A 42159-nucleotide genomic window follows, 5' to 3' on the forward strand; every position below is an offset into this window, starting at 1 on the left:
GAACAGATATTCCCTTTAATACGCACATGGCGGCCTATGCCTCGCTGGCTCAGGGGGAGCATACCACCACCGGTGAGGAGTTTTTATACACCCTCGGCGTCAGCGCCAATTTCTAGAATTGTTACTTTTTTAAACGTTACGATAACATCTCGAATACAATAACCACGGGCTTTACAGCGATAGCAGATACTAACACGCTGTCGCTTTATTCCCGTGCCAGGTCATTCATTCCCGATTCCAGGCATTTCATTCCGTTCCGCCTGCATTTCATGCCGTTTTACCCCAGGCATATTGAGGTTTTGTTTATCGTTGTCCTCAGCGAATTCCCTCAATTTATCTTGCAGGACAACTGCCATGAACACATCAACCTATAACCGCACGCGCTGGCTCACGCTCTTTGGCACCATCGTCACTCAGTTTGCGCTGGGATCGGTCTATACCTGGAGCCTGTTTAACAGTGCGCTTTCTGACAAACTCGGCGCACCGGTCAGCCAGGTCGCGTTCTCCTTTGGTTTGCTGAGTCTGGGTCTGGCGATTTCATCTTCCGTCGCGGGCAAGCTGCAGGAGCGTTTTGGCGTGAAGCGCGTGACCATGGCGTCCGGCATCCTGCTGGGACTGGGCTTTTTCCTGACCGCGCATTCCAGCAATCTGATGATGCTCTGGCTGAGTGCGGGCGTGCTGGTGGGACTGGCGGACGGCGCGGGCTATCTGCTGACGCTGTCAAACTGCGTGAAGTGGTTCCCGGAACGTAAAGGCTTAATCTCGGCGTTTGCCATTGGTTCTTATGGTTTGGGCAGCCTCGGGTTCAAATTTATCGATGCCCATCTGCTGGCGTCCGTCGGTCTCGAAAAAACCTTTATGATCTGGGGCGCAATCGTGCTGGTGATGATTCTGTTTGGCGCCACGCTGATGAAGGATGCGCCGCAGCAGGAAGTGAAATCCGTGAATGGCGTGGTGGAGAATGATTTCACCCTCGCGCAGTCCATGCGTAAACCTCAGTACTGGATGCTGGCGGTGATGTTTCTGACGGCCTGCATGAGCGGCCTGTATGTCATCGGCGTCGCGAAAGATATCGCGCAGGGGATGGTGAAACTGGATGCTGCCACGGCGGCCAACGCGGTGACCGTCATCTCCATTGCTAACCTCTCCGGTCGTCTGGTCCTCGGTATTCTGTCCGACAAAATCGCCCGCATCCGCGTGATTACGATTGGGCAGGTGGTTTCGCTGGTCGGTATGGCGGCGCTGCTGTTCGCTCCGCTGAATGAAGCCACCTTCTTCGCGGCAATTGCCTGCGTGGCCTTTAACTTCGGCGGCACCATTACCGTCTTCCCGTCACTGGTGAGCGAGTTCTTTGGCCTGAACAATCTGGCGAAAAACTACGGCGTGATCTATCTGGGCTTCGGGATCGGCAGTATCTGTGGCTCGCTGATTGCTTCCCTGTTCGGCGGGTTCTACGTAACCTTCTGCGTGATATTTGCCTTGCTGATTATCTCCCTGGCGCTGTCAACCACGATTCGCCAGCCGCAACGTGAAGTTTTTAAAGAAGTTCATGCATAATCGCGACGAGAAAGGCCGGTAATCCGGCCTTTTTAGTTTCTTAACCTGGAAATAAAGCGATTTTGTCTGTTTTTGGATTTGCTTTTTTGTAAATAACTGTACTGATCACACTCTCTGCTGCCACTTTTCCGCTTCCCTGTGGTCTACTTACCACGCCTGTAGACGTTTCATTGAACGATCCCCTGAGCGTATGTCTAATCTGCCCACTTTTTAATCGAGGTGGGCGGCGGTACTGTCCCTTTTTCCGGGTAGCTTGCATGAAATACATTAAATCGATGGCGCAACAAAAGCTCTGCTTTTTGCTGGCGTTGTACATCGGCCTGTTTATGAACGGCGCAGTTTTTTTCCGTCGGTTTGACGGTTACGCGCATGATTTTACCGTCTGGAAAGGAATTGCAGCGGTTGTCGAATTGGTCGCTGCGGTACTGGTCACCTTCTTTTTATTCCGTATTCTTACCCTGTTTGGCCGTCGCGTGTGGCGAGTGCTGGCAACGTTTATCGTGCTGTGCTCGGCGGGTGCCAGCTATTACATGACTTTTATGAACGTGGTGATTGGCTACGGCATTATTGCCTCGGTGATGACCACGGATATCGACCTCTCTAAAGAGGTTGTAGGGCTCCACTTTATCCTCTGGCTGGTGGCCGTCAGCGCCTTGCCGCTGCTGCTCATCTGGAGCAACCGCTGCCGCTATACCCTTGTTCACCAGATCCGCACGCCAGGAAAGCGATTCAGAAGCGTCGCCGTGGTGCTGCTGGCGGGCCTGATGGTCTGGGGGCCGATTCGTCTGCTGGAGGTGAAGCAGAAGAATGATGAGCGTACCTCCGGCGTGGATATGCCGAGCTACGGTGGCGTGGTTGCCAACTCTTATTTACCGTCTAACTGGATCTCCGCGCTGGGGCTGTATGCGTGGGCGCAGGTGGATGAGTCCTCGGATAATAAGTCGCTGATAAACCCGGCGAAGAAGTTTACCTATGTGGCGCCAAAGGATATCGACGATACCTACGTCGTCTTTATTATCGGAGAGACCACACGCTGGGATCATATGGGCATTCTCGGCTATAACCGTGATACCACGCCTAAACTGGCGCAGGAAAAGAACCTGATTGCCTATCGTGGCTATTCCTGTGATACCGCCACCAAGCTTTCCCTGCGCTGCATGTTTGTGCGCGAGGGCGGGGCGAGCGATAACCCGCAGCGTACGCTAAAAGAGCAAAACGTCTTCTCGGTGCTGCATCAGCTTGGGTTTACCTCCGATCTCTATGCGATGCAGAGTGAGATGTGGTTCTACAGCAACACCATGGCGCAAAACATCTCCTACCGCGAGCAGATTGGCGCAGAGGCGCGCAACCGTGGCAAACCTGTCGATGACATGTTGCTGATTGATGAGATGAAACTCTCACTCAACGGGAATCCTGATGGTAAGCATATGATCATCCTTCATACCAAAGGGTCGCACTTTAACTACACGCAGCGCTACCCGCGCAGCTTTGCCAAATGGACGCCGGAGTGCGTCGGAGTGGATAAAGACTGCACCAAAGCCCAGTTGATTAACTCTTATGACAACTCCGTGATGTATGTGGATCACTTTATTGATTCGGTGATTGACCAGGTTCGCGATAAGAAGGCTATTGTCTTCTATGCGGCGGACCACGGTGAATCTATCAATGAGTTCGAGCATCTGCACGGTACGCCACGCAAGATGGCGCCGCCCGAGCAGTTCCGCGTGCCAATGATGGTGTGGATGTCCGATAAGTATCTGGAAGACCCGGAGAAAGCGAAGATGTTTGCCCATCTGAAGAAAGAGGCGGAAATGAAGGTGCCGCGTCGTCACGTTGAGCTGTACGACACCATTATGGGTTGTCTCGGCTACACCTCACCGAACGGTGGGATTAACGAAAACAACAACTGGTGTAAACTCCCTGACAACAGCGCAAAAGCCGCGCAGTAGCTGCTCTGGCGAGAATATCGCCAGTTGAATGGCTTTTTGAAAATAAGGGATTGACGGGGGCGCACCTCAGCAGTAAGATGCGCTCCGCATTCGGCGAGTAGCGCAGCTTGGTAGCGCAACTGGTTTGGGACCAGTGGGTCGGAGGTTCGAATCCTCTCTCGCCGACCACATTCTGAAAAGGGCTAACCGTAAGGTTAGCCCTTTTTGCATTATGGCCTTAGCTCTTCAGAGTAATCAAAACGCCCCTTACGCCCGCTTCTCCCTGCCTGTTAACGATTTTGTGACATAATCCATTGTATTTTTTTATATATAGATTGATCTTTTTTCGCGTTGCTTATGGATAACCTCAGCATTTTTCGCTGTGCGTTTTAACGTTCGCGGTATTTAGTGCTCAGATAATCACCATTCTGCAAGAAAATTTACCCATTCTGAATAAAAGTTAATCACTGATTGTTGCGAAATATGAAGATAGTTGTGCTGCAACATGGCGAGTAGCATAAATTTCCCTGCTGAAAACTGACGCTCATGGTTTTTTTAATCTTTGTTTGCGGTTTCTCACACTCAGCGTAAATCCCCGTCACCTGTATTGACGTTTTCACATTCTGTTGACAGATTGTAGGGCATGAGGGGCATTTCAGGGACGATCTGCGCTGCAACTCAAACGCTCTTCTGAAAGGATTCTCCATCCCTTTAACGCCTTCGGGCACCTCCGACCGGACCGGGTAAAAAATAAATAAAGGTCTGGCGGCGTAACACAACAAAGCAAAACATCACATTGGAGCAGAATAATGAGTATTTCCTTGAAGAAGTCAGGGATGCTGAAGCTTGGTCTGAGCCTGGTGGCTATGACCGTGGCAGCAAGCGTACAGGCAAAAACCCTGGTTTACTGTTCTGAAGGCTCGCCGGAAGGCTTTAACCCACAGCTCTTTACCTCTGGTACGACTTACGACGCAAGCTCTGTACCGATCTATAACCGTCTGGTTGAATTCAAAACCGGCACCACGGAAGTGATTCCGGGTCTGGCCGAGAAGTGGGACGTCAGCGAAGACGGTAAAACCTACACCTTCCACCTGCGCAAGGGCGTGAAGTGGCAGGACAGCAAAGAATTCAAACCAACGCGCGACTTTAACGCCGACGACGTTGTGTTCTCCTTCGACCGTCAGAAAAACGCTCAGAACCCGTACCACAAAGTCTCTGGCGGCAGCTATGAATACTTCGAAGGGATGGGTCTGCCGGATCTGATCTCTGAAGTGAAAAAAGTGGACGATAATACCGTTCAGTTCGTGCTGACGCGTCCGGAAGCACCGTTCCTGGCTGACCTGGCCATGGACTTCGCCTCAATTCTCTCCAAAGAGTACGCGGACAACATGCTGAAAGCCGGTACGCCGGAAAAAGTCGACCTGAACCCAATCGGTACCGGTCCATTCCAGCTGCTGCAGTACCAGAAAGACTCCCGTATTCTGTATAAAGCATTCGAAGGCTACTGGGGCACCAAGCCGAAGATTGATCGTCTGGTCTTCTCCATCACGCCTGATGCGTCAGTACGTTATGCAAAACTGCAGAAAAACGAATGCCAGGTGATGCCATACCCGAACCCGGCTGACATCGCCCGCATGAAGCAGGATAAGAACATCAACCTGCTGGAGCAGGCTGGCCTGAACGTGGGCTATCTCTCCTTCAACACCGAGAAGAAACCGTTTGATGACGTGAAAGTGCGTCAGGCGCTGACCTACGCGGTGAACAAAGAAGCGATTATCAAGGCGGTTTACCAGGGCGCTGGCGTTGCAGCCAAAAACCTGATCCCACCAACCATGTGGGGCTATAACGACGACGTTAAAGATTACTCCTACGATCCTGAGAAAGCGAAAGCGCTGCTGAAAGAAGCGGGCCAGGATAAAGGCTTCACCGTTGAGCTGTGGGCGATGCCGGTACAGCGTCCGTACAACCCGAACGCACGCCGTATGGCAGAAATGGTTCAGGCTGACTGGGCGAAGATTGGCGTACAGGCCAAGATTGTGACCTACGAGTGGGGCGAGTACCTGAAGCGCGCCAAAGCGGGTGAGCACCAGGCAGTGATGATGGGCTGGACCGGTGACAACGGGGATCCGGACAACTTCTTCGCTACCCTGTTCAGCTGTGCTGCAGCGAAAGACGGTTCTAACTACTCTCGCTGGTGCTACAAGCCGTTTGAAGACCTGATCCAGCCGGCGCGTGCGACCGACGATCACAACAAACGTATTGAACTGTACAAGCAGGCGCAGGTTGTTATGCACGATCAGGCTCCGGCGCTGATTGTTGCTCACTCCACCGTGTACGAGCCAGTGCGTAAAGAAGTGAAAGGCTACGTGGTTGATCCGCTGGGCAAACACCACTTCGAAAACGTATCGGTTGAATAATTAAAAGCAACGCCAGGCGGCGCTGCGCTTGCACTGGCCTACGGTATGTAGGCCGGGTAAGCGTAGCGCCACCCGGCAGCAGTGCTTAATTCTCTCTCTGAAAGGAGAGGGGATAAGATTTGTGAGCAATACAGACGTCACGCCACTGGTCGTGCGTCATCAGAGAGAATCCGGGTTATGTTGCAGTTCATCCTCCGACGTCTGGGACTTGTTATCCCCACGTTTATCGGTATCACCCTTCTCACTTTTGCCTTCGTCCATATGATCCCCGGCGACCCGGTAATGATTATGGCGGGCGAGCGTGGTATTTCCCCTGAGCGCCATGCACAGCTGCTGGCTGAACTCGGCCTCGATAAGCCAATGTGGCAGCAGTATCTCCACTATATCTGGGGCGTGCTGCACGGTGATTTAGGGATTTCGCTGAAAAGCCGTCTTCCGGTGTGGGACGAGTTCGTGCCGCGTTTTAAAGCGACGCTGGAGCTTGGCGTCTGCGCCATGATTTTCGCCACCGCGGTGGGTATTCCTGTCGGGGTACTGGCTGCCGTTAAGCGTGGCTCTATTTTTGACCACACCGCTGTGGGCCTGGCGCTGACCGGCTACTCCATGCCTATCTTCTGGTGGGGCATGATGCTGATCATGCTGGTCTCGGTGCAGCTTAACCTGACACCGGTCTCCGGGCGCGTCAGCGATATGGTATTCCTGGATGACTCCAACCCGCTCACCGGCTTTATGCTGATTGATACGGCTATCTGGGGCGAAGAGGGCAACTTCATGGATGCCGTCGCGCATATGATCCTGCCTGCCATGGTGCTGGGCACCATTCCTCTGGCGGTGATCGTGCGTATGACCCGTTCATCGATGCTGGAAGTGCTGGGTGAGGATTATATCCGCACCGCGCGCGCCAAGGGCCTGACGCGTATGCGCGTTATCATCGTCCATGCGCTGCGTAACGCCATGCTGCCGGTGGTGACCGTTATCGGTCTCCAGGTGGGGACATTGCTGGCGGGGGCGATCCTGACCGAAACCATCTTCTCCTGGCCGGGCCTGGGTCGCTGGCTGATTGACGCGCTGCAACGCCGTGACTATCCGGTGGTGCAGGGCGGTGTGCTGCTGGTCGCGACGATGATTATCCTCGTCAACCTGCTGGTCGATTTGCTGTACGGCGTGGTGAACCCGCGTATTCGTCATAAGAAGTAAGGGGCCATCATGTCACAGGTTTCTGAAAACAAAGTTGTTGCTGCACCGGTTCCGATGACGCCGATGCAGGAGTTCTGGCACTACTTCAAGCGCAACAAAGGCGCGGTGGTGGGGCTGGTGTATGTCGCTATCATGATCCTGATCGCGGTGTTTGCGAACGTCCTCGCGCCGTATAACCCGGCGGATCAGTTCCGCGATGCGCTGCTCGCCCCGCCTGCCTGGCAGGATGGCGGTAGCCTGGCGCACCTGCTGGGGACCGATGATGTGGGCCGCGATGTGCTGTCGCGTCTGATGTACGGTGCGCGCCTGTCGCTGCTGGTCGGCTGCCTGGTGGTGGTGTTATCCCTGATTATGGGGATCGTACTGGGTCTGGTTGCCGGCTACTTCGGCGGTATCGTTGATAACATCATCATGCGTATCGTCGACATCATGCTGGCGCTGCCAAGCCTGCTGCTGGCCCTGGTGCTGGTGGCGATCTTCGGTCCGTCGATCGGTAACGCCGCCCTGGCGCTGACGTTCGTGGCGCTTCCTCACTACGTGCGTTTAACCCGTGCGGCGGTGCTGGTGGAAGTGAACCGCGATTACGTCACCGCCTCTCGCGTGGCGGGTGCCGGTGCGATGCGCCAGATGTTCGTCAATATCTTCCCGAACTGCCTTGCGCCGCTGATCGTTCAGGCGTCGCTCGGTTTCTCTAACGCCATTCTTGATATGGCCGCTCTTGGCTTCCTGGGCATGGGTGCGCAGCCGCCAACACCGGAGTGGGGCACCATGCTCTCCGACGTGTTGCAGTTCGCACAAAGCGCCTGGTGGGTTGTCACCTTCCCGGGTCTGGCAATCCTGCTGACGGTGCTGGCATTTAACCTGATGGGTGATGGCCTGCGTGATGCGCTTGATCCCAAACTGAAGCAGTAAGAGGCACGAGATGGCGTTATTAAATGTAGATAAATTATCGGTGCACTTCGGCGATGAAGGCACCCCGTTTCGCGCCGTGGACCGCATCAGCTACAGCGTAAATCAGGGCGAAGTGGTTGGCATTGTCGGGGAGTCCGGTTCCGGTAAGTCAGTGAGTTCACTGGCGATCATGGGGCTGATTGATTACCCGGGCCGCGTGATGGCGGAAAACCTGCAGTTCAACGGTCAGGACCTGAAGCGCATTTCTGAGAAACAGCGCCGCCAGCTGGTGGGCGCGGAAGTGGCGATGATTTTCCAGGATCCGATGACCAGCCTGAACCCGTGCTACACCGTCGGTTTCCAGATTATGGAAGCAATCAAGGTGCACCAGGGCGGGAATAAGAAAACGCGTCGTCAGCGGGCGATCGACCTGCTGAACCAGGTGGGCATTCCTGACCCGGCATCGCGTCTGGACGTTTACCCGCACCAGCTTTCAGGCGGGATGAGCCAGCGCGTGATGATCGCCATGGCGATTGCCTGTCGGCCAAAGCTGCTGATTGCCGATGAACCGACGACGGCGCTGGATGTGACCATCCAGGCGCAAATCATCGAGCTGCTGCTGGAGCTGCAGCAGAAAGAGAACATGGCGCTGGTGCTGATTACGCACGATCTGGCGCTGGTGGCTGAAGCTGCGCACAAAATCATCGTGATGTATGCCGGCCAGGTGGTCGAGACCGGAAATTCACACGATATCTTCCGCGCGCCGCGTCACCCGTATACCCAGGCGCTTTTACGCGCGCTGCCGGAGTTTGCTCAGGATAAAGCGCGTCTGGCGTCGCTGCCGGGTGTGGTGCCGGGCAAATATGACCGTCCGCAGGGCTGTCTGCTTAATCCGCGCTGTCCGTATGCGACGGACAAATGCCGGGCGGAAGAACCAGAGCTGAACCAGCTGGCTGACGGTCGTCAGTCGAAATGCCACTACCCACTCGATGATGCCGGGAGGCCAACACTATGAGTACGCAACAGGCCACCACGCAACAGCCGCTGTTGCAGGCCATCGACCTGAAAAAATATTACCCGGTGAAGAAGGGGCTGTTTGCCCCTGAACGCCTGGTGAAAGCGCTGGACGGCGTCTCCTTTAACCTCGAACGCGGTAAAACGCTGGCGGTGGTGGGGGAGTCCGGCTGCGGGAAATCCACGCTGGGCCGTCTGCTGACGATGATTGAAGTGCCGACCGGCGGCGAGCTCTATTATCAGGGGCAGGATCTGCTCAAGCACGACCCGCAGGCGCAGAAGCTGCGTCGCCAGAAAATCCAGATTGTGTTCCAGAACCCGTACGGTTCGCTGAACCCGCGTAAAAAGGTGGGGCAGATTCTGGAAGAGCCGCTGCTGATTAACAGCAATCTGAGCAAAGAGCAGCGCCGTGAAAAAGCGCTGGCGATGATGGCGAAGGTCGGCCTCAAAACCGAGCACTATGACCGCTACCCGCACATGTTCTCCGGCGGCCAGCGTCAGCGTATCGCCATCGCACGCGGGCTGATGCTTGACCCGGACGTGGTGATTGCCGATGAACCTGTTTCAGCGCTCGACGTCTCCGTACGGGCGCAGGTGCTGAACCTGATGATGGATCTCCAGCAGGAGCTGGGGCTCTCCTACGTGTTCATCTCCCACGACCTGTCGGTGGTGGAGCATATTGCCGATGAAGTGATGGTGATGTACCTGGGGCGCTGCGTGGAGAAGGGGACCAAAGACCAGATCTTTAATAACCCTCGTCACCCGTACACCCAGGCGCTGCTGTCTGCGACGCCGCGTCTGAACCCGGACGATCGTCGTGAGCGCATAAAGCTGACGGGAGAGCTGCCAAGCCCGCTGAATCCGCCGCCGGGATGTGCATTCAACGCCCGCTGCAGCCGCCGCTTTGGCCCCTGCACCCAGCTACAGCCGCACTTAAAGGAGTATGGGGGGCAGCTGGTGGCCTGCTTCGCGGTCGATCAGGATGAAAATGGCGAGAAGCCACACGCATAACGAAAAAAACCGGCGCTAAGCCGGTTTTTTTATGTCTGCTTTATTATTTCCGCAGGCGAATCTGGTCGACGGCGTGCTTCTCGCTCTTGGTGAGGATCAGGCTCGCACGCTCGCGCGTCGGCAGGATGTTCTCTTTAAGATTCACATAGTTGATCTCATTCCACAGCCCCGTCGCCACATTGATCGCTTCTTCTTCAGAAAGCTGAGCATAGTGGTGGAAATAGGAATCCGGATCGGTGAATGCCCCTTCGCGGAACTTCAGGAAGCGGTTGATGTACCAGTTCTGCAGCAGGTCTTCCGGCGCATCGACATAAATAGAGAAATCGACGAAATCCGAGACAAAGACGTGATGCGGATCGTGAGGATAGTCCATGCCGCTTTGCAGCACGTTGAGACCTTCCAGAATGAGAATATCCGGCTGGACCACCGTCTTATCCCCACCCGGGATGCGATCGTAGATCAGGTGCGAATAGACCGGCGCCGTCACGTGAGGCACGCCGGATTTCAGATCGGAGACAAACTTCACCAGACGGTGCATATCATAAGAGAGCGGGAAGCCTTTCTTCTTCATCAGCCCGCGTTCTTTTAATACTTCGTTCGGATGCAGGAAGCCGTCGGTCGTGATCAGCTCCACGCTGCGGTGTTCCGGCCAGCGGCTCAACAGTGCCTGCAGGACGCGTGCGGTGGTGCTTTTACCCACGGCCACGCTGCCTGCGATACTGATGATATAAGGAATGCGTTGACCGTTCGTCCCGAGAAACTGCTCCAGCACCGCCTGACGACGCAGGTTCGAGCTGATATAGAAGTTAAGCAAGCGCGAGAGGGGGAGATAAATTTCTGCCACTTCTTCAAGGGACAGATCTTCGTTTATCCCTTTTAACCGTGCGATTTCACCTTCCGTCAGCGTCATAGGGACGGAATCACGCAGGGCAGCCCACTGGCTGCGGTTAAAGTGAAGATAAGGCGTCATTAACGTTTGCTCTTTTTTGCTCATAAGCATGCTTCAGTGAGCCAGCATTAAACTGCCGGATCGTGGCTCATCACACAGTTAATTTTGGACAATGGGCAGGAGGTTAACACCAGATGACAGGAATAATAAGAAAAAAGATGGAAAGCGCTGCGTTACGCGGAGGCCGTCACGCTACGGTGTTTACAGTGCAAATACCCCTTACATGTTGATTATTTGACCGTGAATGACTACTTTTACAGCGCTCAACACGCTGTTAGCATAAAATGTGAGCGAAAGAACGTTTTATGCAAATTTTTAGTTGCATGACCGCGCAGGTATCCATAGAATGCGCGCTACTTGATGCCGACTTAGCTCAGTAGGTAGAGCAACTGACTTGTAATCAGTAGGTCACCAGTTCGATTCCGGTAGTCGGCACCATCAAGTCCGGTGGGGTTCCCGAGCGGCCAAAGGGAGCAGACTGTAAATCTGCCGTCACAGACTTCGAAGGTTCGAATCCTTCCCCCACCACCACTTTCTGGCAGCGTAAATGCCGCCGGAGCTGGTTGGAAAAATTAGCCAGCTCAAACTGAAAAAGAGAGAAATCTCTTTTTTTGTTACAGAAAGAACTGGGTAGCCGAGTTTCAGGATGCGGGCATCGTATAATGGCTATTACCTCAGCCTTCCAAGCTGATGATGCGGGTTCGATTCCCGCTGCCCGCTCCAATACGTGCTGATATGGCTCAGTTGGTAGAGCGCACCCTTGGTAAGGGTGAGGTCCCCAGTTCGACTCTGGGTATCAGCACCACTTCACTTCTCCTTCCCGTTTCTCTCTGTTTCAATTTTACTGTATTCAACAATTCAGGCATTTCGCCTGGTTGATGTGGTGATATCACCGATTTATCCGTGTCTTAGAGGGACAATCGATGTCTAAAGAAAAGTTTGAACGTACAAAACCGCACGTTAACGTCGGTACTATCGGCCACGTTGACCATGGTAAAACAACGCTGACCGCTGCAATCACTACCGTTCTGGCAAAAACCTACGGTGGTTCTGCTCGTGCATTCGACCAGATCGATAACGCACCAGAAGAAAAAGCTCGTGGTATCACCATCAACACCTCTCACGTTGAGTACGACACCCCGACTCGCCACTACGCACACGTAGACTGCCCAGGCCACGCCGACTATGTTAAAAACATGATCACCGGTGCTGCGCAGATGGACGGCGCGATCCTGGTTGTTGCTGCGACTGACGGCCCAATGCCTCAGACTCGTGAGCACATCCTGCTGGGTCGTCAGGTAGGCGTTCCTTACATCATCGTGTTCCTGAACAAATGCGACATGGTTGATGACGAAGAGCTGCTGGAACTGGTAGAGATGGAAGTTCGTGAACTGCTGTCTCAGTACGATTTCCCAGGCGACGATACCCCAATCGTTCGTGGTTCTGCTCTGAAAGCGCTGGAAGGCGACGCAGAGTGGGAAGCGAAAATCATCGAACTGGCTGGCTTCCTGGATTCTTACATCCCAGAACCAGAGCGTGCGATTGACAAGCCATTCCTGCTGCCAATCGAAGACGTATTCTCCATCTCCGGTCGTGGTACCGTTGTTACCGGTCGTGTAGAGCGCGGTATCATCAAAGTTGGTGAAGAAGTTGAAATCGTTGGTATCAAAGAGACTGCGAAGTCTACCTGTACTGGCGTTGAAATGTTCCGCAAACTGCTGGACGAAGGCCGTGCTGGTGAGAACGTTGGTGTTCTGCTGCGTGGTATCAAACGTGAAGAAATCGAACGTGGTCAGGTTCTGGCTAAGCCAGGCTCAATCAAGCCACACACCAAGTTCGAATCTGAAGTGTACATCCTGTCCAAAGACGAAGGCGGCCGTCATACTCCGTTCTTCAAAGGCTACCGTCCACAGTTCTACTTCCGTACTACTGACGTGACCGGTACCATCGAACTGCCAGAAGGCGTTGAGATGGTAATGCCAGGCGACAACATCAAGATGGTTGTGACGCTGATCCACCCAATCGCGATGGACGACGGTCTGCGTTTCGCAATCCGTGAAGGTGGCCGTACCGTTGGCGCGGGCGTGGTTGCTAAAGTTCTCGGCTAATTGCTGATAACATTTGACGCAATGCGCAATAAAAGGGCATCATTTGATGCCCTTTTTGCACGCTTTCACGTCAGAACCTGGCTCATCAGTGATTATTTTTGTCATAATCATTGCTGAGACAGGCTCTGCAGAGAGCGTATAATTCGAAAAGCGAATTAGCATTTCGATTTGGTTTGCCTCGCAATCGCGGGGTGAAAATGTTTGTAGAATACTTCTGACAGGTTGGTTTATGAGTGCGAATACCGAAGCTCAAGGGAGCGGGCGCGGCCTGGAAGCGATGAAATGGGTAGTAGTAGCCGTTCTGCTGATCGTAGCGATTGTCGGCAACTACCTTTATCGTGACATGATGCTGCCGCTACGCGCGCTTGCAGTGGTAATTCTGATTGCTGCAGCGGGTGGTGTCGCGCTGTTGACGACGAAAGGCAAAGCGACCGTCGCTTTTGCTCGCGAAGCGCGTACCGAAGTCCGTAAGGTAATTTGGCCGACTCGCCAGGAAACATTGCACACCACGCTGATCGTAGCGGCGGTTACCGCTGTAATGTCACTGATCCTGTGGGGACTGGATGGTATTCTGGTTCGCCTGGTATCCTTTATCACTGGCCTGAGGTTCTGAGATGTCTGAAGCCCCTAAAAAGCGCTGGTACGTCGTTCAGGCGTTTTCCGGTTTTGAAGGCCGCGTAGCAACGTCGCTGCGTGAGCATATCAAATTACACAACATGGAAGAGTTATTTGGCGAAGTTATGGTTCCGACCGAAGAAGTGGTCGAGATCCGTGGCGGCCAGCGTCGCAAAAGCGAGCGCAAATTCTTCCCGGGTTACGTGCTGGTTCAGATGGTGATGAACGACGCGAGCTGGCACCTGGTGCGCAGCGTACCGCGCGTGATGGGCTTTATCGGCGGCACGTCTGACCGTCCAGCGCCAATCAGCGACAAAGAAGTGGATGCGATTATGAACCGCCTGCAGCAGGTTGGTGATAAGCCGCGTCCGAAAACGCTGTTTGAACCGGGTGAAATGGTTCGTGTTAATGACGGTCCGTTTGCTGACTTTAACGGCGTCGTTGAAGAAGTGGACTACGAAAAGTCCCGCCTGAAAGTTTCTGTATCTATCTTCGGTCGTGCGACCCCGGTAGAACTGGACTTTGCGCAGGTCGAAAAAGCCTAAGCAGCGATCAAAAAAGCGACGATTTAATCGTTGCACAGGGCGCGAGATTGGAATACAATTTCGCGCCTTTTGTTTTTATGGGCCCGGCCCGTAAAACGAATTTTATTCACGGGGAGCCTCACTGAGGCGCTATTACCCAATCAGAGGATTTTAGAATGGCTAAGAAAGTACAAGCCTACGTCAAGCTGCAGGTTGCAGCTGGTATGGCGAACCCAAGTCCACCAGTTGGTCCAGCTCTGGGTCAGCAGGGTGTGAACATCATGGAATTCTGTAAAGCGTTCAACGCAAAAACGGAATCCCTGGAAAAAGGTCTGCCAATCCCAGTCGTAATCACTGTTTACGCTGACCGTTCTTTCACTTTCGTTACCAAAACCCCTCCTGCAGCAGTTCTGCTGAAGAAAGCGGCTGGTATCAAGTCTGGTTCCGGTAAACCGAACAAAGACAAAGTGGGTAAAATTTCCCGCGCTCAGCTGCAGGAAATCGCGCAGACCAAAGCTGCCGACATGACTGGTGCCGACATTGAAGCGATGACTCGCTCAATCGAAGGTACTGCACGTTCCATGGGCCTGGTAGTGGAGGACTAAGAAATGGCTAAACTGACCAAGCGCATGTCCGTGATCCGTGACAAAGTTGATGCGACCAAACAGTACGACATCAACGAAGCTATCGCTCTGCTGAAAGAACTGGCAACTGCTAAGTTCGTTGAAAGCGTTGACGTTGCCGTTAACCTGGGCATCGACGCGCGTAAATCCGATCAGAACGTTCGTGGCGCAACTGTACTGCCACACGGTACTGGCCGTTCCGTACGTGTAGCTGTATTTGCTCAGGGTGCAAACGCTGAAGCTGCTAAAGCTGCCGGCGCTGAACTGGTAGGTATGGAAGATCTGGCTGATCAGATCAAGAAAGGCGAAATGAACTTTGACGTTGTTATTGCTTCTCCAGATGCAATGCGCGTTGTTGGCCAGCTGGGCCAGGTTCTGGGTCCACGCGGCCTGATGCCAAACCCGAAAGTGGGTACTGTAACCCCTAACGTTGCTGAAGCGGTTAAGAACGCTAAAGCAGGTCAGGTTCGTTATCGTAACGACAAAAACGGCATCATCCACACCACCATCGGTAAAGTGGACTTTGACGCTGACAAACTGAAAGAAAACCTGGAAGCTCTGCTGGTTGCGCTGAAAAAAGCAAAACCAACTCAGGCGAAAGGCGTGTACATCAAGAAAGTTAGCATCTCCACCACCATGGGTGCAGGTGTTGCAGTTGACCAGGCTGGCCTGAGCGCTGCTGCAAACTAATGCCTTTACGTGGGCGGTGATTTTGTCTACAATCTTACCCCCACGTTTGCTAACGAAAGTTAGCGGCTAAAAGAATTGTTCGTTGGAGCCTGGCCTAATCCAGGCCTCCGTCGAAGACCGCAGGTGTTTCGCAAGAGACTTAATCCCCTGCGTAGACGGTGACAGAACGCTAAGATTATTTTTGGATACTCTGGCTTGTTTCTGCTCACCGTATTAAGACGCTCTTTCCGTTGGGGAGAGTGAAGTGAGTTCCGGAACATGAGTTCCGGCAAACATCCAGGAGCAAAGCTAATGGCTTTAAATCTTCAAGACAAACAAGCGATTGTTGCTGAAGTCAGCGAAGTAGCCAAAGGCGCGCTGTCTGCAGTAGTTGCGGATTCCCGTGGCGTTACTGTAGACAAAATGACTGAACTGCGTAAAGCAGGTCGTGAAGCTGGCGTATACATGCGTGTTGTTCGTAACACCCTGCTGCGCCGTGCTGTTGAAGGTACCTCTTTTGAGTGCCTGAAAGACACGTTTGTTGGTCCGACCCTGATTGCATACTCTATGGAACACCCGGGCGCTGCTGCTCGTCTGTTCAAAGAGTTCGCGAAAGCGAATGCAAAATTTGAGGTCAAAGCCGCTGCCTTTGAAGGTGAGCTGATCCCGGCGTCTCAGATCGACCGCCTGGCAACTCTGCCGACCTACGAAGAAGCAATTGCACGCCTGATGGCAACCATGAAAGAAGCTTCGGCTGGCAAACTGGTTCGTACTCTGGCTGCTGTACGCGATGCGAAAGAAGCTGCTTAATCGCAGTTATCTTTATAAAGCATCTGCTTACGTATAAACTTATTCTGATATTCAGGAACAATTTAAATGTCTATCACTAAAGATCAAATCATTGAAGCAGTATCCGCTATGTCCGTAATGGACGTTGTTGAGCTGATCTCTGCAATGGAAGAAAAATTCGGTGTTTCTGCTGCTGCTGCTGTAGCTGTAGCTGCGGGCCCAGCTGCTGACGCTGCTGAAGAGAAAACTGAATTCGACGTAATTCTGAAAGCTGCTGGCGCGAACAAAGTTGCAGTAATCAAAGCTGTTCGTGGCGCTACCGGTCTGGGTCTGAAAGAAGCTAAAGACCTGGTAGAATCTGCTCCAGCTGCGCTGAAAGAAGGCGTGAGCAAAGACGACGCAGAAGCACTGAAAAAATCTCTGGAAGAAGCTGGCGCTGAAGTTGAAGTTAAATAAGCCAACTTTTCTGGTTGCAGCCTAAGTCATTAGGCTGATGGCTGGTGACTTTTTAGTCACCAGCCTTTTTGCGCTGTAAGGCCTCGGTAGCATTTCACACTGTTTGACTATCGATGTGTCTTTCAATGCTTGTTTCTATCGACGACTTAATATACTGCGACAGGGTGCTCGCTCTGTGTAAATCGCAATGAAATGGTTTAAGCGTGATAGCAACAGGTATTGCGGAAAGTATTCAATTTTCCGGTCCACAAAATGGTGTTGCACAAACTGTCCCTTCGTCGGACAGATGGGTCGACTTGTCAGCGAGCTGAGGAACCCTATGGTTTACTCCTATACCGAGAAAAAACGTATTCGTAAGGATTTTGGTAAACGTCCACAAGTTCTGGACATTCCATATCTCCTTTCTATCCAGCTTGACTCGTTCCAGAAGTTTATCGAGCAAGATCCTGAAGGGCAGTACGGTCTGGAAGCAGCCTTCCGCTCCGTGTTCCCGATTCAGAGCTACAGCGGTAACTCCGAGCTGCAGTACGTCAGCTACCGCCTTGGCGAACCGGTGTTTGACGTTCAGGAATGTCAGATCCGTGGCGTGACCTATTCCGCACCGCTGCGCGTGAAACTGCGTCTGGTGATCTACGAGCGCGAAGCGCCGGAAGGCACCGTAAAAGACATTAAAGAGCAAGAAGTCTACATGGGTGAAATTCCACTCATGACGGACAACGGTACTTTCGTTATTAACGGTACTGAGCGTGTTATCGTTTCCCAGCTGCATCGTAGCCCGGGCGTCTTCTTCGACAGCGATAAAGGTAAAACGCACTCTTCCGGTAAAGTACTGTATAACGCACGCATCATTCCTTACCGTGGTTCCTGGCTGGACTTCGAGTTCGATCCAAAAGACAACCTGTTTGTCCGTATCGACCGTCGTCGTAAACTGCCTGCAACCATCATTCTGCGTGCACTGAACTATACCACTGAGCAGATCCTGGACCTGTTCTTTGAGAAAGTGATCTTTGAAATCCGCGACAACAAGCTGCAGATGGAGCTGGTGCCGGAACGTCTGCGTGGTGAGACCGCGTCGTTCGACATCGAAGCCGACGGCAAAGTGTATGTGGAAAAAGGTCGCCGTATCACCGCGCGCCACATCCGCCAGCTGGAAAAAGATGATATCAAACACATCGAAGTTCCGGTTGAATACATTGCAGGAAAAGTAGCCGCGAAAGATTACGTTGATGAATCAACTGGCGAGCTGATCTGCCCGGCTAACATGGAGCTGAGCCTGGATCTGCTGGCTAAGCTGAGTCAGGCTGGCCACAAACGTATCGAAACGCTGTTCACCAACGATCTGGACCACGGTCCGTACATCTCTGAGACTGTACGCGTCGACCCAACCAACGATCGTCTGAGCGCGCTGGTTGAAATCTACCGCATGATGCGTCCTGGTGAGCCACCAACTCGCGAAGCGGCTGAAAGCCTGTTCGAGAACCTGTTCTTCTCCGAAGACCGCTACGATCTGTCCGCGGTTGGTCGTATGAAGTTCAACCGTTCTCTGCTGCGCGACGAAATCGAAGGTTCCGGTATCCTGAGCAAAGACGACATCATCGAAGTGATGAAGAAGCTCATCGATATCCGTAACGGCAAAGGCGAAGTGGACGACATCGACCACCTCGGCAACCGTCGTATCCGTTCCGTAGGCGAAATGGCGGAAAACCAGTTCCGCGTTGGCCTGGTACGTGTAGAGCGTGCGGTGAAAGAGCGTCTGTCTCTGGGCGATCTGGATACCCTGATGCCTCAGGATATGATCAACGCCAAGCCGATTTCTGCAGCAGTGAAAGAGTTCTTCGGTTCCAGCCAGCTGTCTCAGTTCATGGACCAGAACAACCCGCTGTCTGAGATTACGCACAAGCGTCGTATCTCTGCACTCGGCCCAGGCGGTCTGACCCGTGAGCGTGCAGGCTTCGAAGTTCGAGACGTACACCCGACCCACTACGGTCGCGTATGTCCAATCGAAACGCCTGAAGGTCCAAACATCGGTCTGATCAACTCCCTGTCCGTGTACGCACAGACTAACGAATACGGTTTCCTCGAGACCCCGTACCGTAAAGTGACCGACGGTGTTGTTACCGACGAAATTCATTACCTGTCTGCTATCGAAGAAGGCAACTACGTTATCGCTCAGGCGAACTCCAACCTGGATGACGAAGGCCACTTTGTAGAAGATCTGGTGACCTGCCGTAGCAAAGGCGAATCCAGCTTGTTCAGCCGCGACCAGGTTGACTACATGGACGTATCCACCCAGCAGGTGGTATCCGTCGGTGCGTCCCTGATCCCGTTCCTGGAACACGATGACGCCAACCGTGCATTGATGGGTGCGAACATGCAACGTCAGGCCGTTCCAACTCTGCGTGCTGATAAGCCGCTGGTTGGTACCGGTATGGAACGTGCTGTTGCCGTTGACTCCGGTGTTACTGCAGTTGCTAAGCGTGGCGGTACTGTTCAGTACGTGGATGCCTCCCGTATCGTTATCAAAGTTAACGAAGACGAGATGTACCCGGGCGAAGCAGGTATCGACATTTATAACCTGACCAAATACACCCGTTCTAACCAGAACACCTGTATCAACCAGATGCCTTGCGTATCTCTGGGTGAGCCAGTTGAGCGCGGCGACGTGCTGGCAGACGGTCCGTCCACCGACCTCGGTGAACTGGCGCTCGGTCAGAACATGCGCGTAGCGTTCATGCCGTGGAACGGTTACAACTTCGAAGACTCCATCCTCGTCTCCGAGCGTGTGGTTCAGGAAGATCGTTTCACCACCATCCACATTCAGGAACTGGCGTGTGTGTCCCGTGACACCAAGCTGGGGCCAGAAGAGATCACTGCTGACATCCCTAACGTGGGTGAAGCTGCGCTCTCCAAACTGGATGAATCCGGTATTGTTTACATCGGTGCGGAAGTGACCGGCGGCGACATTCTGGTGGGTAAGGTTACGCCGAAAGGTGAAACCCAGCTGACGCCAGAAGAGAAACTGCTGCGTGCCATCTTCGGTGAGAAAGCGTCTGACGTTAAAGACTCTTCTCTGCGCGTACCAAACGGTGTTTCCGGTACGGTTATCGACGTTCAGGTCTTCACTCGTGATGGCGTTGAGAAAGATAAGCGTGCGCTGGAAATCGAAGAGATGCAGCTCAAACAGGCTAAGAAAGACCTGTCTGAAGAACTGCAGATCCTCGAAGCGGGTCTGTTCAGCCGTATCTATGCGGTGCTGGTTGCCGGTGGCGTTGAAGCTGAGAAGCTCGACAAACTGCCACGCGATCGCTGGCTGGAACTGGGCCTGACCGACGAAGAGAAACAAAATCAGCTGGAACAGCTGGCTGAGCAGTATGACGAGCTGAAACACGAGTTCGAGAAAAAACTCGAAGCGAAACGCCGCAAAATCACTCAGGGCGACGATCTGGCACCAGGCGTGCTGAAGATTGTTAAGGTCTATCTGGCTGTTAAACGTCAGATCCAGCCTGGTGATAAGATGGCAGGTCGTCACGGTAACAAGGGTGTTATCTCTAAGATCAACCCGATCGAAGATATGCCGCACGATGCTAACGGTACGCCGGTAGATATCGTACTGAACCCACTGGGCGTACCGTCTCGTATGAACATTGGTCAGATCCTGGAAACTCACCTGGGTATGGCTGCGAAAGGCATCGGCGACAAGATTAACGCCATGCTGAAACAGCAGCAGGAAGTCGCGAAACTGCGCGAATTCATCCAGCGTGCCTACGATCTGGGTACCGACGTGCGTCAGAAAGTCGACCTGAACACCTTCAGCGATGAAGAAGTGCTGCGTCTGGCAGAGAACCTGCGCAAAGGTATGCCAATTGCAACGCCGGTATTCGACGGTGCAAAAGAAGCTGAAATTAAAGAGCTGCTGCAACTGGGTGGTCTGCCAACGTCTGGTCAGATTACGCTGTTTGACGGCCGTACCGGTGAACAGTTCGAACGTCCGGTAACCGTAGGTTACATGTACATGCTGAAACTGAACCACCTGGTCGACGACAAAATGCACGCTCGTTCTACCGGTTCTTACAGCCTGGTTACTCAGCAGCCGCTGGGTGGTAAGGCACAGTTCGGTGGTCAGCGCTTCGGGGAGATGGAAGTGTGGGCGCTGGAAGCATACGGCGCGGCATACACCCTGCAGGAAATGCTCACCGTTAAGTCTGATGACGTGAACGGTCGTACTAAGATGTATAAAAACATCGTGGACGGCAACCATCAGATGGAACCAGGCATGCCAGAATCCTTCAACGTACTGTTGAAAGAGATTCGTTCGCTGGGTATCAACATCGAACTGGAAGACGAGTAATTCTCGCTCAAACAGGTCACTGGTGCCGGGTTAATCCCCGGCACCGGATTGTGCTAACTCCGACGGGAGCAAATCCGTGAAAGATTTATTAAAGTTTCTGAAAGCGCAGACTAAAACCGAAGAGTTTGATGCGATCAAAATTGCTCTGGCTTCGCCAGACATGATCCGTTCATGGTCTTTCGGTGAAGTTAAAAAGCCGGAAACCATCAACTACCGTACGTTCAAGCCTGAGCGTGACGGCCTTTTCTGTGCGCGTATTTTCGGGCCAGTAAAAGATTACGAGTGCCTGTGCGGTAAGTACAAGCGCCTGAAACACCGCGGTGTGATCTGTGAGAAGTGCGGCGTTGAAGTGACCCAGACCAAAGTGCGCCGTGAGCGCATGGGCCACATCGAGCTGGCGTCTCCGACTGCTCACATCTGGTTCCTGAAATCACTGCCGTCCCGTATCGGTCTGCTGCTGGATATGCCGCTGCGTGATATCGAACGTGTTCTGTACTTCGAATCTTATGTGGTTATCGAAGGCGGGATGACGAACCTGGAACGTCATCAGATCCTGACTGAAGAGCAGTATCTGGACGCGCTGGAAGAGTTCGGTGACGAATTCGACGCGAAGATGGGTGCGGAAGCTATTCAGGCCCTGCTGAAGAGCATGGATCTGGAGCAAGAGTGCGAGCAGCTGCGTGAAGAGCTGAACGAAACCAACTCCGAAACCAAGCGTAAAAAGCTGACCAAGCGTATCAAACTGCTGGAAGCGTTCGTTCAGTCTGGTAACAAACCAGAGTGGATGATCCTGACCGTTCTGCCGGTTCTGCCGCCAGATCTGCGTCCACTGGTTCCGCTGGATGGTGGTCGTTTCGCAACGTCCGATCTGAACGATCTGTATCGTCGCGTGATCAACCGTAACAACCGTCTGAAACGTCTGCTGGATCTGGCTGCGCCGGACATCATCGTACGCAACGAAAAACGTATGCTGCAGGAAGCGGTAGATGCCCTGCTGGATAACGGTCGTCGCGGTCGTGCGATCACCGGTTCTAACAAACGTCCTCTGAAATCTTTGGCCGACATGATCAAAGGTAAACAGGGTCGTTTCCGTCAGAACCTGCTCGGTAAGCGTGTTGACTACTCCGGTCGTTCTGTAATCACCGTAGGTCCATACCTGCGTCTGCATCAGTGCGGTCTGCCGAAGAAAATGGCACTGGAGCTGTTCAAACCGTTCATCTACGGCAAGCTGGAACTGCGTGGCCTGGCCACCACCATCAAAGCCGCGAAGAAAATGGTTGAGCGTGAAGAAGCTGTCGTTTGGGATATCCTGGACGAAGTTATCCGCGAACACCCGGTACTGCTGAACCGTGCACCAACCCTGCACCGTCTGGGTATCCAGGCATTTGAGCCAGTCCTGATCGAAGGTAAAGCGATCCAGCTGCACCCGCTGGTTTGTGCGGCATATAACGCCGACTTCGATGGTGACCAGATGGCTGTTCACGTACCGCTGACGCTGGAAGCCCAGCTCGAAGCGCGTGCGCTGATGATGTCTACCAACAACATCCTGTCTCCAGCGAACGGTGAGCCAATCATTGTTCCTTCTCAGGACGTTGTACTGGGTCTGTACTACATGACCCGTGACTGTGTTAACGCCAAAGGCGAAGGCATGGTGCTGACTGGCCCGAAAGAAGCTGAGCGTATTTATCGCGCTGGCCTGGCCTCTCTGCATGCGCGCGTTAAAGTGCGTATCACCGAATACGAAAAAGATGCAAACGGCGAATTCGTTGCGAAAACCAGCCTGAAAGACACGACCGTTGGCCGTGCCATTCTGTGGATGATCGTACCGAAAGGTCTGCCTTTCTCCATCGTCAACCAGGCGCTGGGCAAGAAAGCGATCTCCAAAATGCTGAACACCTGTTACCGCATTCTGGGCCTGAAGCCGACCGTTATCTTCGCTGACCAGACTATGTACACCGGCTTTGCTTATGCAGCGCGTTCAGGTGCATCTGTTGGTATCGATGACATGGTCATCCCAGAGAAGAAACACGAGATCATCTCTGAAGCGGAAGCTGAAGTTGCTGAGATCCAGGAGCAGTTCCAGTCTGGTCTGGTTACCGCGGGCGAACGCTATAACAAAGTTATCGATATCTGGGCAGCGGCGAACGATCGTGTATCCAAAGCGATGATGGACAACCTGCAGACCGAAACCGTGATTAACCGTGACGGCGTAGAAGAGCAGCAGGTTTCCTTCAACAGCATCTACATGATGGCCGACTCCGGTGCGCGTGGTTCTGCAGCACAGATTCGTCAGCTGGCAGGGATGCGTGGTCTGATGGCGAAGCCAGATGGCTCCATCATCGAAACGCCAATCACCGCGAACTTCCGTGAAGGTCTGAACGTACTCCAGTACTTCATCTCCACGCACGGTGCGCGTAAAGGTCTGGCGGATACCGCACTGAAAACCGCGAACTCCGGTTATCTGACGCGTCGTCTGGTAGACGTTGCGCAGGATCTGGTTGTGACCGAAGACGATTGTGGCACCCTCGAAGGTATCACCATGACCCCGGTTATCGAGGGTGGTGATGTTAAAGAGCCACTGCGCGATCGCGTACTGGGTCGTGTGACCGCGGAAGACATCCTGAAGCCGGGCACCGCAGACATTCTGGTTCCACGCAACACCCTGCTGCACGAACAGTGGTGTGACCTGCTGGAAGCGAACTCTGTTGACTCCGTGAAGGTGCGTTCCGTTGTATCCTGTGACACCGACTTTGGTGTATGTGCGCACTGCTACGGTCGTGACCTGGCGCGTGGCCACATCATCAACAAAGGTGAAGCCATCGGCGTTATCGCGGCACAGTCCATCGGTGAGCCGGGTACACAGCTGACGATGCGTACGTTCCACATCGGTGGTGCGGCATCTCGTGCGGCTGCTGAATCCAGCATCCAGGTGAAAAACAAAGGTAGCATCAAGCTCAGCAACGCGAAATCGGTTGTGAACTCCAGCGGTAAACTGGTTATCACTTCACGTAACACCGAGCTGAAGCTGATCGACGAATTCGGTCGTACCAAAGAGAGCTATAAAGTGCCTTACGGTGCGGTTATGGCGAAAGGTGATGGCGAGCAGGTTGCCGGCGGTGAAACCGTTGCAAACTGGGATCCACACACCATGCCGGTTATCACCGAAGTAAGTGGTTTCATCCGCTTCACTGACATGATCGACGGCCAGACCATTACTCGTCAGACTGACGAGCTGACCGGTCTGTCTTCTCTGGTGGTTCTGGATTCTGCTGAACGTACTACCGGCGGTAAAGATCTGCGTCCTGCACTGAAAATCGTTGATGCTCAGGGTAATGACGTTCTGATCCCAGGTACCGATATGCCTGCGCAGTACTTCCTGCCGGGTAAAGCGATTGTACAGCTGGAAGATGGCGTACAGATCAGCTCTGGTGACACCCTGGCGCGTATTCCTCAGGAATCCGGCGGTACCAAGGACATCACCGGTGGTCTGCCACGCGTTGCGGACCTGTTCGAAGCACGTCGTCCGAAAGAGCCGGCAATCCTGGCTGAAATCAGCGGTATCATCTCCTTCGGTAAAGAGACCAAAGGTAAGCGCCGTCTGGTTATCACTCCAGTAGATGGCAGCGAACCGTACGAAGAGATGATTCCTAAGTGGCGTCAGCTCAACGTGTTCGAAGGTGAACGCGTAGAACGTGGTGACGTGGTTTCCGACGGTCCAGAAGCGCCGCACGACATCCTGCGTCTGCGTGGTGTGCATGCTGTTACTCGTTACATCGTTAACGAAGTACAGGACGTATACCGCCTGCAGGGCGTTAAGATTAACGATAAACACATCGAAGTTATCGTTCGTCAGATGCTGCGTAAAGCAACCATCGAAAACGCGGGCAGCTCCGAGTTCCTCGAAGGCGAGCAGGTTGAATACTCACGCGTCAAGATCGCTAACCGCGAACTGGAAGCGAACGGCAAAATCGGTGCGACCTTCTCGCGCGATCTGCTGGGTATCACCAAAGCGTCTCTGGCAACCGAGTCCTTCATCTCTGCAGCATCGTTCCAGGAAACGACTCGTGTCCTGACCGAAGCCGCTGTTGCAGGTAAACGTGATGAACTGCGCGGTCTGAAAGAGAACGTTATCGTGGGTCGTCTGATCCCGGCTGGTACCGGTTATGCGTACCATCAGGATCGTATGCGTCGTCGTGCTGCAGGCGAACTGCCAGCTGCACCGCAGGTTACTGCTGAAGATGCATCCGCGAGCCTGGCAGAACTGCTGAACGCAGGTCTGGGTGGCTCCGACAACGAGTAATCGTTGAGTCGCTAATAAAAAACCCGCTTCGGCGGGTTTTTTTATATCTGCAAAATTTCAGTTTACTAATGGGATCCGTCGATACAGCTCAATCATATCGCCCGCCAGGTCCTGTATGACCATGGCGTTCATCAGGTGATCCTGCGAGTGGACGGTGATCAGGTTAACCGGAAGCTTCCCGGTCCCTTCATCAAGACCGATAAGCTGCGTCTGTATGGTGTGCGCATGCTTCACATATTCCCGCGACTCTTCCATCGCTTTTTCGGCTTCGTCAAACTCACCTTTACGCGCCATCTGCAATGCCGTCAGGGCCGCACTGCGCGCCGCGCCTGCGTTAACAAGCAGTTCCATAATCGTGGTTTCTAAGTCTTCCATTATGACTCCAGAAGTTTGAGCGCTTTATCCAGTACGGCATCACCTTTCATCATGCCGTAATCCATCATGTCGATCACCGCGACCTTTTTGCCCAGCGGGTCGGCCTGCGCCTGTAATTTAGCCTGCTCGTATTTAACCTGTGGCCCCAGCAATACGATGTCGGCCGTTGCGATGTTGTCTTTAAACTCCGCAACCGGAACGGCTTTAATGGTGACTTCAACCCCTTTTTTCTGCGCGGCGTCTTTCATACGTTGAACCAGCATGCTGGTTGACATTCCCGCTGCACAGCATAAAACGATGTTCTTCATAATCAGCCTCGATCTACATGTGTTTATTGATAATTATCCCGTGCAGACCGCTTCAACAACCGCTTTACCGCGATTGTGTGTCAGGCATCACAAAGAAACAGGCGTTTTTCTGAAACCGGTTACAATTTTACATTGGCGGGTACCCTGACCGTCGAAACGGGCAGGGTGAAAGCGAGAGGATTAGCTGATGGATGTGCGAACGATTCGATTTTTTCCCTGCTGTTTGGCGCTGTAGAGGGCGTTATCAACGCTTCCGACAAATTGTTCCAGCGGTTCAAAATGCCACTCTCCAAGACCGCCGCTGAACGTAACCCGCAGGTTTTCTTCCCGCCAGACGCGTTTTTCAACGGCGGTACGCCACGCTTCCAGTAATGAGAGCGCGGAAGACATCTGCTCCGCCTGGAAGATTACGGCGAACTCTTCTCCGCCATAACGGTAAACCGAGACGTGATGTGGCTGCATAATCTGGATCCCTTCACGAGCCACGTTGCGCAGAACGATATCACCGGTCAGGTGACCCAGCGTGTCGTTAATTGACTTGAAGTTATCAATATCCACCAGCGCCATCGCGAAGGGCTGCTGGGCATTCAGCAGCTCTGCGATATCGCTGTCGAACGCGCGGCGGTTTTTACAGCCCGTCAGCGCATCGTGGGTAGCCTGGCGCACATACGCCATTTCGCGCTCTTTATTGGACTGAATCGTGTGGCTCAGCATCGCTTCCAGGCGCGGTGCCTCGTTAACGTCGCCAGTTTTGATGGCATTGATAATGTGCATCAGCACGCTACGCGAGGCGTGGCGGAGGTATAAGCCGAAAAGGATGATGATGATGGCCGCCAGCGCAAACCCCCAGCCAACGATCGTCGTTTCGTGGCGGGTGATATCGGTGAGCGTCGCACCGGATACCCGGTAGATGACAAACCAGTCCGGGTTGGTAAAAGAGTAATAGTAATACCAGGCGTTGCTTTTCTTGTCGTAAAGATGGCCTTCGCCGCTGGTCATTTTGTCCATCAGCGCTTCGCTCACGTACTGCTTGAAGAGCGCGCCGGTATCCGGATGCAGCACCACAGCACCGTCGCGTTCGACGACGAAGAATTCCCCCTGAACGGGTGCCACCATCTGACGCAGGGTATAGCCCATTGACGTCAAATCAAGATGAAAGGCGATCGTTCCCTTCAGTCTGCCTTCCGGCGAGATCAACGGCTTATAAAGGGTTACTGTCGGATGGCCGGTAAAGTAGTCCATGTAGGGACGGGTATAGTGGCTGAAGATGCTGGCTTCCGCCTGAGCGACAAACCACGGCCGCGTTCGGGGATCGAAGGTTTTACTCTTCTCCGTGGGGAGCACCTCCGGCGCGCGCAGATAATGCCCCTGCGTATCGGCAAGCGAAATGGAGGAGACGGTCGGCATCAGGTTCTGCAAATGCATGACCATCTGCAGCCCCTGCGTCGGGTTAAGGTTTAGCGTCTCGTTTAGCCTGTCGTCGCGCGCAAAGTACATCGCGGAACGGCCCAGAATATAGTCGTTTTCGCGCAGGATAGATTCGGTGTAGTTCACCGCCAGGTTGTGCGTGAAGTTGCTATTGATCTTATGATAATCCTCAAGAAAATCCTTTCGTTGCGAAAGCGTCACCGCGATCGCGATCACCGCAAAACTGCAGAGGATCCCCGCAAAGCTGAGCATAATGGGCCGGGTAAAAGAGAGCTTTTTGCTGTGAAGTGCCATGAGCTGTACATCGTTCCTGATGGTGAATACTTTTCGTCTGCCGATATCCTCTCAGCATAGTCGCTGTCCTGCGGTTAGCGGTGAATTATACGGCACGCGATTTTTGACAGGATGATTTATCTTAAGAACCATTAAGAAAATACTTATTAAAATGGCATGAGCCGTTTGTGCAATGAACCAGAGGCAGGGCGAAACGAGGAAGAAGCTTTTCGCCCTGGTCAGCATCCGTTGCTGACCGTGTGACAATAAAAAACCGGACGATTGCTGACAATCTTCCGGTTTTGCCTTTTCGTCGACCCTCGACAATTTTTTACCAGGTTGCAGCCCGTTTCATCGTTATTGCGAGGCTCTTCCCAGCCAGCTGTCCCAGTCTTTCCAGACGGGCTGAAGACCCTGCGCCGTCAGGGCGGCGGCGACCGCTTCCGGGCGTCGTCCGTCATGGGGTGCAAATTGTTCCAGTTCCGGATGGTCGTCGGCGTAGCCGCCAGGCTGCGTTTTGGAAAACGCGCTGACGTTGTTAATCGCAAGCGGGATGACGCGATCGCGAAACGCCGGGGACTCGCGCGTTGAGAGCGATAATTCCACTTCCGGAGCGAGCAGGCGAAACGCGCAAATGGTCTGCACCAGCTGGCGTTCATCCATCAGCGAAGCCGGTTCAATTCCTCCCGCGCAGGGACGCAGGCGCGGGAAGGAGATGGAGTATCGGCTCTGCCAGTAGTGCTGCTGCAACCACAGCAGATGTTCCGCCACCATGTAACAATCCACCCGCCAGCTGTCGGAGAGCCCGATCAGCGCACCCAGACCGATTTTGTCGATACCGGCGCGACCCAGCCTGTCCGGCGTTTCCAGGCGGAAGAAGAAATCCTGTTTCTTGCCCTTCAGGTGGTGTCGGGCGTACGTCGCCTCGTGGTAGGTTTCCTGATAGACCATGACGCCGTCCAGCCCGAGCGTTTTGAGCTCCGCGTACTCCTCCTGCGACAGAGGCTGCACTTCCATCTGCAACGACGCAAACTGACGACGAATGGTGGGAAGGTGCCGACGGAAATAGTCCATTCCCACTTTCCCCTGATGTTCGCCCGTGACCAGCAAAAGATGTTCAAAGCCCATTTCACGGATGGCCGCACACTCACGGGCAATCTCAGCCTCATCGAGCGTTTTACGCTTGATGCGGTTGCTCATGGAGAAACCGCAGTAGGTGCAGTCATTGGCGCACAGGTTGGAGAGATAGAGCGGCACGTAGAAGCTCACCGTGTTGCCAAACCGCTGGCGGGTAAGCCGCTGCGCTCGCTGGGCCATCGGTTCGAGGTAAGCGCTGGCCGCCGGGGAGAGCAGGGCCATCAGATCCTCGCGGGTCAGATGACGGGCCTGCAGCGCGCGCTCCACGTCAGCCGCCGTTTTGCTGTTGATACGCAGGGCAATGTCGTCCCAGTTAAGCTGGCGCCAGCGCTCGGTAAACGTGCTCATGAGATCGCCTCCAGAAAACTGGTCAGCGGGCTGGTGGCCTGCGCCTGGAAACTGCGCGAGCCGGGGCCGGATCCCCTTGCCAGCAGGCCAGCCTCCACGGCCAGGCGGAACGCACGCGCCATCATGACCGGATCGTCGGCAACCGCGATAGCCGTATTCACCAGCACCGCGTCGGCGCCCATCTCCAGCGCCTGCGCGGCATGGCTGGGCACGCCAATGCCCGCATCCACCACCACCGGTACGGTGGCCTGCTCAATAATGATTTCCAGCATCGCGCGGGTCTCCAGCCCCTGGTTGGAGCCAATGGGGGCCCCCAGCGGCATGACGGCAGCGCAGCCGACCTCTTCCAGCCGTTTGCACAGGACAGGGTCGGCCCCGCAGTAAGGCAGGACGGTAAACCCTTGCTGCACCAGCTTTTCAGCCGCTTTCAGCGTTTCGATCGGATCGGGCAGCAGCCAGCGGGCATCCGGATGGATTTCCAGCTTCAACCAGCGGGTGCCGAGCGCCTCCCGTGCCAGCTGTGCGGCAAAAATCGCCTCTTCTGCCGTTTTGGCGCCGGAGGTGTTGGGCAACAGCGTGACGCCCGCTTCCAGCAACGGAGCCAGAATGGCATCGCTGTGATGGCGCAGATCCACGCGCTTAAGCGCCAGCGTCACCAGCTGGCTGCCGCTTTCGCGAATGGCCTCCACCATCAGCTGCGGCGAGGCGAATTTTCCGGTTCCGGTAAACAGATGTGAATCAAAGACTTTATCGGCAATACGTAACATCTCAGCCCCCTGCGATAACCTGAAACAGCAGGATCTGGTCGCCGTCATTGACCTGCTGATGTTCCCACTGCTCGCGCGGCAGGATCTGTTGATTGAGCGCCAGCGCCGTTCCCGGCTTGAGCTGACGCAGCTTGCCGAGCAGTGCGGCAACGGTGAGCCCGTCGTCGCAGCTCATCGGCTCATCGTTAAACAGAATGCGCATCGCGGCCTCCGCACACCGGGCAGTGGCTGGCGCGATGCAGCGCCAGATGACGCCAGCCGCTGGAGCGGGCATCAAACAGCCGCAGCGTATTGCGTTCCGTCTCCATGCCGCTGAGCAGCTTGATGGCCTCCAGCGCCTGCATCGTGCCCATCACGCCGACCACCGGACCCAGAATGCCCGCCGTACGGCAGTTGCGCGTCGGCTCGGCATCGTCCGGCCACAGGCAGCGATAGCAGCCCTGCGTCCACGGTGGCGTCAGAACCATCATTTGCCCGCCGAACCCCACCGCGCTGGCGGTGATAAGCGGCGTATGGTTTGCCACGCAGGCGGCGTTGATCGCCTGGCGCGTCGCCATGTTGTCGGTACAGTCCAGCACCACGTCGGCAAGGGCGACTTCACGGTGCAGGCTTTCACCGCCAAGCCGCTCCTGTAGGGCAATCAGTTCGATATCCGGGTTAAGCTGATGCAGCCGCTGCCGGGTGATCTGCGCTTTCGGCTGGTTGATATCCTCGGTGGTAAAGAGGATTTGTCGCTGCAGGTTGCTGAGGTGGACCTCGTCGTCGTCGGCCAGCACCAGCGTGCCGATACCCGCGCCTGCCAGATAGAGCGCGGCGGGTGCGCCTAATCCCCCCAGGCCAACAATCAGCACCCGGCTGGCGAGCAGTTTTTGCTGCCCGTCGATGGCGATATCTTCCAGCAGGATCTGACGGCTGTAGCGCATAAAGTCGCGATCATTCATCGCCTGCTCCTGCCAGCTGTAAAAGCTGTTCGGTGGCGGCCTGCCAGTCTGCGGCCTGGGTGATGGCGCTGACGACGGCGATGCTGCCCACGCCGGTCTCCAGCACCGCCGGGGCGCGTTCCAGGCTGATTCCGCCGATGGCGACGGTGGGGTAGTCGGCAAGGCGTTTAACGTGACCCGCCAGTTGCGTCAGACCCTGCGGAGCGGAGGGCATCTGCTTGGTTTGCGTCGGGAAGACGTGACCGAGCGCGATGTAAGAGGGACGGGCCGCCAGGGCCACGTCGATCTCCATGTCATCGTGTGTTGACACGCCAAGACGTAACCCGGCGTCACGGATTACGCTCAGATCCGTTGTTTCCAGGTCCTCCTGACCCAGATGCACGCCGTACGCCCGGTGCTTAACGGCCAGCCGCCAGTAGTCATTGATAAACAGGCGGGCGTTATACCGACGCCCCAGCGCAATGGCGGCAACCACATCGGCTTCCACCTCCTCATCGCGTTTATCCTTGATGCGCAGCTGGAGGGTGCGAACGCCTGCCTCCAGCAGGCGCGCTATCCACGCCACGCTGTCCACCACCGGATAGAGCCCTAAACGGTATGGAACGGGTGGGAAATCGGGCTGGTACATTACGCCTCCTCTTTTTTGAGGTAGATTTCGCCGCCTTTGGCGCGGAAGGCTTCGGACATGTCCGCCATACCCACTTCAATGGTTTGCGTGGCGGCGTAGTCGCGCACCTCCTGGCTGATTTTCATCGAGCAGAACTTCGGCCCACACATGGAGCAGAAGTGCGCGACTTTGCCCGATTCCTGCGGCAGGGTTTCGTCGTGGTAGGCGCGGGCGGTGAACGGATCCAGCGCCAGGTTGAACTGGTCTTCCCAGCGGAATTCAAAGCGCGCCTTCGACATGGCGTTATCACGGATTTGCGCGCCCGGGTGGCCTTTGGCCAGATCCGCCGCGTGGGCGGCAATTTTGTAGGTGATCAGCCCCTGTTTCACGTCCTCTTTGTTAGGCAGGCCGAGGTGCTCTTTCGGCGTCACGTAGCAGAGCATGGCGCAGCCGAACCAGCCGATCATCGCCGCGCCAATGCCTGACGTGAAGTGGTCATAGCCCGGCGCGATGTCGGTGGTCAGCGGCCCCAGCGTGTAGAACGGCGCTTCGTGGCAGTGCTCCAGCTCTTCGGTCATGTTGCGGCGGATCATCTGCATCGGCACGTGTCCCGGGCCTTCAATCATCACCTGCACGTCATACTCCCAGGCGATTTTGGTCAGCTCGCCCAGCGTGTGCAGCTCGGCAAACTGTGCTTCGTCGTTAGCGTCGCGGATGGAGCCCGGGCGCAGGCCGTCGCCCAGCGACAGAGAGACATCGTAAGCGGCGCAGATTTCGCAGATCTCGCGGAAGTGTTCGTAAAGGAAGTTCTCCTGGTGATGGGAGAGGCACCACTTCGCCATGATCGAACCGCCGCGCGAGACGATGCCGGTCAGACGCTTCGCGGTCATCGGCACGTAGCGCAGCAGCACGCCCGCGTGAATGGTGAAGTAGTCCACGCCCTGTTCCGCCTGCTCCAGCAGCGTGTCGCGGAACGCTTCCCAGGTAAGGTTTTCGGCAATGCCGTTGACCTTCTCCAGCGCCTGATAAATCGGGACGGTGCCAATCGGAACCGGGCTGTTACGCAGGATCCATTCGCGGGTTTCGTGAATATAGCGGCCGGTGGAGAGATCCATTACCGTGTCCGCGCCCCAGCGCGTTGACCAGACAAGCTTTTCAACCTCTTCTTCGATGGAGGAGGTGACGGCCGAGTTACCGATGTTAGCGTTGACCTTCACCAGGAAGTTGCGGCCGATAATCATCGGCTCGGATTCCGGGTGGTTAATGTTGGCGGGGATGATCGCGCGGCCTGCGGCCACTTCGTCACGCACAAACTCCGGCGTGATGTTCTCCGGCAGGCGTGCGCCAAAGCCTTCGCCCGGGTGCTGGTAGCGCAGCACTTCGCTGCGGATACGCTCGCGGCCCATGTTCTCGCGGATGGCGATGAACTCCATCTCCGGCGTGACGATCCCCTGGCGGGCGTAGTGCAGCTGCGTCACGCATTTGCCCGCTCTGGCGCGTTTTGGCGTCAGCAGGCCGGTAAAGCGCAGCGCGTCCAGACCGTCGTCGGCCAGGCGTTCTTTGGCGTATGCAGAACTGCGTACGCTCAGTTCTTCGCAGTCGTTACGCGCCTCTATCCACGGCTGGCGCAGCTTTGCCAGACCCTGCTGGACGTTGATCGTAACAGAGGGATCGCCGTACGGGCCGGAGGTGTCATACACCAGCACGGCTTCGTTGTCTTCATACTGCGGATTCTCTTTGGTACCGCCGATAAGCGTCGGGCTGAGCTGGATTTCCCGCATCGGGACGCGGATATCGGCCTGCGAGCCGGAAATGTAGATGCGTTTCGAGTTCGGGAAAGCGGTGCCTTCCAGGGTGTCGATGAAGTGTTGGGCCTGTGCACGCTGTTCGCGGCGGGTCAGTTTTGCAGTAGACATAGCTCATTCCAAAAGTGAAGGACATGGCTTGTCAGACGACGGATGAAGCAAGAGAGGATCGCCCGGGGGGGCGATACAACAGCAGTGTGACTCTTGTTCCCTTCGCAGGTATTAGCCTGATCAGGTTCCGCGGATCCCGAATTAACGGTCTCAGCCCGGCTTTCGCTCTGGGCACTCCGACAAGAAAAATCCCCCTCGTGAGAGGGGCGAATGGTTGTAAATTACTCGTTAACGATTAAGAACTCAAGCCGGGCGCGCGATGTTATCTTCGGGGCTGGCGTCCAGGACGAGGCTAATCAGCTTATCTTCCAGCGTGAATCGCTCTTCCAGCGCTTCGCCAAGGTCGGAAAGCGCCTGCTGGAACTCAAGATAGTTATCGTGATCGATGGCGTTCTCAAGCGTGGAATCGTAGTAATCCATGATCTGCTGGGTGTTGGCTTCCAGCAGCGGACAAAGCTTGCTGGCCGCTAAATACGGCGTTGTCCCTTCCATTTCGCGGATAATGCGTTCATAAATATTGAAATGGCCGTCGGACAGATAGTCGACCAGGCTCTGACAAAAATCATCTAACGCTTTTTCATTCAGCCGCATAAACGATTCTTTGCCAGGCTTAAGACCGACCAGATTGTAATAAGCCACGAGTAGATGCTTGCGCACATGTAGCCAGCGATCCACCAGTTTGTTACTTCCTCTAACGCGCTCAGTCAGGCTTTCTAGCTGGTTTAACATGGTCGACTCCGCAAAGTGTAGGATTGAATCTGCTCATCCAGAATGTAACCACAATGCTAACAACATGTCAGTGAAGCGAAGGTAGTGCAATAGATATGGATCGTATTATTGAAAAATCAGATCTGGGTTGGTGGATCGTCAGTCACGAACAAAAATTATGGTTGCCCGGTGGAGAGCTGCCCTGCGGTGCGGCGGAAACGTTCGATCTCGTGGGCCAGCCTGCGCTGAAGATCGGCGAGTGGCAGGGTGAACCCGTGTGGTTGATCCAACAAGCGCGTCGTCAGGATATGGGATCCGTTCGCCAGGTGTTGGATCTGGACGTAGGCCTGTTCCAGCTGGCGGGGCGGGGCGTGCAGCTGGCGGAGTTTTACCGCTCGCACAAATACTGCGGCTATTGCGGCCATACCATGCACCCGAGTAAAACCGAGTGGGCGATGCTCTGCAGCCACTGCCGCGAACGTTATTACCCACAAATTGCGCCGTGCATTATCGTCGCTATCCGTCGGGATGACTCTATTTTGCTTGCACAGCATACCCGCCATCGCAACGGCATTCATACCGTGCTGGCCGGCTTCGTCGAGGTGGGCGAAACGCTGGAGCAGGCAGTGGCGCGCGAAGTGATGGAAGAGAGCGGAATCAAAGTGAAGAACCTGCGCTACGTCACCTCCCAGCCGTGGCCGTTCCCGCAGTCGCTGATGACGGCCTTTATGGCCGACTATGACAGCGGCGAGATCGTTATCGATCAGAAAGAGCTGCTGGATGCGAACTGGTATCGCTATGACGATCTACCGCTGCTCCCCCCACCGGGTACCGTGGCGCGTCGGCTGATAGAAGATACCGTAGCGATGTGTCGGGCCGAGTATGAGTAGTGTTACACTGAGGCCATGACGCTTAAGGAACTGCAAAAATGACCGAACTGAAGAACGATCGTTATCTGCGTGCGCTGCTGCGCCAGCCCGTTGATGTCACCCCGGTGTGGATGATGCGCCAGGCGGGACGCTATCTGCCAGAGTACAAAGCCACGCGCGCGCAGGCGGGCGATTTTATGTCGCTGTGCAAAAACGCCGAGCTGGCCTGTGAAGTGACGCTCCAGCCGCTGCGCCGCTTCCCGCTGGATGCGGCGATCCTCTTCTCGGATATTCTGACCATTCCGGATGCGATGGGCCTTGGCCTGTACTTCGAAACCGGTGAAGGCCCGCGTTTTACCTCTCCGATCAGAAGCAAAGCGGACGTGGACAAGCTGCCGATCCCCGATCCGGAAGGCGAGCTGGGCTACGTGATGAACGCCGTGCGCACCATTCGCCGCGAGCTGAAAGGGGAAGTGCCGCTGATTGGCTTCTCCGGCAGCCCGTGGACGCTGGCGACCTATATGGTGGAAGGGGGCAGCAGCAAAGCCTTCACCCTGATTAAAAAGATGATGTACGCCGAGCCGCTGGCTCTGCATGCGCTGCTCGACAAGCTCGCGAAGAGCGTCACGCTCTATCTCAACGCGCAGATTAAAGCCGGTGCGCAGTCGGTGATGATTTTCGATACCTGGGGCGGCGTGCTGACCGGGCGTGATTATCAACAGTTCTCCCTGTATTACATGCATAAAATCGTTGACGGCCTGCTGCGCGAAAACGAAGGCCGCCGCGTGCCGGTGACGCTGTTCACCAAAGGTGGCGGTCAGTGGCTGGAAGCCATGGCGGCAACCGGCTGTGACGCCCTGGGTCTCGACTGGACCACCGATATCGCTGATGCCCGCCGCCGCGTGGGCGACAAAGTGGCGCTTCAGGGCAATATGGACCCGTCCATGCTCTATGCGCCGCCTGCCCGCATTGAAGAAGAAGTGTCGACTATACTGTCTGGTTTCGGCCAGGGGGAAGGCCACGTCTTTAACCTCGGCCACGGTATTCATCAGGATGTGCCGCCAGAGCACGCAGGCGTATTTGTGGAGGCGGTGCATCGGCTTTCTGCCCAGTATCACAAGTAAGGAGTCGTTATGGATCTCGCGTCGCTACGCGCTCAACAAATCGAACTGGCCTCATCGGTGATCCGCGAGGATCGTCTGGATAAGGATCCTCCGCAGTACATTGGCGGAGCCGACGTCGGGTTTGAGCAGGGTGGGGACGTGACGCGAGCGGCGATGGTGGTACTGAAGTACCCTTCGCTCGAGCTGGTGGAGTACAAGGTCGCGCGTATTGCCACCACCATGCCGTACATTCCGGGCTTTCTCTCCTTCCGCGAATATCCCGCGCTGCTGGCAGCGTGGGAGCAACTCTCGCAAAAACCTGACCTGCTTTTTGTCGATGGGCACGGTATCTCACACCCGCGCCGTTTAGGCGTTGCCAGCCACTTTGGGCTGCTGGTGGATGTGCCGACCATCGGTGTCGCCAAGAAACGCCTCTGCGGCACCTTTGAACCTCTTTCAGCCGAGCCGGGTGCGCTGGCGCCGCTTATCCATAAAGGCGAGCAGCTGGCGTGGGTCTGGCGCAGCAAGGCACGCTGTAATCCGCTGTTCATCGCCACCGGCCATCGGGTGAGTATGGACAGCGCCCTGGCGTGGGTACAGCGCTGCATGAAGGGCTACCGCTTACCGGAGCCAACGCGCTGGGCTGACGCGGTGGCCTCTTCGCGTCCGGCTTTTGTTCGTTGGCAGGAAATTCAGCGATGATTCAGGTAAACTGCGCCTAATTTTCGATTCGAGAGATCATCATGCTACAAAACCCGATTCACCTGCGTCTTGAAAAGCTGGAAAGCTGGCAGCACGTCACCTTCATGGCTTGCCTGTGCGAGCGCATGTATCCCAACTATGCCGCGTTCTGCAAGCAGACCGGCTTTGGTGATGGCCATATCTACCGCCGCATTCTGGATCTGATCTGGGAAACGCTGACGGTGAAAGACGCGAAGGTGAATTTCGACTCTCAGCTCGAAAAGCTGGAAGAGGCGATCCCGGTGGCGGATGATTTTGACCTGTACGGCGTCTACCCGGCAATTGATGCCTGTGTGGCGTTAAGCGAATTGCTCCACTCCCGCCTGAGCGGTGAGACGCTGGAGCACGCTATCGAGGTCAGTAAGGCCTCTATCACCACCGTGGCGATGCTGGAAATGACCCAGGAAGGTCGCGAGATGACCGACGAAGAGCTGCGTGCGAACCCGGCCGTTGAGCAAGAATGGGATATCCAGTGGGAGATTTTCCGCCTGCTGGCAGAGTGTGAAGAACGCGATATTGAGCTGATAAAAGGGCTGCGCGCGGACTTACGTGAGGCCGGTGAGAGTAATATTGGTATAATTTTTAACCAATGAGATAAGAAAACTTGAGATAACGCCCGTTTTGTCGCTCCTCGACTCTTCCCTTTCGACCCTTGTCTGGTCTACATTTGGGGGGCGAAAAAAAGTGGCTATCGGTGCGTGTATGCAGGAGAGTGCTTTTTTGGCATTTTCGTCGCACTCGATGCTTAGCAAGCGATAAACACATTGAAAGGATAACTTATGAACAAGACTCAACTGATTGATGTAATTGCGGACAAGGCTGATCTGTCTAAAGTGCAGGCTAAAGCTGCTCTGGAATCTACCCTGGCTGCTATTACTGAGTCTCTGAAAGAAGGCGATGCTGTACAACTGGTTGGTTTCGGTACCTTCAAAGTGAACCACCGCGCTGAGCGTACTGGCCGCAACCCGCAGACCGGTAAAGAAATCAAAATCGCCGCAGCTAACGTGCCGGCATTTGTTTCTGGTAAAGCACTGAAAGACGCTGTTAAGTAAGACGCGTGGCAGTGAACAGTTTTAGCGAAGGGGCGGCAACGCCCCTTTTGTCTTTCTGGCGCGGAACGCTCGCGCTGGCAGGTGCGCTGCTGCTGTCAGCCTGTAGTCACGACACCACCCTGCCGCCGTTTACCGCCAGCGGCTACGCTGACAACCAGGGCGCGGTCAGGATCTGGCGTAAAGATTCCGGCAATGAAGTTCATCTGTTGTCTGCCTTCAGCCCGTGGCATAGCGGCAATACGTCGACGGCAGAATATCGCTGGCAGGGAGATGACCTCTCGCTGATTGAGCTGAACGTCTACAGCAAGACCCCCGAACACGTGAAAGTGCGTTTTGACGACCATGGCGAGCTGAGCTTTATGCAGCGTGAAGTCAGCGGTCAAAAACAGCAGCTTTCCAGCGACCAAATCGCCCTCTACCGTTACCGTGCCGAACAAATCCGCCAGACCAGCGATGCGCTTCGTCTGGGACGCGTCGTGCTGCGCCAGGGGCGCTGGCATAACGACGGGACGGTGACGACCTGCGAAGGGCAAACGGTGAAGCCTGAGCTTGAATCCTGGGCAACCGAACACATTCAACGCCGTCAGCGTCATTCATCAATGGACGTGAGCGTGGCGTGGCTGGAAGCGCCGGAAGGCTCTCAATTGCTATTGGTGGCGAACGAAGATTTCTGCACCTGGCAGCCGACAGAGAAGAGTTTTTGAGTTCTGTGGATTAAGCCGGATGGCGCTAACGCTTATCCGGCCTACGAACGATTCCCTCTCCCAGTGGGAGAGGGTGAGGGCGAGGAGGAATTACTCCCCCTGCTCACGCGCAATCGCGCGATAGCCGATATCCTGACGGCTAAAGCTACCGTTCCAGTGAATATCCGCCATCAGCGCATAGGCGCGCTTCTGTGCTTCTGCCACGGTATGGCCCAGCGCGGTCGCACACAGCACGCGTCCGCCGTTGGTCAGAACGCGATCGTCCTCAGCCAGCTTCGTACCGGCGTGGAACACTTTCGCACCGTCAATCTCTTCCAGCGGCAGACCGTGGATCTCATCACCGGTGCTGTAGTTGCCCGGATAACCGCCCGCAGCAATCACCACGCCGAGAGACGCACGCTCGTCCCACTCGGAGGTTTTCTCGTCCAGCTTGCCATCGCAGGCAGCCAGGCACAGCTCAACCAGATCGGATTTCATGCGCAGCATGATGGGCTGGGTTTCTGGATCGCCAAAGCGGCAGTTGAATTCGATGACCTTAGGGTTACCCTGCTTGTCGATCATCAGGCCTGCATAAAGGAAACCGGTGTAGGTATTGCCTTCTGCCGCCATCGCCTTCACGGTAGGCCAGATGATGCGATCCATGGTGCGCTGGTGAACGTCGTCAGTCACGACCGGCGCAGGGGAGTAAGCGCCCATCCCGCCGGTATTAGGCCCCGTGTCGCCATTGCCCACACGCTTGTGATCCTGGCTGGTGGCCATCGGCAGAACGTGCTCGCCGTCGACCATGACGATAAAGCTCGCCTCTTCACCGTCGAGGAACTCTTCTATCACGATGCGGTGGCCCGCATCGCCAAAGGCATTACCTGCCAGCATATCCTGAACCGCGGCTTCGGCTTCTTCGAGCGTCATCGCGACGATCACGCCTTTACCCGCGGCCAGACCGTCGGCCTTGATAACAATCGGCGCGCCCTTCTCACGTAAGTAGGCCAGAGCAGGCTCCACTTCAGTGAAATTCTGATATTCCGCCGTCGGGATGTTATGACGCGCGAGGAAATCTTTGGTGAAGGCCTTGGAGCCTTCCAGCTGCGCGGCGCCTTCCGTTGGGCCAAAGATTTTCAGGCCCGCTGCGCGGAACGCATCCACGACACCTATCACCAGCGGCGCTTCCGGACCGACGATGGTCAGGTCGATTTTCTCCTGCTGAGCAAAGCTTAACAGCGCCGGAATGTCGGTCACGCCGATAGCCACGTTCTGCAGCGCGGGTTCCAGTGCGGTACCGGCATTGCCCGGTGCCACGAAGACCGTTTTTACCAGCGGAGACTGCGCCGCTTTCCACGCCAGCGCGTGTTCGCGTCCGCCGTTACCAATCACTAATACTTTCATTTTCAGCTCCGGGAATTAATGGCGGAAGTGGCGCATGTCGGTGAAGATCATCGCAATGCCGTGTTCGTCGGCAGCGGCAATCACTTCGTCATCGCGGATTGAGCCGCCAGGCTGGATCACGCAGGTGATGCCGACAGCGGCTGCGGCATCGATGCCGTCACGGAACGGGAAGAAGGCGTCAGAAGCCATGGCGGAGCCTTTGACTTCCAGACCTTCGTCACCTGCTTTAATACCCGCGATTTTCGCCGAGTAAACGCGGCTCATCTGGCCTGCGCCTATCCCGATGGTCATGTTCTCTTTGGCGTAGACGATGGCGTTGGATTTCACGAACTTCGCCACTTTCCAGCAGAACAGCGCGTCACGCAGCTCCTGTTCGGTTGGCTGACGTTTGGTCACCACGCGCAGGTCGGCTTCTGTCACCATACCCAAATCGCGATCCTGCACCAGCAGGCCGCCGTTCACGCGCTTGAAGTCCAGGCCCGGCACGCGCTCCGCCCACTGACCGCAAACCAGTACGCGCACGTTCTGTTTTGCCGCAGTGATTTTCAGCGCGTCTTCGGAGGCCGATGGCGCGATGATCACTTCAACAAACTGGCGGGAGATGATGGCCTGTGCGGTTTCCGCATCCAGCTCGCGGTTAAAGGCGATGATGCCGCCGAACGCGGAGGTCGGGTCAGTTTTGTACGCGCGGTCATAGGCGTCCAGAATGGAGGTGCTCACCGCGACGCCACATGGGTTGGCGTGCTTGACGATAACGCAGGCCGGCTCGCTGAATTCTTTCACGCATTCCAGCGCGGCGTCGGTGTCTGCAATGTTGTTATAGGAGAGCGATTTGCCCTGAACCTGCTGGGCGGTCGCAACTGAGGCTTCTTTTACCTCTTCTTCTATATAGAAGGCCGCCTGCTGGTGGCTGTTCTCGCCGTAGCGCATATCCTGCTTCTTAATGAAGTTCAGATTCAGGGTGCGCGGGAAGCGGCCTGAAGGATCTTTGCTTTCACCGTGGTAAGCCGGCACCAGGCTACCGAAGTAGTTGGCGATCATGCTGTCGTACGCGGCGGTGTGCTCGAAGGCTTTGATGGCGAGGTCGAAACGCGTTTCCAGGGTCAGCGACCCATCGTTGGCGTCCATTTCATTAATAATGGCGGTGTAATCGCTGCTCTTTACCACGATGGCGACATCTTTATGGTTCTTGGCCGCGGAGCGCACCATGGTTGGGCCGCCGATATCAATATTCTCTACGGCATCTTCCAGAGAGCAGCCTTCGCGCGCCACGGTCTGGGCGAACGGGTAGAGGTTAACGACAACCATGTCGATCGGCGCGATGTCGTGCTGTTCCATAATGGCGTCGTCCTGACCGCGACGGCCAAGAATACCGCCGTGGACTTTCGGGTGCAGGGTTTTGACGCGTCCATCCATCATTTCCGGGAAACCGGTGTAATCGGACACTTCGGTTACCGGCAGACCTTTATCTGCTAACAGGCGAGCGGTTCCACCTGTGGAAAGCAGCTCTACACCGCGTGCAGAAAGTGCCTGAGCGAATTCGACGATACCGGCTTTATCAGAAACACTGAGCAGAGCGCGGCGGACTGGACGACGTTGTTGCATGGTAAATCCCCTGGATTTCACGATTACAGAGAGCGTTAGATGAATTTTCCTGTGAAAAACTCATCTAACACACCTGACGAGGCATCCTTGTAAAGCGCGAGCATTTTAACGAAAACGTTTGCGCAACGCTCGCACATTTTCACTTTTTCGTATCATTGTGGATAAGTCTGTGTGTAAAAAGGTATAAGGCGGGGTTTTGCTGTGGAATGCAGCAGTCAGTCATTTTTCTGTCATTTAGCGGTTGCGACCTGCGGAGAACTCCCTATAATGCGCCTCCATCGACACGGCGGATGTGAATCACTTCACAGACAACACGGTCGGTTGAAGAGAAAAAATCCTGAAATAACGGGTTGACTCTGAAAGAGGAAGGCGTAATATACGCCACCTCGCAACGGTGAGCGAAAGCCGCGTTGCACTGCTCTTTAACAATTTATCAGACAATCTGTGTGGGCACTCAAAGTGACATGGATTCTTAACGTCGCAAGACGAAAAATGAAT

The 42159-nt window shown here is 55.1% G+C and carries 36 protein-coding genes, 5 tRNA genes and 1 riboswitch (1 of these 42 only partly in view); of the genes, 28 read left to right on the plus strand and 13 right to left on the minus strand.

Annotated elements, in window-relative coordinates; translation table 11 throughout:
- The 9 genes from FHC52_RS14910 to dppF form a co-directional block, all read left to right on the plus strand.
- A protein-coding gene (locus tag FHC52_RS14910) for an autotransporter domain-containing protein (protein WP_087449764.1) crosses the window boundary here: on the plus strand, nucleotides 1-116 show its end. 580 nt of this gene lie to the left of the window's left edge; the window shows 116 of its 696 coding nt (coding positions 581-696); its start codon lies beyond the left edge, outside the window; the stop codon is at nucleotides 114-116.
- Between the two features lie 238 nt (nucleotides 117-354).
- On the plus strand, nucleotides 355-1557 hold the full coding sequence (locus tag FHC52_RS14915; RefSeq protein WP_008502767.1) for an MFS transporter: 1203 nt from the start codon (nucleotides 355-357) through the stop codon (nucleotides 1555-1557).
- Between the two features lie 257 nt (nucleotides 1558-1814).
- Nucleotides 1815-3506 (plus strand): kdo(2)-lipid A phosphoethanolamine 7''-transferase, encoded by a 1692-nt coding sequence (gene eptB / locus FHC52_RS14920; RefSeq protein WP_008502768.1) that lies wholly within the window; start codon nucleotides 1815-1817, stop codon nucleotides 3504-3506.
- A gap of 91 nt (nucleotides 3507-3597) precedes the next feature.
- Nucleotides 3598-3674 (plus strand) — tRNA-Pro (locus FHC52_RS14925).
- Nucleotides 3675-4294: 620 nt separating this feature from the next.
- Nucleotides 4295-5902: a dipeptide ABC transporter periplasmic-binding protein DppA gene (gene dppA / locus FHC52_RS14930; protein WP_008502769.1), complete on the plus strand. Its 1608-nt coding sequence runs from the start codon at nucleotides 4295-4297 to the stop codon at nucleotides 5900-5902.
- Nucleotides 5903-6079: 177 nt separating this feature from the next.
- Nucleotides 6080-7099: a dipeptide ABC transporter permease DppB gene (gene dppB, locus FHC52_RS14935; protein WP_008502770.1), complete on the plus strand. Its 1020-nt coding sequence runs from the start codon at nucleotides 6080-6082 to the stop codon at nucleotides 7097-7099.
- Between the two features lie 9 nt (nucleotides 7100-7108).
- A complete protein-coding gene (gene dppC, locus FHC52_RS14940; RefSeq protein WP_008502771.1) occupies nucleotides 7109-8011 on the plus strand; it encodes a dipeptide ABC transporter permease DppC in 903 nt (300 codons plus the stop codon).
- A gap of 10 nt (nucleotides 8012-8021) precedes the next feature.
- Nucleotides 8022-9005, plus strand: coding sequence for a dipeptide ABC transporter ATP-binding protein (dppD, locus tag FHC52_RS14945; protein ID WP_008502772.1), 984 nt, complete (start codon nucleotides 8022-8024; stop codon nucleotides 9003-9005).
- Entirely contained in the window at nucleotides 9002-10015 is a 1014-nt protein-coding gene (gene dppF / locus FHC52_RS14950) for a dipeptide ABC transporter ATP-binding subunit DppF (protein ID WP_220420129.1), read from the plus strand. Before dppD ends, dppF begins: the two co-directional genes overlap by 4 nt.
- A 43-nt stretch (nucleotides 10016-10058) precedes the next feature.
- Here the strand turns inward: dppF and coaA are convergent, their stop codons facing one another.
- Nucleotides 10059-11009: a type I pantothenate kinase gene (gene coaA, locus FHC52_RS14955; protein ID WP_021242480.1), complete on the minus strand. Its 951-nt coding sequence runs from the start codon at nucleotides 11007-11009 to the stop codon at nucleotides 10059-10061.
- A 317-nt stretch (nucleotides 11010-11326) separates the two neighbouring features.
- On the opposite strand from coaA, the gene FHC52_RS14960 reads away from it, so the two are divergent.
- The 13 genes from FHC52_RS14960 (at nucleotide 11327) to rpoC (ending at nucleotide 25396) form a co-directional block, all read left to right on the plus strand.
- Nucleotides 11327-11402, plus strand: a tRNA-Thr gene (locus tag FHC52_RS14960).
- 8 nt (nucleotides 11403-11410) lie between these two features.
- Nucleotides 11411-11495, plus strand: a tRNA-Tyr gene (locus FHC52_RS14965).
- 117 nt (nucleotides 11496-11612) lie between these two features.
- A tRNA-Gly gene (locus tag FHC52_RS14970) sits at nucleotides 11613-11687 on the plus strand.
- Between the two features lie 6 nt (nucleotides 11688-11693).
- Nucleotides 11694-11769 (plus strand) — tRNA-Thr (locus FHC52_RS14975).
- 118 nt (nucleotides 11770-11887) lie between these two features.
- Complete coding sequence (gene tuf / locus FHC52_RS14980) at nucleotides 11888-13072, plus strand: elongation factor Tu (RefSeq protein ID WP_014830236.1); 1185 nt, start codon at nucleotides 11888-11890, stop codon at nucleotides 13070-13072.
- Between the two features lie 229 nt (nucleotides 13073-13301).
- The gene (gene secE, locus FHC52_RS14985) at nucleotides 13302-13685 is read left to right on the plus strand and encodes a preprotein translocase subunit SecE (protein WP_003862342.1); all 384 of its coding nucleotides are present in this window, start codon (nucleotides 13302-13304) and stop codon (nucleotides 13683-13685) included.
- Between the two features lies 1 nt (nucleotide 13686).
- The gene (nusG, locus tag FHC52_RS14990) at nucleotides 13687-14232 is read left to right on the plus strand and encodes a transcription termination/antitermination protein NusG (protein ID WP_003862341.1); all 546 of its coding nucleotides are present in this window, start codon (nucleotides 13687-13689) and stop codon (nucleotides 14230-14232) included.
- A 155-nt stretch (nucleotides 14233-14387) separates the two neighbouring features.
- The gene (gene rplK / locus FHC52_RS14995) at nucleotides 14388-14816 is read left to right on the plus strand and encodes a 50S ribosomal protein L11 (RefSeq protein WP_008503452.1); all 429 of its coding nucleotides are present in this window, start codon (nucleotides 14388-14390) and stop codon (nucleotides 14814-14816) included.
- 3 nt (nucleotides 14817-14819) lie between these two features.
- Nucleotides 14820-15524, plus strand: coding sequence for a 50S ribosomal protein L1 (gene rplA, locus FHC52_RS15000; RefSeq protein ID WP_006810530.1), 705 nt, complete (start codon nucleotides 14820-14822; stop codon nucleotides 15522-15524).
- A gap of 291 nt (nucleotides 15525-15815) precedes the next feature.
- Nucleotides 15816-16313, plus strand: coding sequence for a 50S ribosomal protein L10 (gene rplJ, locus FHC52_RS15005; protein ID WP_013095001.1), 498 nt, complete (start codon nucleotides 15816-15818; stop codon nucleotides 16311-16313).
- Nucleotides 16314-16379: 66 nt separating this feature from the next.
- The gene (gene rplL, locus FHC52_RS15010) at nucleotides 16380-16748 is read left to right on the plus strand and encodes a 50S ribosomal protein L7/L12 (RefSeq protein ID WP_013095002.1); all 369 of its coding nucleotides are present in this window, start codon (nucleotides 16380-16382) and stop codon (nucleotides 16746-16748) included.
- A gap of 319 nt (nucleotides 16749-17067) precedes the next feature.
- Complete coding sequence (gene rpoB, locus FHC52_RS15015; protein ID WP_008503453.1) at nucleotides 17068-21096, plus strand: DNA-directed RNA polymerase subunit beta; 4029 nt, start codon at nucleotides 17068-17070, stop codon at nucleotides 21094-21096.
- Between the two features lie 76 nt (nucleotides 21097-21172).
- Entirely contained in the window at nucleotides 21173-25396 is a 4224-nt protein-coding gene (gene rpoC, locus FHC52_RS15020) for a DNA-directed RNA polymerase subunit beta' (RefSeq protein ID WP_008503454.1), read from the plus strand.
- A 57-nt stretch (nucleotides 25397-25453) separates the two neighbouring features.
- On the opposite strand, the gene FHC52_RS15025 is transcribed toward rpoC, so the two are convergent.
- The 10 genes from FHC52_RS15025 to FHC52_RS15070 all read right to left on the minus strand — a co-directional run bounded on the left by FHC52_RS15025 (nucleotide 25454) and on the right by FHC52_RS15070 (nucleotide 34225).
- Nucleotides 25454-25771: a PTS lactose/cellobiose transporter subunit IIA gene (locus FHC52_RS15025; RefSeq protein ID WP_008503455.1), complete on the minus strand. Its 318-nt coding sequence runs from the start codon at nucleotides 25769-25771 to the stop codon at nucleotides 25454-25456.
- Entirely contained in the window at nucleotides 25771-26079 is a 309-nt protein-coding gene (locus tag FHC52_RS15030; RefSeq protein WP_008503456.1) for a PTS sugar transporter subunit IIB, read from the minus strand. Before FHC52_RS15030 ends, FHC52_RS15025 begins: the two co-directional genes overlap by 1 nt.
- 180 nt (nucleotides 26080-26259) lie before the next feature.
- On the minus strand, nucleotides 26260-27801 hold the full coding sequence (locus FHC52_RS15035; RefSeq protein ID WP_025910400.1) for a sensor domain-containing diguanylate cyclase: 1542 nt from the start codon (nucleotides 27799-27801) through the stop codon (nucleotides 26260-26262).
- A 336-nt stretch (nucleotides 27802-28137) separates the two neighbouring features.
- On the minus strand, nucleotides 28138-29265 hold the full coding sequence (gene thiH / locus FHC52_RS15040; RefSeq protein ID WP_032675756.1) for a 2-iminoacetate synthase ThiH: 1128 nt from the start codon (nucleotides 29263-29265) through the stop codon (nucleotides 28138-28140).
- Nucleotides 29262-30032, minus strand: coding sequence for a thiazole synthase (thiG, locus tag FHC52_RS15045; RefSeq protein WP_126289665.1), 771 nt, complete (start codon nucleotides 30030-30032; stop codon nucleotides 29262-29264). The genes thiH and thiG overlap by 4 nt, the downstream gene beginning before the upstream one ends.
- A gap of 1 nt (nucleotide 30033) precedes the next feature.
- Nucleotides 30034-30234, minus strand: coding sequence for a sulfur carrier protein ThiS (gene thiS / locus FHC52_RS15050; RefSeq protein ID WP_126289667.1), 201 nt, complete (start codon nucleotides 30232-30234; stop codon nucleotides 30034-30036).
- Nucleotides 30218-30973, minus strand: coding sequence for a HesA/MoeB/ThiF family protein (locus tag FHC52_RS15055; protein ID WP_008503461.1), 756 nt, complete (start codon nucleotides 30971-30973; stop codon nucleotides 30218-30220). Before FHC52_RS15055 ends, thiS begins: the two co-directional genes overlap by 17 nt.
- Entirely contained in the window at nucleotides 30966-31601 is a 636-nt protein-coding gene (gene thiE, locus FHC52_RS15060; protein WP_059360273.1) for a thiamine phosphate synthase, read from the minus strand. The genes FHC52_RS15055 and thiE overlap by 8 nt, the downstream gene beginning before the upstream one ends.
- Nucleotides 31601-33496: a phosphomethylpyrimidine synthase ThiC gene (gene thiC / locus FHC52_RS15065; protein ID WP_126289671.1), complete on the minus strand. Its 1896-nt coding sequence runs from the start codon at nucleotides 33494-33496 to the stop codon at nucleotides 31601-31603. Before thiC ends, thiE begins: the two co-directional genes overlap by 1 nt.
- 80 nt (nucleotides 33497-33576) lie before the next feature.
- Nucleotides 33577-33685: riboswitch (TPP riboswitch) on the minus strand.
- A 54-nt stretch (nucleotides 33686-33739) separates the two neighbouring features.
- Complete coding sequence (locus tag FHC52_RS15070; RefSeq protein ID WP_008503464.1) at nucleotides 33740-34225, minus strand: Rsd/AlgQ family anti-sigma factor; 486 nt, start codon at nucleotides 34223-34225, stop codon at nucleotides 33740-33742.
- A gap of 95 nt (nucleotides 34226-34320) precedes the next feature.
- Between FHC52_RS15070 and nudC the strand changes: the two genes are divergently transcribed.
- The 6 genes from nudC (at nucleotide 34321) to FHC52_RS15100 (ending at nucleotide 38673) form a co-directional block, all read left to right on the plus strand.
- Entirely contained in the window at nucleotides 34321-35094 is a 774-nt protein-coding gene (nudC, locus tag FHC52_RS15075) for an NAD(+) diphosphatase (RefSeq protein WP_063453492.1), read from the plus strand.
- A 38-nt stretch (nucleotides 35095-35132) separates the two neighbouring features.
- On the plus strand, nucleotides 35133-36197 hold the full coding sequence (gene hemE / locus FHC52_RS15080; RefSeq protein ID WP_008503466.1) for a uroporphyrinogen decarboxylase: 1065 nt from the start codon (nucleotides 35133-35135) through the stop codon (nucleotides 36195-36197).
- A gap of 9 nt (nucleotides 36198-36206) precedes the next feature.
- Complete coding sequence (gene nfi, locus FHC52_RS15085) at nucleotides 36207-36878, plus strand: deoxyribonuclease V (protein ID WP_059360277.1); 672 nt, start codon at nucleotides 36207-36209, stop codon at nucleotides 36876-36878.
- Nucleotides 36879-36919: 41 nt separating this feature from the next.
- Nucleotides 36920-37510, plus strand: coding sequence for a YjaG family protein (locus FHC52_RS15090; RefSeq protein ID WP_008503468.1), 591 nt, complete (start codon nucleotides 36920-36922; stop codon nucleotides 37508-37510).
- A 186-nt stretch (nucleotides 37511-37696) separates the two neighbouring features.
- Nucleotides 37697-37969, plus strand: a complete 273-nt coding sequence (gene hupA, locus FHC52_RS15095) for a nucleoid-associated protein HU-alpha (RefSeq protein ID WP_002445246.1) — start codon at nucleotides 37697-37699, stop codon at nucleotides 37967-37969.
- Nucleotides 37970-37980: 11 nt separating this feature from the next.
- Nucleotides 37981-38673 carry a DUF1481 domain-containing protein gene (locus tag FHC52_RS15100; protein WP_021242965.1) on the plus strand — a complete coding sequence of 231 codons (693 nt, stop codon included), beginning with the start codon at nucleotides 37981-37983 and terminating at the stop codon, nucleotides 38671-38673.
- Between the two features lie 90 nt (nucleotides 38674-38763).
- Here the strand turns inward: FHC52_RS15100 and purD are convergent, their stop codons facing one another.
- Together purD and purH are read right to left on the minus strand one after the other, a co-directional pair.
- Nucleotides 38764-40056, minus strand: coding sequence for a phosphoribosylamine--glycine ligase (gene purD / locus FHC52_RS15105; RefSeq protein WP_126289673.1), 1293 nt, complete (start codon nucleotides 40054-40056; stop codon nucleotides 38764-38766).
- Nucleotides 40057-40071: 15 nt separating this feature from the next.
- A complete protein-coding gene (gene purH / locus FHC52_RS15110) occupies nucleotides 40072-41661 on the minus strand; it encodes a bifunctional phosphoribosylaminoimidazolecarboxamide formyltransferase/IMP cyclohydrolase (protein WP_126289675.1) in 1590 nt (529 codons plus the stop codon).
- Nucleotides 41662-42159 lie beyond the last annotated feature (498 nt).

This window comes from Enterobacter sp. EC_64 (assembly GCF_019584165.1).
GTDB classification, from domain to species: Bacteria; Pseudomonadota; Gammaproteobacteria; order Enterobacterales; family Enterobacteriaceae; genus Enterobacter; species Enterobacter roggenkampii.

Bases quoted from the DNA above. Each gene is read 5' to 3' on its own strand.
- FHC52_RS14915 (WP_008502767.1), top strand. From the start codon at position 355: ATGAACACATCAACCTATAACCGCACGCGCTGGCTCACGCTCTTTGGC.
- eptB (WP_008502768.1), top strand. From the start codon at position 1,815: ATGAAATACATTAAATCGATGGCGCAACAAAAGCTCTGCTTTTTGCTG.
- dppA (WP_008502769.1), top strand. From the start codon at position 4,295: ATGAGTATTTCCTTGAAGAAGTCAGGGATGCTGAAGCTTGGTCTGAGC.
- dppB (WP_008502770.1), top strand. From the start codon at position 6,080: ATGTTGCAGTTCATCCTCCGACGTCTGGGACTTGTTATCCCCACGTTT.
- dppC (WP_008502771.1), top strand. From the start codon at position 7,109: ATGTCACAGGTTTCTGAAAACAAAGTTGTTGCTGCACCGGTTCCGATG.
- dppD (WP_008502772.1), top strand. From the start codon at position 8,022: ATGGCGTTATTAAATGTAGATAAATTATCGGTGCACTTCGGCGATGAA.
- dppF (WP_220420129.1), top strand. From the start codon at position 9,002: ATGAGTACGCAACAGGCCACCACGCAACAGCCGCTGTTGCAGGCCATC.
- coaA (WP_021242480.1), bottom strand. From the start codon at position 11,009: ATGAGCAAAAAAGAGCAAACGTTAATGACGCCTTATCTTCACTTTAAC.
- tuf (WP_014830236.1), top strand. From the start codon at position 11,888: ATGTCTAAAGAAAAGTTTGAACGTACAAAACCGCACGTTAACGTCGGT.
- secE (WP_003862342.1), top strand. From the start codon at position 13,302: ATGAGTGCGAATACCGAAGCTCAAGGGAGCGGGCGCGGCCTGGAAGCG.
- nusG (WP_003862341.1), top strand. From the start codon at position 13,687: ATGTCTGAAGCCCCTAAAAAGCGCTGGTACGTCGTTCAGGCGTTTTCC.
- rplK (WP_008503452.1), top strand. From the start codon at position 14,388: ATGGCTAAGAAAGTACAAGCCTACGTCAAGCTGCAGGTTGCAGCTGGT.
- rplA (WP_006810530.1), top strand. From the start codon at position 14,820: ATGGCTAAACTGACCAAGCGCATGTCCGTGATCCGTGACAAAGTTGAT.
- rplJ (WP_013095001.1), top strand. From the start codon at position 15,816: ATGGCTTTAAATCTTCAAGACAAACAAGCGATTGTTGCTGAAGTCAGC.
- rplL (WP_013095002.1), top strand. From the start codon at position 16,380: ATGTCTATCACTAAAGATCAAATCATTGAAGCAGTATCCGCTATGTCC.
- rpoB (WP_008503453.1), top strand. From the start codon at position 17,068: ATGGTTTACTCCTATACCGAGAAAAAACGTATTCGTAAGGATTTTGGT.
- FHC52_RS15025 (WP_008503455.1), bottom strand. From the start codon at position 25,771: ATGGAAGACTTAGAAACCACGATTATGGAACTGCTTGTTAACGCAGGC.
- FHC52_RS15030 (WP_008503456.1), bottom strand. From the start codon at position 26,079: ATGAAGAACATCGTTTTATGCTGTGCAGCGGGAATGTCAACCAGCATG.
- FHC52_RS15035 (WP_025910400.1), bottom strand. From the start codon at position 27,801: ATGGCACTTCACAGCAAAAAGCTCTCTTTTACCCGGCCCATTATGCTC.
- thiH (WP_032675756.1), bottom strand. From the start codon at position 29,265: ATGAGCACGTTTACCGAGCGCTGGCGCCAGCTTAACTGGGACGACATT.
- thiG (WP_126289665.1), bottom strand. From the start codon at position 30,032: ATGTTACGTATTGCCGATAAAGTCTTTGATTCACATCTGTTTACCGGA.
- thiS (WP_126289667.1), bottom strand. From the start codon at position 30,234: ATGCGCATTCTGTTTAACGATGAGCCGATGAGCTGCGACGACGGGCTC.
- FHC52_RS15055 (WP_008503461.1), bottom strand. From the start codon at position 30,973: ATGAATGATCGCGACTTTATGCGCTACAGCCGTCAGATCCTGCTGGAA.
- thiE (WP_059360273.1), bottom strand. From the start codon at position 31,601: ATGTACCAGCCCGATTTCCCACCCGTTCCATACCGTTTAGGGCTCTAT.
- thiC (WP_126289671.1), bottom strand. From the start codon at position 33,496: ATGTCTACTGCAAAACTGACCCGCCGCGAACAGCGTGCACAGGCCCAA.
- FHC52_RS15070 (WP_008503464.1), bottom strand. From the start codon at position 34,225: ATGTTAAACCAGCTAGAAAGCCTGACTGAGCGCGTTAGAGGAAGTAAC.
- nudC (WP_063453492.1), top strand. From the start codon at position 34,321: ATGGATCGTATTATTGAAAAATCAGATCTGGGTTGGTGGATCGTCAGT.
- hemE (WP_008503466.1), top strand. From the start codon at position 35,133: ATGACCGAACTGAAGAACGATCGTTATCTGCGTGCGCTGCTGCGCCAG.
- nfi (WP_059360277.1), top strand. From the start codon at position 36,207: ATGGATCTCGCGTCGCTACGCGCTCAACAAATCGAACTGGCCTCATCG.
- FHC52_RS15090 (WP_008503468.1), top strand. From the start codon at position 36,920: ATGCTACAAAACCCGATTCACCTGCGTCTTGAAAAGCTGGAAAGCTGG.
- hupA (WP_002445246.1), top strand. From the start codon at position 37,697: ATGAACAAGACTCAACTGATTGATGTAATTGCGGACAAGGCTGATCTG.
- purD (WP_126289673.1), bottom strand. From the start codon at position 40,056: ATGAAAGTATTAGTGATTGGTAACGGCGGACGCGAACACGCGCTGGCG.
- purH (WP_126289675.1), bottom strand. From the start codon at position 41,661: ATGCAACAACGTCGTCCAGTCCGCCGCGCTCTGCTCAGTGTTTCTGAT.